Origin of the sequence: Polynucleobacter sp. AP-Nickl1-40-C4 (assembly GCF_035012665.1) — a bacterium.
Taxonomy (GTDB): domain Bacteria; phylum Pseudomonadota; class Gammaproteobacteria; order Burkholderiales; family Burkholderiaceae; genus Polynucleobacter.
Genome location: NZ_JAYGQR010000005.1, coordinates 112,969 through 169,426 on the forward strand (window position 1 = coordinate 112,969; position 56,458 = coordinate 169,426).

Consider the following 56,458-nt stretch of genomic DNA (forward strand, 5'->3'; position numbering starts at 1 on the left):
GAACCCACCGTCAGAAATTAGATCTTGTCTATGGGCCGGACGGGGGTTTTTAGAGCTTTTAAGGAATTTGCCTAAGCGCCCTATAATTTGGACATATGGCCTTACCTCCAAAAGACAAGCCGCCGCTGAATCAGCGCTCCATTCGTCCATCCGATAGACGCCCTCGGAATTCACGAGTTGAGCCTGGCTTGCCAAGAAATTCATTAGGAAGTCCTCTAATAAAGGCTTTACTCATTGTTGCCGCTGTAGGCGCGATAGCCCTATCACTGCTCCTTGGTTATGCTTTTTTAATTGCCAAGCCGAATTTGCCAAAAATTTCCGCTTTAACTGATTACAACCCAAAAACACCTCTGCGGATTTACACCGCCGACAAGGTATTGATTGGTGAGTTTGGTGAAGAGCGTCGCAAAGTCATCCCGCTAAATCAAATTCCGATGGCAATGCGAAACGCCGTTATTGCTACAGAGGACGATCGTTTCTATTCCCATGGCGGGGTTGACTACGTTGGGGTTCTTAGAGCGGGGGTTGCCAATCTCCGCGGACATTTGGCTCAGGGCGCTTCAACCATCACAATGCAGGTGGCAAGAAATTTCTTCTTAAGTAACGAGAAGACATTTAGCCGCAAGATTTACGAAATTCTTTTGGCGTGGGAGATTGAATCTCAACTGACTAAAGACAAGATTTTAGAGATTTATATGAACCAAATTTTCTTGGGTCAAAGAGCTTTTGGTTTCTCAAGCGCAGCGCAAATTTACTTTGGCATTGAATTGAAGGACATCAGCATTGCTCAAGCCGCAATGCTGGCTGGACTGCCTAAGGCGCCTTCGGCTTATAACCCAGTGACTAACTACCGCCGCGCCAAGATTCGTCAAGAGTACATTCTTCAGCGCATGCGCGATCTGGGTTACATCACGCCAGAGGAATACCAAAAAGCGATGATTGAAGAATTGCATATTCGCGGCTTGGGCAATGAGTTCGCGGTTCGCGCTGACTTCCCCGCTGAAATGGTTCGTCAATTACTTTTCACGCAGTATGGCGAGGCAATCTATTCACAAGGGATCGAAGTCTATACGACCATCTTGAAGGCCGATCAAGATGCCGCTTACAAAGCAGTGCGACGTGGAATTTTTGAATACGATTTACGGCATGCTTATCGTGGCCCAGAGGGTTTTATCGATCTTCCTGAAGACTCTGTGAAACGCCAGCGCGCGATTGACGAGGCATTACTTGCTTACCCGCAGTTAGATGATTTGCAGTCTGGTGTCGTGCTCGATGTGAAGCCAAAAGAAATGCAAGTCATGATTTCGACTGGTGACACCATCACTATTAAAGGTGAAGGCATGAAGTTGGCGGCTGCCTCTATTACTGATAGTACTCAGCCCAAAAAACGCTTACGCCCAGGTGCTATAGTTCGTTTGTTATCGGATGGGGGAGTCTGGAAGTTGGCTCAACTCCCGCAAGTTGAAGCTGCTTTTGTCTCCATGAATGCAGAGACCGGTGCAATTTTGTCCTTAGTAGGCGGCTTTGATTTCCGTCGTAATCAGTTCAATCACGTGACGCAAGCATTGCGTCAGCCCGGTTCCTCATTTAAGCCTTTTATCTATGCTGCCGCCATTGAAAAAGGCTTTACCCCAAGCACAATGGTGAACGATGCACCTTTATCCATTGGCGGTATGGAGACTGGTAGTCAGGCTTGGGAGCCAAAAAACTACGATGGTAAATACGACGGCATGATGCGCTTGCGCAATGCCTTGGCAAAATCAAAGAACTTAGTCTCGGTTCGCATTATTCGCGCCATCGGCCCTTCTTATGCGCAAGAATATATTCAGCGTTTTGGCTTTGAGCCAGAAAAGCACCCCCCTTACTTAACAATGGCTTTGGGCGCGGGTTCTGTAACGCCGTTGCAGATGGCCTCTGCTTATAGTGTGTTTGCCAATGGCGGTTATCGTGTAGATCCATTCTTGATTGACAAGATGGTGGACTCTAAAGGCACCGTCATGTTCGAAGCAAAGCCTACGCATGCGGGTGAAGATGCGCCTCGTGTATTGGATGCGCGCACTGCATTTGTGATGGATAGCATGCTGCAAGAAGTCACCAAGACGGGTACTGCAGCCTCTGCGCGTGGTAAGTTGGGGCGAAGCGACATTGCAGGTAAAACAGGCACAACGAATGATTCGCACGATGCCTGGTTTGCTGGCTATAACCCTAAGGTAGTTGCGATTGCATGGATTGGCTTTGATAAGCCTGCGAGTTTGGGGGATCGAGAGACTGGTGGCGGACTTGCTTTGCCAATGTGGATTTCTTATATGGCGACTGCGTTAAAAGATAGCCCTCAGATCTCCCGCGAAGTGCCAAGCGGCGTAACGCAAGTTGATGGTGACTGGTTTATCCCGGACTTCTCTACTAACGGCGGTGTGCGCGAACTGCAATAGTTCGTTTTCAACATGGCACGGCAAGCTCGCACAGTAATACCAGGCCAAGCAATGCATGTGATGGTCCGCGGCAATAATCGTGAAACCATTTTCTTTGCTGATGAAGATCGTCGCACTTATTTAGAGTGGCTGCGTGAAGCTGCTAGGCAGTTTGGTTGTGCTGTGCATGCATTTGCTTTAATGCCTAACCATGTGCATTTGCTCATGACTCCCCAAAGCGAAGATTCGCTTGCTAAAACAATGCAGTCTCTTGGCCGTCGTTATGCCCAGTACTTCAATCAACAGCACCGCCGCTCTGGAACTATTTGGGAGGGGCGCTATCGCTCGTCTTTGATTGACCCGGATTATTTTTTACGCTGCCAGCGTTATATAGAGCTCAATCCGGTGAGATCTGGATATGAATCCACCCCCCAAAGCTCTACATGGACGAGTTTTGCAACCCACATTGGGGGCAATGCGGAGCCTTGGTTGGTAGATCATCAGCATTTTTGGAGGTTGGGTAATACCCCCTTTGAGAGACAGATGAGCTGGTCGAACTTTGTAAAAGAGGGCGCACCTCACTGGGAAGACCGCCAAATCACAGAATCTCTATTGCGATCCAAGGCTTGGGTCAGTGATATTTATGCCAAAAAGCTCTTTAAAGACGCTCCGGAGCTTGCATTAATTCGCCACCGTGGGCGCCCTAGAAAAATTAATTCTTTAAATTCAGTTACTTAGGTAATGAATAGTTTCCCTGTACGTCAAATAGGGTATTGAGTATTCCGACTCTGTCCCCATATATAGAATTCATATTGGTGCGACATCTAAATAAATGGGACAGACTCATTTTATTTCTATTGCATCGGTGTGGGTATTCACCTATATTGGATCCTCCAAAAGTAATTAGGCCTTTGTCGCCCCTCGGAAATACTATGACTACAAAATTAAATACAGATCTTCGCCCTATCGCTCAAGGTTTATATGACCCTAGTAATGAGCATGACGCTTGCGGCGTAGGATTCGTTGCACATATCAAAGGTAAGAAATCTCATGAGATCGTTTCTCAGGGTTTACAGATTCTTGAGAATCTAGATCACCGGGGAGCGGTAGGTGCCGATCCTCTAATGGGTGATGGTGCCGGTATCTTGATTCAGATTCCAGATACTTTGTATCGCGAAGAAATGGCAAAGCAAGGCGTGACCTTGCCACCCTTAGGTGAGTATGGCGTTGGCATGATTTTCTTGCCGAAAGAGCATGCTTCACGTTTAGCTTGCGAACAAGAATTAGAGCGCACTGTTCGTCTAGAAGGTCAGGTAGTCTTAGGTTGGAGAGATGTTCCGGTAGATGTGAAATTACCGATGTCACCAACAGTGCAAATGACCGAGCCATTTATCCGTCAAATTTTTATTGGCCGTGGGCGCGACATCATGACAACCGATGCGCTCGAGCGTAAGTTGTATGTGATTCGTAAAACAGCAAGTCATGCAATTCAAGATTTGCATTTGAAGCACGGTAAAGAATATTTCGTTGCATCAATGTCCGCTAGAACCATTGTTTACAAGGGTTTGCTGTTGGCGAATCAAGTCGGTGCTTATTACCAAGACTTGCAAGACAAGCGCACTGTATCCGCGCTTGCTTTAGTGCATCAACGTTTCTCTACTAATACTTTCCCTGCATGGGAATTAGCGCATCCGTATCGCATGATTGCGCACAATGGTGAGATCAACACTGTTAAAGGTAACGTCAATTGGGTCAATGCACGTGAGGGCGCGATTAGCTCCCCAGTGCTTGGCGATGATTTGCAAAAACTCTGGCCATTGATTTACCCAGGTCAGTCAGACACTGCGTGCTTTGATAACTGCTTGGAGTTGCTGGTGATGTCTGGCTACCCATTAGCTCAAGCCATGATGATGATGATTCCTGAGGCATGGGAACAGCATGCATTGATGGATGACAATCGTCGTGCCTTCTACGAATATCACGCGGCAATGATGGAGCCATGGGATGGACCTGCGGCGATGGCATTTACTGATGGTCGTCAAATTGGCGCAACCTTGGACCGCAATGGTTTGCGTCCAGCACGTTATTACGTAACCGACGATGACTTGGTCATCATGGGCTCTGAAGCAGGTGTGTTGCCGATTCCTGAAAGCAAGATCGTTCAAAAATGGCGTTTGCAGCCAGGCAAGATGTTTATGATCGACATGGAGCAAGGTCGCATCATTGATGACGTTGAACTGAAGAATGCCGTTTCTAAAGCCAAGCCATATAAGAGCTGGATCGATGCGGTTCGTGTGAAGTTAGATGAAGTCGATGCCAGCAAGGCAGACTTAATTGACGAGAAAACGACTATTCGTCCAGCAGCTAAATTATTAGACCGTCAACAGGCATTTGGTTATACGCAAGAAGACATTAAATTCTTGATGGCTCCAATGGCCATGAATGGTGAAGAAGCTATTGGTTCAATGGGTAATGACAGCCCATTGGCTGTTCTTTCCAATAAGGACAAGCCTCTCTATAACTACTTTAAGCAATTATTTGCACAGGTGACTAATCCTCCAATCGACTCTATTCGCGAGAATATGGTGATGTCTTTAGTTTCTTTTATTGGGCCCAAGCCTAATCTATTAGATACCAATAACATTAACCCGCCAATGCGTTTAGAAGTTAGTCAGCCAATTTTGGATTTTGATGACATCACCAAGATTCGCCACATTGGTCACTACACTAACGGCAAGTTCCGCTCTTACGAATTGGATATTTGCTATCCAGCGTCATGGGGCAAAGCTGGCATTGAAGCTCGCTTAGCTTCTTTGTGTGCTGAAGCTGCAGATGCCGTACGTTCTGGCTACAACATTTTGATCGTGAGCGATCGTCAGGTTGACGAGAAGCATGTCGCCATTCCGGCTTTGTTGGCAACTTCTGCTATCCATCAGCATTTGGTGCAAAAAGGTTTGCGTACCAGCGTTGGCTTAGTAGTTGAAACTGGCAGTGCACGTGAGACTCATCACTTTGCACTCTTGGCTGGTTATGGTGCAGAAGCCATTCATCCATACCTCGCTATGGAAACGTTGGCTGAAATGGCTAAAGGATTGTCTGGAGATTTATCTGCTGAAAAAGCAGTGAAGAACTTTGTAAAAGCTGTAGGCAAGGGTCTGCAAAAGGTCATGTCCAAAATGGGCATCTCCACTTACATGTCCTACACCGGTTCACAGATTTTTGAAGCGATTGGTTTAAATCACGACATCATTGATCAGTACTTCAAAGGCACCCCATCAAATGTGGGTGGTATCGGGGTATTTGAGGTGGCTGAAGAAGCTTTACGTATGCATACAGCTGCATTTGGTAACGATCCAGTTTTAACCAATATGCTTGATGCTGGTGGCGAATATGCTTTCCGTATTCGTGGCGAGAATCATATGTGGACCCCAGACACGATTGCTAAGTTGCAACACTCCACACGCATTGGTGCTGAGAAGGGCTATCAGACTTATAAAGAGTACGCCAACATCATCAATGATCAAACCAAGCGTCAAATGACTTTGCGTGGTTTGTTTGAATTCAAGCTCGATCCAGCAAAAGCGATTCCATTGGATGAAGTGGAATCTGCAAAAGAAATCGTTAAACGTTTTGCAACTGGCGCGATGTCTTTGGGCTCGATTTCTACAGAGGCCCATGCCACTTTAGCAATCGCCATGAACCGTATTGGCGGTAAGTCTAATACTGGTGAGGGTGGCGAAGATCCAAATCGTTATGTGAACGAGCTCAAGGGCATTCCAATTAAGAAGGGCGAGACTTTAGCTAGCATCTTGGGTAGCGATGTGGTTGAAGCCAATATTCCATTGTTGGATGGCGACTCATTGCGCTCCAAAATTAAGCAGGTTGCTTCTGGTCGTTTTGGTGTGACTACTGAGTATTTACGCTCTGCAGATCAGATTCAGATAAAAATGGCCCAAGGCGCTAAGCCTGGTGAAGGTGGTCAGTTGCCTGGTGGAAAAGTATCCGATTACATCGGTAAGTTACGTTTCTCTGTGCCGGGTGTTGGTTTGATTTCTCCTCCTCCGCACCATGACATTTATTCGATTGAGGATATTGCTCAATTGATTCATGACTTGAAGAACGTTAATCCAAAGGCTGACGTTTCTGTGAAGTTGGTATCTGAAGTGGGCGTTGGAACTATTGCTGCTGGTGTGGCAAAAGCTAAGGCTGACCACGTTGTGATTGCTGGTCATGATGGCGGTACTGGCGCATCTCCACTGTCTTCAATTAAGCACGCCGGCTCCCCATGGGAACTCGGCTTGGCTGAAACACAGCAAACATTGGTTCTCAATGGCTTGCGCAGCCGTATTCGTGTTCAGGCTGACGGCCAAATGAAAACAGGTCGTGACGTAGTGATCGGCGCTTTGTTAGGCGCAGACGAGTTTGGTTTTGCAACAGCGCCATTGGTGGTTGAGGGTTGCATCATGATGCGTAAGTGTCATTTGAATACCTGCCCAGTTGGTGTTGCAACTCAAGATCCAGAACTGCGTAAGAAATTCTCAGGCAAACCTGAGCATGTGGTGAATTTCTTCTTCTTTATCGCTGAAGAAGCTCGCGAGATCATGGCGCAACTTGGCATTCGTAAGTTTGATGACTTAATTGGTCGCGTTGATTTGTTGGATACCCGTAAAGGTATTGAAAACTGGAAAGTGCATGGCTTGGATTTCAGCAAGATATTTGCTGAACCACAAGTAGCAAGCGAAGTCCCACGTTACCAAGTGTTAACTCAAGATCATGGCCTAGCTAGTGCGCTTGACAATATCTTGATCGAGAAGAGTGAGCCTGCATTAGAGCGTGGCGAGAAGGTTTCCTTCATTGTTCCGGTGAAGAACGTGAACCGTACCGTTGGCGCAATGCTTTCGGGAGAGGTTGCCCAGCGTTATGGTCATGCAGGTTTACCGGATGACACGATTCATATTCAATTGAATGGCACGGCTGGTCAAAGCTTTGCAGCCTTTTTAGCGCGTGGCATCACATTGGATTTAGTGGGTGATGGCAATGACTACGTTGGTAAAGGTTTATCAGGGGGGCGTGTGATTGTTCGTGCTCCTCATGAGTTCCGTGGAGATACCGCTAAGAACATCATCGTTGGCAATACCGTTCTTTACGGCGCAATTGCAGGTGAAGCCTTCTTTAATGGTGTAGCTGGTGAGCGTTTCGCAGTCCGTAACTCTGGTGCTACAACAGTTGTTGAAGGCACTGGTGACCACGGTTGTGAGTACATGACTGGTGGAACGGTGGTTGTATTGGGCGCGACAGGCCGTAACTTTGCTGCAGGTATGAGTGGTGGCATTGCTTACGTTTACGACGAGGATGGATTGTTCGATAAGCGTTGCAATACCAGCATGGCAACGCTAGAAAAAGTGCTGCCTTCTGCTGAGCAAATTGCCAAGATGCCGAAGTCTGAATGGCATGCCCCTATCGATGTCAAAGATGGCGGTGAGCGTTTGACGGACGAGCAAATTTTGAAGGGCTTGATTGAACTTCATTTCCGTCACACTGGCTCTGAGCGAGCTAAGGCAATCTTGGCTGATTGGGAAAATACCCGCAGTCGCTTTGTGAAGGTTCTTCCAACTGAGTACAAGCGTGCTCTAGGTGAATTGTGGGAAAAGGCTCAGAACAAAACTGTTGCGGCATAAGCCACTTAATTAATAAAGACATTAAGAAAAGATACTAAGGATTCGATATGGGTAAGGTCACTGGATTTATGGAGTTTGAGCGCGTCGGCGAGACGTACGAAGCGCCGGTTAAACGCCTCCATCATTACAAAGAGTTTGTGGCGGCATTAACTGATGAAGAGGCGAAGATTCAAGGCGCACGTTGTATGGATTGCGGTATCCCGTTTTGTAATAACGGCTGCCCAGTTAATAACATCATTCCTGACTTCAATGACTTGGTATTTCAGAATGATTGGAAGAATGCATTAGATGTTTTGCAGTCAACCAATAACTTCCCAGAATTTACTGGTCGTATTTGCCCGGCTCCTTGTGAAGCTGCTTGTACTTTAGGGATCAATAGCACTGCAGTCGGTATCAAGTCTATTGAGCACGCCATTATTGATAAAGGTTGGGAAGGTGGTTGGGTTAAGCCGCAACCTTCTAAAACGAAGACTGGTAAAAAAATCGCAGTTGTTGGTGGTGGCCCAGCGGGTATGGCGGCTGCACAGCAATTGGCGCGCGTTGGTCACGACGTAACTGTATTTGAAAAGAATGATCGTGTTGGGGGCTTACTGCGTTACGGTATTCCTGATTTCAAGATGGAAAAGTGGTTGATTGATCGTCGTGTTGAGCAGATGCAAGCTGAAGGCGTTAAATTTGAGACCGGTGTTTTCGTTGGTAAAGAGGCGATTGGTGCCGAAGTAAAAAATTACTCCAATAAGACAGTTTCTCCTGAGCAGTTGATGAAAGACTTTGATGCGGTAGTAATCACCGGTGGTGCAGAGCAGCCACGTGATTTACCGGTTCCAGGTCGTGAGTTGGCTGGCGTGCACTATGCGTTGGAATTCTTGATTCCGCAAAACAAAGAAAATGCTGGCGATTTCAAAAATGAAATTCGTGCAACTGATAAGCATGTAGTTGTTATTGGCGGTGGTGACACAGGTTCAGATTGCGTTGGAACATCGAATCGTCACGGCGCAACCAAGATTACTCAGTTTGAATTGCTCCCACAACCTCCAGAAGTTGAGAACACCCCTTTAGTTTGGCCATATTGGCCAACAAAATTACGCACATCCTCTTCGCATGAAGAGGGTTGTGATCGTGACTGGTCTGTTGGAACCAAGCGTTTTGAGGGCAAAAACGGCAAAGTTGAGAAGCTGATTGGTGTTCGTCTGGAGTGGAAAGACGGCAAGATGGCAGAAGTAGCAAACTCAGAATTCGAAATTAAGGCAGATTTAGTACTCTTGGCTATGGGTTTTGTATCTCCAGTTCAGCAGGTATTGAATGCGTTTGGCGTTGAGAAAGATGCCCGCGGCAATGCAAAAGCAACTGTAGATGGTCAAAATGCCTACCAAACGAACGTTCCTAAGGTATTTGCTGCTGGCGATATGCGTCGTGGACAGTCTTTGGTGGTTTGGGCAATTCGTGAGGGTCGTCAATGCGCCCAAGCAGTAGACCAGTATTTAATGGGGTCATCTGTTTTGCCCCGATAATATCGGGGATATGAACAGTGACCAGCCAAATTCTTTGGATGTAAGCAAGCAAGCTGCAGGTGAAGTTGTCGTCTCTATTAAAGACGTCAACTTTTCCTATGCTCCAGGTGAACGTCAGATTTTGTCTGGACTCAATATGGAGTTTAGACGCGGCCAGGTAGTCGCTGTAATGGGTGGCTCCGGCTGTGGCAAGACCACCATCCTTCGTTTGATCGGCGGGCAATTTAATGCTCAATCAGGTCAAGTTCTATTTGAAGGTCAAGACATTGGCAAGATGAATGGTGCTGAGTTGATGGCTGCCCGTCGTCGCATGGGAATGCTTTTTCAGTTCGGAGCATTGTTCACCGACCTGAGTGTTTTTGAAAACGTAGCCTTTCCTCTTCGCGAACATACGGATCTCAGTGAAGAGCTATTGCACTCCTTAGTGCTCATGAAATTGAACGCAGTTGGTTTGCGCGGCGCAAGAGACTTAATGCCTTCACAAATTTCTGGTGGTATGGCAAGGCGTGTTGCCCTCGCTAGAGCAATTGCTTTAGATCCACCCCTTATCATGTATGACGAGCCATTTGCTGGTCTGGATCCTATCTCTCTTGGCATTACAGCGCGCTTAATTCGTGATCTGAATAATGCCTTGGGAGCCACGAGTTTATTGGTGACGCACGATGTTGAAGAGACTTTTGCCATTGCTGATTACGTATATTTCATTGCGAATGGTCGCATTGGCGCAGAAGGCACCCCCGATGAGTTGAGTCGCTCAACCGATCCTTTTGTCAGACAATTTTTGGACGCAGCTCCTGATGGCCCTGTGCCTTTCCACTATCCAGGCATAAGCTTGGAAGAGGATTTTGGAGTGAGTGCCTCATGACCACTTTTCTGAACCTGTTTGGTGATCTTGGCTTCTTTGTACGTCGCAACTTAAGTAGTCTGGGTTTGGCTGCTCGTATGTTTGCGGCAGTGATCGCACGCTCTGGATTATTACTCAAAAGACCTCGTTTAGTGATTGATCAAATTTTATTTGTTGGTAATCATTCTTTTGTGATCATTGCAGTCTCAGGGTTATTTGTTGGATTCGTTTTAGGTTTGCAGGGTTACTACACCTTAAATCGTTATGGTTCGGAGCAAGCGCTTGGGCTATTGGTTGCCCTCTCTTTAACTCGTGAGTTGGGTCCTGTCATTACCGCTTTATTGTTTGCCGGTAGGGCTGGCACTTCCTTAACTGCGGAGATTGGCCTCATGAAGGCTGGTGAACAATTAACTGCCATGGAAATGATGGCAGTCGATCCCTTGGGCCGCGTGATTGCGCCACGGCTTTGGGCCGGCATTATTTCTATGCCAATCTTGGCAACGATTTTTACGACGGTCGGCGTTCTGGGGGGCTACCTAGTTGGCGTGCCTTTGATTGGGGTCGACTCAGGCGCCTTCTGGTCGCAGATGCAAGGCGGAGTTGATCTGTTTTCGGATATTGGCAATGGCTTAATTAAAAGCATGGTGTTTGGTGTAGCTGTCACCTTTATTGCCCTATATCAGGGCTATGAATCTAAGCCCACACCTGAAGGTGTTTCGCAAGCCACTACTCGTACGGTGGTTATCTCTTCTTTATCGGTTTTAGCATTAGATTTCTTGCTAACCGCGATGATGTTCTCAAATTAGAAAGAATAAACTGGGGCTCTTATGAGAAAAAGTGCAATTGATGTCTGGGTGGGAATTTTTGTTGGCATTGGTTTGCTGGCTGCTCTATTTCTTGCACTGAAGGTTGGCAATATGAATGCAGTGTCATTTGCGCCAACATACAAAATTTCTGCACGCTTTGACAATATCGGCGGCCTCAAGCCTCGTGCACCAGTGAAAAGTGCCGGTGTGGTGGTTGGCAGAATTGCCAATATTTCCTTCGATGACAAAACTTATCAAGCAACGGTGGTGATGACTATTGAAGACTCCTATAAGTTTCCGAAGGACTCTTCCGCCAAGATTTTGACATCCGGTTTATTGGGCGAGCAATACATTGGTCTTGAGGCGGGCGGGTCAGATGATATGTTGACCAATGGCGAAAAGATTGCGCAGACACAATCAGCTATTGTTTTAGAAAATTTGATTAGCCAGTTCCTTTACAACAAAGCAGCAGATAGCGGCCAAGAAAAGGGCGCAGCAAAATGATGTTGCTCTTTATGCGCAAAGCCAAGATGGCAATCTTGCTTGGTTTGATGGCCTCTTTAATTGGCTGCGCATCCATTCCTGCTGGCGTAGAGCGCTCTCCCCAGGATCCTTGGGAGCCATTCAATCGCTCAGTTTTTGAATTTAATGAAGGCTTGGATGCTTATCTACTCAAGCCGGTAGTTGCAGGCTATCGCTTTGTGCTACCCGAATTCGTGCGTGATGGAGTTTATAACTTCTTTAGTAATTACAACGACATCTACACCGCCCTATTTAACTTGTTACAGGGTAAGCCAGACTATGCCTTTAATGACTTCATGCGAGTAGTGGTAAATACAACTATGGGATTAGGCGGACTCTTGGATTTGGCTACTCCTGGAGGTCTTGAGAAGCACAAAGAAGATTGGGGTCAAACCTTAGGTGTTTGGGGCGTGCCCTCAGGCCCTTATGTAGTTCTTCCGTTCTTTGGCCCAAGTAATGTGCGCGATACTTTTGGCACGGTAGCCGACTTAGAGTCAGACTATCTATTTAAGTATGTGAAGGATGTGGGCCTGCGAAATAGCATTACTGGCTTACGTGTAGTGAACGCACGTAATACCTATTACGAGGCCGGTGATTTGTTGGATGGCGCTGCAATTGATAAGTACAGCTTCTTACGAGATGCTTATATACAAAGACGTGCCTATCAGATTAACGAGGGCAAAGACGACGAGGAGCCTAGGATGCCTCCTTACGAGAACGGATATCAGTAAGTCTGAGTAGCACAATCAAATCGCATTGATGTATAGATAACGAAATAGAACCTATGAAAATTCAAAAAATACTTACTCAATATTTAGTGACAAGCTTGCTTTTAGTTTCTGGTGCGCTTTTTGCACAAGCTCCTGATCAAACAACTCCCCCGGATGTCTTAATTAAGATGGTCGTTACTGACGTAATGACAACGGTCAAGTCTGATCCCGACATTCAAAAGGGCAATATCCCCAAGATCGTAGATTTAGTTGAGAAGAAAATTGTTCCGTATACCGACATGCGTCGCACTACAGAAATGGCGATGGGTCCTAACTGGAAAAAGGCAACGCCTGAGCAACAGGCTCAACTGACTTCCGAGTTTAAGAATCTGCTGATTCGCACTTACTCAGGCGCTTTGAGCCAGCTACGTGACCAAACTGTGCAATTCAAGGCTTTGCGTGCCGCGCCTGACGATAAAGAGGTGGTTGTTAAAACTGTAGTGCTTGGTCGTGGTGATCCAGTGCCTTTAGATTACCGCCTTGAGAAAACTGCCGGTGGTTGGAAGGTCTATGACATGAATATTATGGGCGTTTGGTTGGTTGAGGCTTACCGCAATCAGTTTTCTAACCAAATCAGTCAAAACGGCATTGAAGGCTTGGTGAAGTTTTTGCAAGATCGCAATAAGCAATTAGCCACAGCTAAACCAGCCAATTAATTGATAAGCATAGACATCATGCCCTTTCTTTTGCCAAAAAAAGTGACGCAAGAAAATGCATTGCAGTTGCAAAAAGAAGGCCTATTAAATAGTCCAAACTTACGCTCGATTGATTGCTCCGAATTGAAAGATTTTGATTCCACCGTACTCACCGTTTTATTGGCATGGCAAAAAAAGCTTATGGCTGATGGACAATCCATTTCAGTAGAGCATGCACCAGCAAAGCTCAAGGTTTTGGCAGGTGTTTATGGTGTTTCTACATTGCTGGGCTTGTAATGACGATGCATCCTGCAATTTCTATCCAAAATATATCCAAGCAATACGGAGCACTTCAGGCTTTAGATAATGTTTCATTGAGCATTGAGCCAGGGGAATTTTTCGGTTTATTGGGGCCCAATGGTGCCGGCAAAACTACCTTGATTTCTATATTGGCTGGCCTGGTGAGGCCGAGCCAAGGTCATGCAGCCATTATGGGTGCTGATGTTCAGAAGGGGTTTCGTGAGGCACGCCGGATGCTGGGTGTGGTTCCTCAAGAGCTGGTCTTTGATCCCTTCTTTACTGTGCGTGAGACCTTACGTTTTCAATCCGGGTATTTCGGGATTAAAAATAACGATGCGTGGATTGATGAGATTATGGCTAATCTTGATCTCACCTCCAAAGCGGATAGCAATATGCGCTCCTTGTCTGGCGGAATGAAGCGTCGAGTGCTTGTCGCACAGGCTTTAGTTCATAGGCCGCCTGTCATTATTTTGGATGAACCGACTGCTGGCGTGGATGTTGAGTTACGTCAATCCTTATGGCAATTTATTAGTCGGTTGAATCAAGATGGTCATACGATTGTTCTGACTACTCATTACCTGGAAGAGGCGGAAGCTTTGTGTCAGCGTATTGCCATGCTGAAACAAGGCAAGATTGTGGCTCTAGATACCACTGCCAATTTATTAAGTCGTTACGGATCTGTCAAAAAAGATGGTGAAGGTAAAACGGACTTAGAAGAAGTCTTCGTGAACATCATGTCGGGGAGTGCGCAATGAAACATGGCCTCAATCGACCTGCTCTAGAGTACGGCAGTGGTTTTCCTACCCTTTTGTTTAAAGAGGTAAAGCGCTTTTATAAAGTAGCTTTCCAGACGGTGGCAGCACCGGTACTTACAGCTGTGCTCTACCTGATGATCTTTGGCCATGTTCTTGAGGGCAGAGAGGTCTACGGACGTTTAAGTTACACAGCCTTTTTAATTCCTGGTCTTGTGATGATGAGTGTTTTGCAAAATGCTTTTGCAAATACTTCATCTTCTTTGATTCAATCTAAGGTCACTGGTAACTTAGTGTTTGTTTTGTTGGCTCCCCTAAGCCATTTTGAGTTTTACTCTGCTTATATTTTGGCTGCAGTATTTCGGGGAATTGTTGTGGGACTGGGCGTTCTATTAATTACCATCTGGTTCGCAACACCCACTTTGGAATACCCATTATGGATTTTGACGTTTGCTTTCTTGGGTGCGGCAATTTTGGGAAGTCTTGGCTTGATAGCGGGTATCTGGGCTGATAAATATGACCAGTTAGCCGCTTTTCAGAACTTCATCATCATGCCCGCAACGATGCTGTCAGGTGTCTTTTACTCCATTCATTCCTTACCGCCAGCGTGGCAAGCAGTGTCACATTTCAATCCGTTCTTTTACATGATTGATGGTTTCCGTTACGGCTTTTTTGGGGTTTCAGATAACTCCCCTTGGAGCAGCTTAGTAATTGTGTTCTGTTTTTTTGTGGTGGTGTCGGTCATTGCTTTACGCCTATTACAAAAGGGCTATAAGCTTCGTTATTAATTGTTGAAAACTCGAGTTTGATTAGGAAAAGAAATGCTACCCACCCCAGAACAGATTGAAGGCTATATCAAGCAAGGGCTAGCCTGCACCCATATTCAGGTTGAAGGTGATGGCCAGCACTTTTTTGCAACCATCGTGAGCCCTCAGTTTGAAGGTAAGCGTTTGGTGCAACGCCACCAATTGGTATACGGTGCAATGGGTGATCGCATGAAGGCGGAAGTCCATGCCTTATCAATCAAAGCATTTACACCTGAAGAATTTGCACAAAATTCAGCAGTATAAAAATTACATCATTACGCATTACAAATTAATAAATCAGTTTTTACTGGAATCGTTTCATGGATAAATTACGAATGGTTGGCGGCACTCCTCTCAATGGAGAGGTAGTCATTGCTGGCGCTAAAAATGCTGCATTGCCCATTCTGTGCGCTTGTCTATTGACTGATCAACCAGTTGTATTGCGCAATGTTCCTGATTTGCAAGATGTGCGTACTATGCTCAAGCTTTTGCAAGAGATTGGTGTAATGGTTGATTTCCCAAGTGCTGGTGATCGTAGTCACATGGTGTTGAATGCAGCGGTTATTAAAAGTTCAGAAGCGACTTATGAGATGGTGAAAACTATGCGCGCCTCCATCTTGGTACTTGGCCCACTTTTGGCCAGAATGCATAGCGCAAAGGTTTCATTGCCGGGTGGTTGCGCAATTGGCGCACGTCCAGTAGATCAGCACATCAAAGGCTTGAAGGCGATGGGCGCGAGTATCAAGATTAAGAGTGGCTACATTCAGGCTGAAACCAAGCCACAGTCAGATCGCCTAAAGGGCGCCTCCATCTTGACTGACATGATTACCGTAACCGGTACTGAGAATTTGTTAATGGCTGCCACTTTGGCATCGGGTACAACCATCTTAGAAAATGCTGCACGCGAGCCTGAGGTTGGTGACTTGGCTGAATTGTTGGTCAAGATGGGTGCGAAGATTTCAGGCATTGGTAGTGATCGGCTAGTGATTGAGGGAGCAGAAAAACTTCATGGTGCTGAGCATTCGGTTATTCCGGATCGTATTGAAGCGGGCACATTCTTATGTGCGGTTGCTGCCACTGGTGGGGAAATTACAGTCAAGCACTGCCGCCCAGACACTTTGGATGCTGTGATTGTTAAGTTAAAAGAGGTCGGCCTGGAAATGGAGATTGGCTCTGACTGGATTAAGGCTTCCATGCAGGGTCGTCCTAAAGCAGTCAACTTCCGTACTTCTGAATACCCCGCTTTCCCGACAGATATGCAAGCGCAACTGATGACGGTCAATGCAATTGCATCGGGCAACTCAACGATTACAGAAACGATTTTTGAAAATCGCTTTATGCATGTTCAAGAGCTCAATCGTTTGGGTGCGGACATTGCTATTGAAGGTAATACTGCTATTGCGCAGGGAGTAGAAAAGCTCTCCGGTGCGATTGTGATGGCTACGGATTTGCGGGCCTCAGCTAGTTTGGTGATTGCTGGATTAGCTGCCCAAGGCGAAACCCAGGTAGACCGGATTTACCACTTAGATCGTGGCTATGACCGCATGGAGCAGAAGTTAACCCTCTTAGGTGCCAATATTGAGCGCGTGAAGTAAGGCTGATGGATAATTAGTCCATGAAATTGACTTTAGCCCTCTCCAAAGGGCGCATCTTCGAAGAAACTGCAGAGATCTTGTCCAAGGTTGGCATAGTGCCGCTGGAGGATCCTGAGAAGTCACGCAAACTCATTATTGAGACATCTAATCCAGATGTTCGTCTCATTATTGTTCGTGCCTCAGATGTGCCTACTTATGTGCAATTTGGTGGTGCTGATTTTGGAGTTGCTGGTTTGGATGTATTGATGGAAAAAGGGAGTGATGGTTTGTACGTTCCTTACGACTTAGATATTGCCAAGTGCCGCATGTCTGTCGCGGTCCGCGAAGGTTTTGATTACGCTGCTGCTGTAAAGCAAGGTTCCCGCTTAAAAGTGGCCACGAAGTACGTCAATTGCGCGCGCGAACACTTTGCCAATAAAGGTGTGCACATTGATACGATTCAACTGTATGGCTCAATGGAGCTCGCACCTTTGGTGGGCTTGGCAGATGCGATTGTGGATCTAGTCTCTACTGGCAATACGCTCAAAGCGAATGGCTTAGTTGAAGTTGAGCCGATTGCCGATATTAGCGCGCGCCTAGTCGTCAATCAAGCTTCATACAAGCGCAAGCGAGCTCAGCTACAACCTATTTTTGAGCTACTGAAGTAATAGCAGCTAGAAGAGAAGTCTTCCCTCATGCCTTCAAACATTAACGTAAAACGCCTCAATAGCAAGGATGCAGGCTTCAGAGAAATTCTGTTGTCGAGCTTGTCCTTGCCGTCTGCTGATGATGAGGCGATAGATGCTGCAGTAGTGAAGATTTTGGCAACTGTTAAAGACAAGGGTGATGAAGCGGTTCTAGGCTTTACAAAACAGTTTGATCGCTTGAGTGTGGCCAGCGTTTCTGATTTAGAGATTCCTCGCAAAGATTTGGAGCTGGCTTATAACTCTTTATCGGCAGAGCAAAAAATTGCTCTCGATATTGCTGCGCAAAGAGTGCGCGCTTATCACGAGAAGCAAAAGATTGAAGCAGGTTGCCACTCTTGGGAGTACGAAGAGAAAGATGGAACACGTCTCGGTCAAAAAGTAACTCCATTAGATCGTGTTGGTATTTATGTGCCAGGCGGTAAGGCAGCTTATCCATCATCCGTGCTGATGAACGCTATTCCCGCAAAGGTGGCGGGTGTTGCCGAAGTGATTATGGTGGTGCCTACTCCTGATGGTGCGCGCAATCCTTTAGTTTTGGCGGCAGCTTATCTTGCTGGTGTAGATCGTGTCTTTACGATCGGTGGTGCTCAGGCAGTTGGCGCTTTAGCCTATGGAACTAAAACTATTCCGTCGGTTGATAAGATTGTTGGACCTGGCAATGCCTATGTGGCTGCAGCCAAGCGCAGAGTCTTTGGTACTGTTGGCATCGATATGATCGCTGGCCCATCAGAAATCTTGGTTCTTTGTGATGGATCTACTCCTCCGGATTGGGTTGCAATGGATCTGTTTTCTCAGGCTGAGCATGATGAGCAGGCTCAATCGATCCTGCTCTGTCCAGATGCTCAATATATTGAGCAAGTGCAAGCAAGCATCAACAAGCTCCTCCCAGAAATGCCAAGAGCAAAAGTGATTGAAGCTTCACTCACAAATCGCGCTTTGTTAATTCAGGTAAAAGATATGTCTGAGGCCTGTGAGATTGCTAATGCAATTGCTGCTGAGCACTTAGAGATTTGCGCTGCTGATCCACGTCAGTGGGCTGACCAAATTCGTCATGCGGGCGCCATCTTTATGGGTAACTACACCAGCGAATCCTTAGGCGATTACTGCGCCGGACCTAATCACGTTTTACCGACTGCACGCACGGCACGCTTTTCTTCACCATTGGGTGTGTATGACTTTATCAAGCGTTCGAGCATGATTGAAGTTAGTGAAGCTGGAGCTCAGACCTTAGGTGCTGTTGCTAGTACGCTAGCTCACGGTGAGGGCTTACAAGCCCATGCACGTGCAGCTGAAATGCGCCTGAATAAGTAAGCGCGCAATAAGCCTGCGCTTACTTCTTAAAAAATCTAACTCAGAATTTCTTTTAAAGCAGCGACAAGTTCATTGCTTTGTTCGTCTGTGCCAATCGTAATGCGCAAGAACTCTTCGATGCGTGGTGATTTGAAGTGACGCACGATGATGCCGCGATCCCGTAATGCTTGATATAGCTTGGCACCAGCATGTTTCGGATGGCGACTGAAAATAAAGTTTGCAGTCGAAGGCAGGGTTGCAAATCCCAATGCATCGAGTTGCTCAATTAACTTTGTACGAGTTTGAATCACTTTGGCTGAAGTTGCTTCCAGATGCGCTTGGTCCTCAATGGCTGCAACCGCACCAGCTTGAGCAAGGCGTCCCAAGGGGTAGGAGTTAAAACTATTTTTGACTCGTTCTAAGCCCTCAATTAATGCTGGATGACCAACCGCAAAGCCGACGCGCAGACCAGCTAGAGCACGTGATTTTGAAAGCGTGTGTACTACTAACAAATTTTCTGGACAGTTGGCGCCACGCAATAGCGGAATACAAGATTCAGTCCCGTAATCTACATAGGCTTCATCAATAACAACTACTGAATCTTTGTTGCGCAAGACTAGCGCTTCAATTTCTGAGCGAGGAATTGATCTACCCGTTGGGGCATTGGGGTTTGGGAAAATAATTCCGCCGTTAGGAGTTTGGTAATCAGCAGTTTTTATCTCAAAATTTTCGTTCAGGGGAACTATTTGGGCATTAATTCCAAAGAGCTTGCAGTAGACGGGATAGAAGCTATAGGTTATATCTGGAAAGTGTACTGGCTTATTTTGCTTGAGTAAACCAGCAAAGACGTGCGCCAACACTTCATCAGAGCCATTGCCTACAAAAACTTGATTTGCGTCTAAGCCATGTAATTTAGCGATAGCTTGTTTTAGGGCTGCGCCTTCCGGATCGGGATAGAGGCGTAAATCGGCAGTATTTTGATCTTCAATAGCAGCAAGCGCTTTGGGCGATGGGCCATAGGGGCTCTCATTGGTATTGAGTTTTACCAGCCGCTGCATTTGCGGTTGCTCCCCTGGAACATAAGGGGTTAGGGTTTGAACAACAGGGCTCCAAAAACGGCTCATGAGGGTTCTCAGGTCAAAAATCGGGATAAAAGTGCAGTGATATCGGTATTTAAATCTCTTCTAGGAATGATATTATGAGGCTTCAATCAACACTTCGCCTCGCGGCGCAATGAAGCATGCGGCAAGCCGACGTCACCCGAAACACTTCGGAAACCAAAATTCAGATTTCCATCAATTTAGATGGAACCGGTAAGGCTGAGCTAGCCTCCGGGGTTCCTTTTCTAGATCACATGCTCGATCAGATTGCCCGTCACGGCATGATTGACCTCAAAGTGGTTGCAAATGGCGACACCCATATTGATGACCACCACACTGTTGAGGATGTGGGAATCACGCTAGGGCAGGCCTTCGCCAAGGCAGTGGGTGATAAAGCGGGTATTACTCGTTACGGTCACTCCTATGTGCCGCTTGATGAGACCCTTTCTCGTGTAGTGATTGATTTTTCTGGCCGCCCAGGTTTGGAATTTAATGTTCCATTTACGCGTGCACGTGTAGGCGACTTTGATGTGGATCTCAGTATTGAGTTCTTCCGTGGTTTTGTGAACCACGCTGGAGTCACTTTGCACATCGATAATTTGCGCGGTATTAATGCGCATCATCAGATTGAAACTGTGTTCAAGGCTTTTGGTCGCGCTTTGCGTATGGCTTTAGAGCTTGATCCACGTGCTTCAGGCGCCATTCCTTCAACTAAAGGAAGTCTGTAATCTAGACTCCCCACGGTTGCTCAGAAGACAACAGTAGATAACAATAGACAGCAGGTAAATTTTGGCGCAAACCATTGCGATCGTCGACTATGGAATGGGTAATCTCCGTTCTGTATATCAAGCATTTCATCATGTTGCACCCGATGACAATGTATTGATTGCTCATCAGCCAGAAGAGATCCACTCTGCAGATCGCGTCGTTTTGCCCGGTCAAGGTGCTATGCCAGATTGCATGAAGCATCTAGAGGAATCCGGATTATTGGATGCCTTACTGGAGGCTTCTAAAAGTAAGCCGCTGTTAGGGGTCTGTGTCGGAGAACAAATGCTCTTTGATAGAAGTGCAGAGGTACGTGCCGCCGAGCAATGGACGCCTTGCTTGGGTTTGATTCCCGGGGAAGTGCGTCGTTTTGAGCTGGTTGGTCAAAAGCAGCCAGATGGCTCCTCATATAAAGTCCCTCATATGGGCTGGAACCAAGTGCGCCAAGACCGCAAGCACCCTCTTTGGAATGGCATACCTGATTTAACGAGCTTCTATTTTGTGCATAGCTACTATGTTGTGCCGCAGCGTAATGAAGATACAGCTGGTTCTACAGAATATGGCGATTGGTTTACTTCTGCGGTGGCGCGAGATAATATTTTTGCAACTCAATTTCATCCAGAAAAAAGTGCAGAATACGGTTTAAAGCTTTATCAAAATTTTGTTTCTTGGCAACCTTAATACTCCTAACCATTCGCTATGCTGCTGATTCCCGCAATTGATCTTAAAGACGGCCACTGTGTTCGACTCGAACAGGGTGATATGGATAAAGCTACAGTGTTTTCAGAAGACCCTGGCGCAATGGCGGCGCATTGGATTAGCAAGGGTGCTCGACGCTTACATTTAGTAGATCTCAATGGCGCATTTGCTGGCAAGCTCAAAAATGAGTCTGCGATTAAATCGATTCTCAAAGCAGTTGGCAATGAAATTCCCGTGCAGCTCGGCGGTGGTATTCGTGATCTTGAAACGATTGAACGCTTATTGGATGATGGTATTAGCACTGTCATTATTGGAACAGCAGCTGTGAAGAATCCCGGCTTTGTGCAAGATGCTTGCACAGCATTTCCTGGTCATGTGATGGTTGGTCTTGATGCGCGTGATGGCAAAGTGGCTACTGACGGCTGGAGCAAGATTACTGGCCATGAAGTGATTGACCTTGCTAAGAAATTTGAAGATTGGGGTGTAGAGGCCATTATCTATACCGACATTGGTCGGGATGGCATGCTCAAGGGCGTCAACATCGAAGCCACAATTAAGCTGGCGCAAGCTATTCGTATTCCGGTCATTGCCAGTGGTGGCCTCTCTAATAATCAAGATATTGAAGCGCTTTGTAAAGCTGAGGAAGAGGGCGTCATGGGCGTGATTGCGGGACGCTCAATCTACGCTGGCGATCTTGATCTTGCAGCCGCTCAAAAATATGCCGATGAATTAACCCTCAAGTACGCAAAGAAAATCATCTAGTGTTAACTAAGCGAATTATTCCTTGTTTGGATGTCACTGCAGGGCGCGTAGTTAAGGGTGTGAACTTTGTAGGCTTGCGTGATGCAGGCGATCCCGTGGAAATCGCTAAACGGTATGACACCCAAGGCGCCGACGAGCTGACATTCTTAGACATTACTGCAACATCTGATGGTCGCGATTTAATCTTACACATCATTGAAGATGTGGCATCACAGGTTTTTATTCCCTTGACTGTTGGTGGTGGTGTTCGTGCAGTTGCGGATGTTCGGCGCTTGCTCAATGCCGGCGCAGATAAAGTGAGCATGAATTCTTCTGCGGTAGCCAACCCTGATTTAGTTTCCGATGCTGCTGCTCATTACGGCTCCCAATGTATTGTGGTGGCGATTGATGCCAAGCAAACTGAAGCGGGCAATTGGGAAGTGTTTACCCATGGTGGTAGAACTGCGACCGGAATGGATGTAGTCACATGGGCTACTGAAGTGGCTAAACGTGGTGCAGGCGAGATTCTTTTAACTAGCATGAACCGCGATGGCAGCAAGGATGGCTTTGACTTGGCCTTAACTGCCGCAGTAAGTGATGCAGTTTCTGTTCCCGTGATTGCCTCTGGCGGCGTTGGTAATTTGCAGCATTTAGTGGATGGCATTACTAAGGGCCATGCAGATGCCGTATTGGCAGCTAGCATTTTTCACTATGGCGATTACACAGTCGGTCAGGCAAAAGAATATATGGCAGCTCAAGGAATCCCGGTTCGGATTTAGGTGGGGTTCTTAAGCGCTAATTGCCATATGCGCGATAAATGCTGAGCGGTTTTCACCAGCGGATTTGGCCTTAGCATCTAATCTTGCCAACACTCTTTTTGGTAAAGAGATATTTACTCTTTCGATATCGTCTGACAGTAATACCGGGTCAATCTCAGCAATTGCCCAGATATATCCTTTGAACTCTTTCTTCTTTTGAAGATCGGTAATAGAGCTGGGCTTTGGGATATCTTCGCCCGCGTCTAATGCAGTTTCAATCCAAAGTTCAATTGCTTCTTTGGCATTCTCAATAGCCTCATCAATTCCACTGTCAGCCGCAGAAAAGCAGCCTGGCATATCGGGAATAATCACACCCCAGGCTAAGTTATCTCCACCCGGTTTAATAGCAATTGGATATTTCATCATAGCCCTTCTGTTGACATACGAATTTTAATTTATACACACAGTACACACAAATGAGAGAAGTGTCCATGAAATAGTGGGGTCTTTTTGGCAGGCCCTAGAAACTCGTTATTTGCTTGGCGCAAAACAATTCTGTCAAAATTGGACAAATGTCAGATACGAATAAAAACTCACAAGACCAGGCCTTATTAGAGGCGGTGACTTGGAATGATCAGGGCCTAGTACCCGTTATTGCACAAGAAGTGGGTAGTGGCGATGTATTAATGATGGCCTGGATGAATCGCGATGCCCTTTTGGAAACTATTCGCTTGGGTGAGGCTGTCTACTGGACTCGTTCTAGACAAAAGCTGTGGCACAAAGGTGAAGAATCTGGCCACACTCAAAAGGTGAAAGAAATTCTCTTGGATTGTGATGGGGATACGATTTTGCTGATGGTTGAGCAAAAAGATGGGATTGCTTGCCATACGGGTGAGCATAGTTGCTTCTTTAGGCAATGGGATTCTGTAAGCTCAAGTTGGATCAAGATCAGTAAAATCTGACCCAAGACATTATTTTGGGGCTTGATTTCCAGTTTGCTCTAGTTTAGAGTGGTATATACTTTGATATATACCAAGGAGCTAGGATGATGAGCCTAACAGCAAAAATCTTTATGAATGGACGTAGCCAGGCCATACGCTTACCTGCGGCATTTCGTTTCGAGGAAAAAGAGGTTTTTATTCGGCGCGATGCTAATACTGGGGATTTAATTCTTTCCAGAAGACCTGAAAACTGGGATAGTTTTTTCTTGGCGCTTGCGAGCACGGATGTTCCTTTGGATTTCTTAAGCCCCGAAGATCGAAATCAAGGTTCGCAAGATCGAGATCCTTTTGCTGGAGTCAATGAGTGATGAGATATATGCTCGATACCAATACCATCAGCAGTCTCATTAAGAAAAACCCAGTAGTAAGCAGAAAAATCGCCAGTGTTCCTATGGAAAGACTATGCTTGTCAGTGATATCTGAAGGTGAAATTCTCTACGGGTTGGCAAAAAAGCCCCATGCTAAGAATCTTCATTTAGCGGTGCAAGAGTTTTTGAAGCGAGTCGATGTTATGGTTTGGGATACTAATGTGGCTAAGCATTATGGTGTTTTGAGGGCGGAGCTAGAGGGTGGCGGCAATGTATTGGGCTCTCTCGATATGCAAATTGCAGCACATGCTTCTCAGCTCGGGGCAATTTTAGTAACGAATGACCAAGCTTTTAAAAGGATTCAGAAGCTAAAGGTAGAGGATTGGACTGTATAGTCTGCAAAACTTATTCATGGACAAAATATTGAATTCAGACAAAAAAATCGAATCTGGTTTAACCCATTTAGCCGATGTAGTTGATCAACGTCGTGATGCGTTTAAGGCAGGCCAAGCAGATCCGAAAACCTCTTATACCGCATTGCTCTTTTCAAAGGGTGATGACGGGATCTTGAAAAAGATTGGTGAAGAGGCAACTGAGGCTGTGATGGCGGCAAAGGATGCCCGCAATGCGAATTTAGCCGCTGAGCAACAAAAGCTATTGGTGGGCGAAATGGCTGATTTGTGGTTTCACTGTTTGATTGCTTTATCTCAATTTAACCTGCGCCCAGAGGATGTCATCGCTGAGCTTGATCGCCGTTTGGGAACTTCGGGCATTGAAGAGAAGGCAGCTAGAAAAGCTGCTGGTAAAGAGTAAGTACGGATAAATACAAGAAAAAGTATGTCACACGATCCTAATTGCCTATTTTGTAAGATTTCTCAAGGTTTAATTCCCTCTCAGAAGGTCTATGAGGACGAGGAAATCTATGCTTTTAAAGATATCAACCCGGCAGCACCCATCCATTTTCTGATCATTCCTAAAAAACATATACCCATGTTGGAGTCATCTGAAAGCATAGATACCCCTTTGCTGGGTAAAATGATGGAATTAGCACCGCGTCTTGCCAAAGAGCAAGGCTGTCGTCCTGGTAAGGATGGTGGCTTTAGGTTGATGGTGAACAATGGTGCGGATGGTGGGCAGGAGGTTTATCACTTGCACTTACATGTGATGGGCGGTCCCCGCCCCTGGAAAAAATAATCCAAGGAGATTAAAAATGGGTTCATTTAGCATTTGGCATTGGTTAATTGTTTTAGTGATCGTAATGTTGGTATTCGGTACCAAAAAATTGCGCAATATCGGCCAAGATTTGGGCGGCGCTGTAAAAGGCTTTAAAGATGGTATGAAATCTGCTGAAGAGCCTAAAGAGCAAATTCAACAAAGTTCTGCAACAGCAGACACGACTGTTGATGTTCACGCTAAAGACGTAAACAAATAACTAACTAATAACTGAAGCGCAATTGAAACTCATGCTGCAATTAAATAACTGCGTTAAATGATTGATCTCGGAGTTTCAAAACTTGCGCTGATTGCTGTAGTTGCTCTGGTGGTGGTTGGACCAGAGCGTCTGCCTAAAGTGGCTCGCATGGCTGGTAACCTGTTTGGACGTGCTCAGCGGTATATGGCTGACGTCAAGTCTGAAGTGAGCCGTCAGATGGAGGTGGAAGAATTTAAAAAGTTTCGAGAAGAAACTGCTGCCACTCTCAAGGAGGTTGAAAACAGTATTGGCTCTACGGTTCAAGAGGCTAGCGCTAACTTAAGCGATCAAGCGGATATTTTTGAAACGAGCTTTGATAAGCCGCCCTTAGATGAAAAAGAAGTGCTTCGCAAAACTAAGCGCCAAGGGCGCAATAGCTGGGGTGTGCGCCGTGCTGCAAGGCCCCTTTGGTTCAAGCGTTCCGCAGGCATTCGTACTCGAGTGCAGTCTGGCGCTGCCAGGATGAAGCGCTTTCATCACAGTGCCGGCAAATAAAAATAATAGTAAAAAGCAAAAGAATAAAAATACTTACGCATGACTGAAAACAATTCAACTCAAGACTCGGGATTACAAGAAACCTTTCTTTCCCACTTATTTGAATTACGTGATCGCGTAATTAAAGCAGCACTTGCAATTATTGTTGTCTTCGTATGTCTAGTCTATTGGGCGCCTGATATTTTCCATTTGTTTGCACAGCCTTTACTAAAGGCTTTGCCTGCCGGTGGCAAGATGATTGTGACGGACGTCACAGGTTCATTCTTTGTGCCGATGAAGGTCACCATGCTAGTCGCATTTATCATCGCTTTACCAGTGGTGATGTATCAACTTTGGGCTTTCATTGCGCCTGGTTTGTATTTGCATGAAAGAAAACTCATTTTGCCTTTGGTCGTGAGTAGCTACACCTTGTTCATTGCTGGTATGGCATTTGCTTACTTTTTAGTATTTCCAACGGTATTTAAGTTCATGGCAAGTTACAACGCACCTTTGGGTGCGGAGATGTCGACCGACATTGATAACTATTTAAGTTTTGCCATGACAACCTTCTTGGCATTTGGTATTACTTTTGAAGTGCCTGTGGTGGTGGTTGTCTTGGTGCGGATGGGTATGGTGCCACTAGCTAAGCTGAAGGAAATTCGCCCTTATGTGATTGTGGGTGCTTTTGTAATTTCAGCCGTGGTTACTCCCCCTGATGTACTGTCTCAATTATTGCTAGCCGTACCCATGACCTTGCTCTATGAATTGGGTTTATTAGTTGCTCGCTTTTACGTGCCAAGACCCTCCGATGAGGATGCCGCAACTGATCAATCGACTTCTGCGTCAGCTTGATTCTTAGAAAAAGTAGTTGTAAGCCAGTTGGTAACGCGATCAAAGCGATAGCGTCTTTGGCGTAAATTGCCCTCCAGATCCATCTCCGAACCAGCAAAGGCTTTGCCAGCCGCCAAAAGAGCGCGACGCTGTTGAATCGTTTCAATCTGAATCAATCTAGGCAGGATCTTTGGCAATTCCCAGCGAATATCTACCACTACGCAATGCTCATGTTGTAGTTGGCCTACTTCACATAGCAATAGCTCTGCTTTAGTGAAGTTGAATTGGTTGGCAATGATGATGCGATGGCAAAGTAATAGCCAATCTTCATCCACCTTATGTTCAGCATGGTGATTAATCGCCACTTCAGCACATTGAGCTAATTCGAGCCATTCATTATCTTTAGGGTTGGGGCAGCTCTCCAAAATCTTACTCAGTAATTCTTTTGCTTCTGGCACGCCTTGTTGATGGGCCTGCCATACCCAATAGGATGCTTGCAGTCCACGCACCTTCTCTTCATTCTTTTCACGCTTGCGCCACAGATTTGCGCCTTTGCGAAGTTGTGCCTGTGGATGACCCAGATCAGCAGCACGATCGATGCAGCGATCGCTCTCTGTGGCGTTGTAACCAGAGAATTGTGGGCGACGATAAATTTCACCGAGTGCATACCAAGCATCTCGATCACCATCTTTGGCAGCAAGCTCTAACCAATGAGCCGCTTTCTTTAGAGAGGCATTTGATTTGTTCTGTTCTGAATGGGCGCTTCCATCTAATTGCGCAAGACGCAAACCCAGAGTGAGTTTTGCAATAGTTAATCCAAGTTCTGCGGCTTGGCTTAAGGCATCTTCATTTTGTTCATCAAGCCAAACTTGCCATAGAGAGGACAGGGCTTCATTTTTTGGCTGAAGCTTAATCAGCAATTCTTTTGCATTGTTTGCAAAAAGAGATTCGCCATCTGCAAGCTCATGCAAATATTGCTTGGCGATCTTTTGCATGCCAGCAAAATCTACAGAAGAAATTTTTTCCAGCGTCGCTGAATTCTTTTTTACCCAATCAAGCAATTGGGATTGAACTTCTTGATTTGCAGGATTAATTAATAGATTAACAAGCTGCCATTTGGCGGCAAGATTCGAATCAGAAACATCCCTGGCTTCAGCTAACTGCCAAAAAGAGTCCCAGCCAAACCGAAAGGCAGGGGAGTTAAAGGTTTCAGCAAGCGGAATATTGGCAATCTGGCTTAAAAGATCAAAAATTTCAGCGTCACTTGAGCTTTTATTCTCAAGTGATTGATTCATAATAGAAAAATACGATTTTTCTAGCCAAATCAGAGCGTTAGCAGGTTGGATTGGGGTTTTGAAGGCCCCAGTAAGGTAGGCGGAGGCCAGCTTTTGTTGCGCGGAAACATCACCCAAACGGGCTGAACTGAGGATTTTTAGGAATTCGCGACTTGCCATATGACAATTTTGGCATCTAGAGCCCATAAAAGACAGAAAACAAAGGTCTTGTTGTCGAGATACAACGAAGAAAGCCAAAAAACTACCTTTTGACAAGCAAAAAGAGCTCCTAAATACCCTGACATCCAGTCTGGTGAGGCAAAAGAAGCAAAATTCGTAGGTCCCAGTTTTATTTGGGCATTACTTTTAATTTTTGGAGATTTAAAGAATGAAAAAATCGCTATTAGCACTCGCAGCATTGTCAGCTATTGCTGGCGCTGCTCAAGCTCAGTCCAGCGTTACTGTTTACGGTATCTTGGACGTTGGTTATATCGGCTCGAACTCACGTGTTTCAGCTCAACCAGCTGTAACAAAAACAGAGACTAGCCAGTTGGGTCAATCTGCTGAACAAACTTCACGTTTAGGTTTAAAAGGTACTGAAGATTTGGGTAACGGTGCTTCAGCATTCTTTACAGCTGAGTTCTACCTCTACCCACAGGATTCATCTTTGTCTGGTAACAGCACAGGCGGCTTGCAAAACCGTCAAACTTTTGTTGGTTTGAAGAAAAATGGCATTGGTCAAGTAGCAGTAGGTTTGCAATACACACCAATCTTTAATGCAGGCGCAGCAACTAGCGCTGGTCAATACAACAACATGTTGGGCGACTTAGTTTATGCTGGTTCAACTACCGCTGCTAACAGTGGTAACGGTGCAGTATCTGCTGGCTTTACTAACCGCGTATCAAATTCATTAACATTGCAAAGTGATAACTTTGCTGGATTCACAGGTAGTGTTTTGGTTACACAAAACAATACAAACACCACAGAAACAGGTACTGCAGCTGCTCCAGTCGGCGGCAATACAAATGCTAGTGGTTGGGGTTTAGGGCTTGATTACACATACAAGAAGTTCTATATCGCTGGTGCTTACCAGGCTTTGAAGGAATTAACAACAGCAACTAACGTTGGTACTGGTGCTGCTTCAGTTCCTTGGTCTGGTGCACAACCTTCAGCTCCTACAACTGTTTCAGCTGGAGCAGCTAACGCCTTGAATATTCAAGATAATCAAGGTTTTGTAGGTGCAACTTATGACTTTGGCATCTTGAAGGCCTATGCACAGTACGTAACACGTACAGCTACTTCAACAACTAGCTCAAACTACTATGTAAAACGTTCAGCTGAGCAAATTGGTGTTCGTAGCTTCATTACTCCAACAATCGAGGCTTGGGGATCTGCTGGTTTGGGTCGCTACACTGGATATGGTTCAGGAACTCCAACTGCTAACTTCAATGGTTGGCAGTTAGGTTCTAACTACTACCTCAGCAAGCGTACAAACTTGTATGCAATCTATGGTCAACAGTTGTTTAGCAATGCAAACGTAGGTGGTACTGTTGGTACTGTAAGTGCTGGCGCCAATAACTATGCAATTGGTATGCGTCACACTTTCTAATTGCTTGCTAGCGTAAGCTAGTTAAGAATTAGTTAGGTATCAAATTAACCCACTGTGGAAACACAGTGGGTTTTTTCTTTGTTGAGTCGATTGATCGTAGAATAGTGTGACATTCTTGGTTTTATAGGACCTTTACATGAAAACTCATTTGCTACGTTTTTCCTTGTTATTTGTTGGTTTTACTGCTGCGCAGACTCTTTATGCAGCCTCCCCAACCCTAGACAAAATCAAGTCCTCTGGCGCCATCACTATGGGTGTGCGCGAGTCTTCTATTCCGATGTCTTATACAACCGGTGATAGCCGCTTTGATGGTTACCACGTCGAGATCTGCCGCATGATTTTGAGTGACATTAAAGACAAGCTAAAGCTCGGTACATTACGTATTAACTACCAACCAGTCACTTCACAGAATCGCGTTCCCCTGATGCAAAATGGCACCATCGATATCGAATGTGGAACCACCACCAACAATGTGGCGCGCGCTAAGGATGTTGGTTTTGCCAATACTCTCTACGTTGAAGAAGTGCGCATTGCAGTCAAGGCGAATTCCGGAATTAATTCCATCTCTCAGTTAGCTGGCAAAAAAGTAGCTACCACTACCGGCACAACCTCTGTCCAGCTATTGCGCAAACATGAAAAAGCCAATGGCATTAATTTCGATGAGGTATTTGGTAAGGATCATGCTGATAGCTTCTTATTGCTGGAGTCTGGCCGTGCCGATGCATTCGTGATGGATGGATCTATCTTGGCTGGCAATATTGCCAATTCCAAGAATCCAAAGGATTACAAAATTGTTGGTGAGGTATTAAGTACTGAACCGATTGCAATCATGGTTCCTAAAAATGATCCAGAATTTAAAGCCGCAGTGAATGAAGCTATTGCCAAGATTGTGAAGAATGGCAATATGCCTAAGCTCTGGAATAAGTGGTTCCTGTCTCCAATTCCGCCAAAGAATATTGTGGTGGGTCTTGAGTTATCCCCTGCAACCAAAAATGCTTGGGCTAATCCGAATGACAAGCCTGCTGAAGACTATCAGAAGAAATAATGGCATTAGATTTAGGTGTCTTTTGTAAGAACACCTTAGATGGTGAGGTGGTTGAGCACTGCTTTTCTGCTGTCTTTGGCTTGGGTCAAAATGCTGACCCTAGTTATTTAGATTGGTTATTAAAAGCTTGGGGTTGGACCTTGGCAGTTGCCGGCTTGGGCCTGACGATTGCTTTGGTTCTAGGCGCTGTCATGGGCACTCTGCGCACGCTTCCAGACAGCAGTAGATTGAGTAGATGGCTTGTTCGTCTTTCCACAGCTTGGGTTGAGCTTTTCAGAAATATTCCTATTCTGGTTCAGGTATTTCTCTGGTATCACGTCATCCCTGCGTTTGTATTGCCTTTAAAAGCTTTGCCTTCCTATTGGCTCGTCAGTATTGCCTTGGGCTTCTTTACTTCTGCTCGGATTGCGGAGCAGGTGAGGGCGGGTATTCAGGCGCTTCCTAGTGGGCAGAGAATGGCAGCCACTGCTTTAGGGCTTACCACTTCACAAAGTTATCGTTATGTGATTTTGCCGATGGCATTGCGCATTGTGATGCCGCCACTCACTTCAGAGAGCATGAATCTGATTAAGAATTCTTCAGTCGCTTTTGCGGTCTCCGTACCTGAGTTAACACTATTTGCAATGCAAGCTCAAGAAGAAACCTCACATGGGGTGGAAATTTATTTAGCAGTGACATTGTTATATGCTGCCTCAGCATTTGCAGTGAATCGTGTGATGGCATTTATTGAAAAAAGAACGCGCATTCCTGGATTTATTGCTGCCTCTCATGATGCGGTGGTGCACTAAATGCTCAGTCTCGATCTTAGCTTTTATAACTGGGAACTCTTCACTAATTACATTCTGAAGGGTTTACTGTTTAGCGTGCAATTGACCGTGATTGCGACAGTTGGGGGAATTGTTTTCGGTACATTCTTAGCCCTAATGCGCCTATCTGGTAGGTCTTCACTGGTTTACCCAGCCACCTTTTATGTCAACACTATGCGTTCCATTCCGCTGGTGATGGTGATCTTGTGGTTCTTCTTGTTAATTCCGATGTTGATAGGTCGCCCAATTGGCGCCGATCTATCAGCGACTATTACCTTTATTGCTTTTGAAGCCGCTTTCTTTTCAGAGATTGTGCGCGCAGGCATTCAGTCAGTACCAAAGGGGCAGGCCTACGCTGCAGAAGCCCTGGGAATGACTTATGGGCAAACCATGCGCTTGATTATTCTGCCGCAAGCTTTCAGAAACATGATTCCAGTCTTTATGACGCAAACTATTATTTTGTTTCAAGATACTTCATTGGTATATGCCATTGGCGCTTATGACTTGCTCAAGGGTTTTGAAATTGCTGGTAAAAATTATGGACGTCCTATTGAGACTTATATCTTGGCTGCGTTTACGTATTTCATTATTTGCTTTTCGCTTTCTAAAGTGGTGCGCAAGATTCACGCCAAAGTCGCCATCATTCGTTAACTATTAATTGTGAACAGATAAAACCCAGATGATTGAACTTCGCAATGTCTCTAAGTGGTACGACTCCTTTCAGGTGCTGACGGATTGCAGTACATCTATACGCAAAGGTGAGGTTGTCGTTATTTGCGGACCATCTGGTTCAGGTAAGTCCACCTTGATAAAAACAATTAATGCTTTAGAGCCTTTTCAGCAAGGTGAAATCAGTGTTGATGGCGTGCGATTGCATGACCCTAAAACAAATCTACCGCAATTACGCGCTAGGGTGGGAATGGTATTTCAGCACTTCGAACTTTTCCCGCATTTGAGTGTGACTGAGAATTTAACGCTAGCCCAAATGAAGGTTTTGGGACGTTCCGCTGATGAGGCCAATAAACATGGACTGAAGTATCTAGAACGAGTGGGATTGCTGGCACAAAAAGATAAATTTCCGGGCCAGTTATCAGGCGGTCAACAGCAGCGGGTTGCCATTGCTAGGGCTTTAAGTATGGATCCCATCGTGATGTTATTTGACGAGCCTACTTCTGCTTTAGATCCAGAAATGGTGGGTGAAGTGTTAGATGTGATGGTCAAACTTGCTAATGAAGGTATGACCATGTGTTGTGTCACACATGAAATGGGCTTTGCCAGAAAAGTAAGTCATCGGGTGATCTTTATGGATCAAGGGCGCATTGTTGAAGACTGTAGTAAAGCCGAATTCTTTGACCGCCCAGAAGCTCGCTCACCAAGGGCAAAAGAGTTCCTATCAAAAATATTGGCTAACTAATCAGTTAATTAGCTTGTTGCTTGGGCTTAGGCCGCGTTCCGGTTTGAGCTGTTAATTCCATCTCTTTGCCTTTGCGCAGAATAGTAAGATTGGCATCATTGCCAGGACTAATTTGAGCAATTTGATTGAGCAGGCTACGCACATCATTGATGGGCATTCCATTGACTGCAGTCAGCACATCTCCAGGCTTCACTCCTCCACGCGCCGCTGGACCACCCTCTAGAACACCAGATAGCAAGACACCCTGAGTATTGCCAGGTAATCCCAGAGACTCTGAGAGCTCTTTAGTGAGGTTTTGTGGCTCAACCCCTATCCAACCCCTGGTGACACTCCCATTAGCCAAAATGGATTCCATAATTTGCTTGGCTAGGTTAATGGGGATGGCAAATCCGATACCCATAGAGCCGCCATTATTGGAGTAGATGGCCGTGTTAATTCCGATGAGATTGCCGCGTGTATCAATTAGCGCGCCCCCTGAATTTCCGGGATTAATTGCCGCGTCTGTTTGGATAAAGTTTTCAAAAGTATTGATGCCTACATGGTCACGCCCTAAGGCAGAAACAATTCCAGAGGTCACTGTTTGGCCAACACCAAATGGATTGCCGATTGCGAGAACAACATCACCAACATGCACGGATTCAAATTTGCCCAGGGTGATTGGGGTTGGCAGTTGTTTGGCTTCAATCTTTAAAACAGCAATATCAGTTTCTGGATCGCTTCCAATGATTTGCGCTTTAAACTTGCGTCCATCAGAAAGCGCAACATCAATGTCATCTGCATCGCTAATAACGTGATGATTGGTCAAGATATAGCCTTCTGGGCTTACTAAAACACCAGATCCCAAGCTGGAGCTCGGTTCCTCTTCCGGAGGTTGATCTCCAAAAAAGAATTTAAACAAGGGATCTCCAGAGTTCGGAGCGGCACCCTTGCGAGTCTTAGGCTTAGCCGAGGTTTTGCTACTAAAGATATTTACGACCGCAGGCATTGAGCGCTTCACAGCTTCGTGATACGAGCCGGGGCTGAGTTGCCCGTCATAGCTGCTTTCTTTTAGTGAAACGGTGTCCACTAAAGATCCCACCCTCGACTCTGAAAGCCAATCTGGCTTCAAGGTGGCAACAATAAACAATGCCGCCAACATCACAGTGACGGCTTGTGCAAATAAGAGCCAATATTTTTGAAGAGAGGAATTCATAGAGGGTATTTTATTTTCGGGTCCGTTGAATCAGAAAATCTTCTAATGCTTTGATGGGCTCTGGATCATTAAATAACAGCGCTTTAGATTTCGCAATCTTATTTCTATAAGAGTTCAGTAGTTTTGGACTCTGAATTAACTCTACTACTAAATGAATATAGTCGCCTACTGATTGACAAGCTAAGTCATCAAGACCAATGCGATGGAGGATTGCACTAGCAAGTCGACCGCGCATTCTGGCGCCCTCCTTAGTGACCACCGGTAGATTACATGCAATTGCTTGCAGGGCCGTATTAAATCCTGAAAACCCGATGGTGTCTAAATACAAGTCTGCTTTCTGCATAAGCCCATGAAACTCTTCCTTCTTCAGAAAAGGAATGAAGCGCAGAAATTGATTGGCATCGAGCTGAGCATTTGCAAAAGCAAGCTGTAAACGTTCTTTCAGAATTGCAGTGAGGTTTGCTTCAAAGTTAAAGAAGATGAATTGGCATTGACCAAGACTCTTTGCAATTTCAACAAACACAAAGTCATGGCTTGGCGTGTATTTTGAAGGCGATCCAGCGCATAACAGGATTGGCAGAGACGGATCAATACCAAGATTCTCTAAATTGGGGCTAAGAGCTACTACGTCTTGATTCTCAACATACGTTCCCAGGTTTGGAAGCTGGATTAATTCTTCGCTGTAAAGATTATTGGCATCATCTGGCTCGAGCAGCTTAGCTGTTAGGTAGACATCAATCGTAGGGATACCAGTTGTCTCTGGATGCCCCCAACTGACTGCCTGCAGTGGCGCCAATCGTAAGCAGGCTAGCACCTTGCCGATGGTATCCATGCCAATCTCCGGATACAGAATGACATCTAGATTTTGATTGACAACGATCTGGGCGGCGGCAAGAACATCGGTTCCACAGTTGCTGTAGCTTACAGCCCTCGATTTAGCTAGCTGAGTTTCTTCATCTTCCACACCGTTGGTATTGAAAATATGCAGCTCAAACTGATCTGGGTCCAGGTGGTTTACCCATCCCTTGGTAATGGCATGCCAGACAGGGTGGCTGCAAATAAAGCTGCTAATAATGCCAATGCGTATCTTGGGGTTAGCTTGAATGGAAGCGCTTTGCTTTGTATCCAATCGATCCTGTAAAGAGCGAGCTAAGCTAGCGCAAATTTCCCCAAATTGTAAAAGTAGGGGTTTGTTGTCTTCATCTTGATAAGCCAGATAAAACGGGTGGCGGGTAATTAACCTCTGGAGGAGTGCAGAGTCGATTTTTTGCTGAGGCATTGTGCTTACAAATTCTAGTTGCTGAGTAAATGCACGCCTAGCATTACGCAACTCCTCTTCGCTTTTTGCGACCTTGGGTATCTGCGCGATAGTTAAAGCAATGTGAGTTTCTATGTCAGCTGGATGCAGCTCTAGTGATTTTGCGTAGTAGGTTTTTGCCAAATCACTATCGCCGGTATCGTAGTAAATCTCGCCCAGTAGGTAAAAAGTTTTAGCGTTATTAGGATTAATCTTCAGTGCGTGTTGATAGCAGTCAATAGCCGCTTCATATTGCTTACATTTTTTTAGGCCGTTACCAAAGTTCAGGTATGCGTCAAGATAGCCGGGATTAATTTGTAGTGCGCTTTCAAAGCACGCAAAGGCATCATCGTAGCGATCTATTTGAGTGAACGCATTGCCAAGATTGTTGTAGGCAATTGCAAAGTGAGGATTGGCTTGAATTGCATTCTCTAATGTAACGATTGCTTGATCAGTCTTACCCATTTCAAGTAAGAGAACGCCTTGATTACTCAAGGCTTCAGCGTAGTTTGGCCGCAAGGCTAGGGCGCTCTTATAAGCCTTATATGCCTCATCATTTTTGCCTAAACCCTTTAATGCGTTACCGCGATTATTGTGGGTTTCTGGAATATTTGAGTCACATTGAATTGCTAAATTAAAAAATTGCAGCGCTTCTGCATACTCAAGAAGTGCGTTATGTATTAAACCTAAATTACTCAGTGTTTGTGCGGAACCGGGAGCAAGTTGATTTGCTCGGTTTAAAAATTCTAGTGCGCTTGAATAATGTTGCTTTTGATATGAGCGGATGCCTAAAAGATTGAGAACATCGGCATTGTTTTTATTCAGCTGATGCGCTTGCAAAAAAAGTTTATCCGCTTCCTCTAGCTTTCCTTGTTGGAGCAATGCCAAGCCATTTTGAAAAATGAGTTGAGATTGCTCCCGTATTTCTTGTTGTGAACGATTGGACAAATTATTTCTTTAGACTGTCACGAATTTCGCGAAGCAACACTACGTCTTCTGGAGCTGGTGGTGGAGGAGGCGCATCCATGAGGCGAACCTTGTTGACTACTTTGACCATCTGAAAGATGACAAACGCTAAAAGGATGAAATTGATGGAAATAGTGATGAAATTGCCATAGGCAAAGATGGGCACCCCGGCCTTTTTAAGGGCATCAAAGGTTCTGGGTATACCCTCTGGAACATGGCCTAAGACGATAAATAGGTTGGTAAAGTCGATATGACCCCCTAAAAGGGTGGAAATAACAGGCATTACGATGTCATTTACCAGGGAATCCACGATTTTCCCAAAGGCACCGCCAATAATGACACCCACCGCCAAGTCGATCACATTGCCCTTTACGGCAAAGTCCCGAAACTCCTTTAAAACGCTCATAAATGCCCTCCTTTTAATTTAGATCCTGATTAACCCGAGATTAACCCCATAACTTTCTTGCTTACCCCACTTTTTACTTTAAAATCCTACCTTTAAGCAATTTCCACCCATAAATACCCTTTCTAGGAATTTTGTAAATGAGTGACAAGCCCTGTATGGACAAGGATCGCCGTAACTGGTTGATCGCCACATCGGCGGTTGGTGGCGTAGGTGCAGCCGCAGCCCTTTACCCTTTTGTAGACAGTTTTGAGCCTTCTGAGCGCGCAAAAGCCGCTGGAGCTGCTGTTGAAATCGATATCTCTGGCATGCAGCCAGATGAAATGAGAATGGTGGAGTGGCGCGGTAAGCCGGTTTGGGTAGTTCGACGTACCCCTGAACAAGTTGCTGAGTTATCAAAGATTGACAGTGAATTGGCTGATCCGAATTCATTGCGTGACCCATCCCAATTCACGCCTCCTTATGCTCAGAATCAGTGGCGCTCTATCAAGCCTGAGTATCTGGTAGTGGTTGGTATTTGCACCCATTTGGGATGCTCTCCTAATGCTAAGTTTGAGGCTGGTCCTCAGCCATCCCTACCAAACACTTGGCCAGGCGGCTTCCTTTGCCCATGCCATGGTTCCACATTCGATATGGCAGGCCGTGTATTTAAGAACAAACCAGCCCCAGATAACCTTGAAGTGCCGCCACACATGTATTTGAGCGACACCAAGATTTTGGTTGGTGAAGATAAGAAGGCCTAAGGAGAGATAAATGGCATTCCACGAAAAAGAAGTTCCAGCAGACGCTTCTGCAGCCCAAAAGCTAATGGCTTGGGTTGACTCACGCCTACCTGTAACAGAAGCATTTAAGCGTCATATGAGCGAGTACTACGCTCCAAAAAATCTAAATTTCTTCTATATTTTTGGTGCATTAGCAATCGTAGTGTTGGTAAATCAGATACTTACCGGTATTTTCTTGACCATGAACTACAAGCCTGATGCTGCGAAGGCTTTTGAGTCAGTTGAATACATCATGCGTGAAGTTCCATGGGGTTGGGTGATTCGCTATATGCACTCCACTGGCGCCTCTATGTTCTTTGTGGTGGTTTATATGCATATGTTCCGTGGTTTGATCTACGGTTCTTATCGCAAACCACGTGAGCTCATTTGGATCTTCGGTTGCGCAATTTTCTTGTGTTTGATGGGTGAAGCATTCTTCGGTTACTTGCTCCCATGGGGTCAAATGTCCTATTGGGGCGCTCAAGTGATTGTGAACTTGTTCTCTGCAATTCCATTCATTGGCCCAGATCTATCTTTATGGCTTCGTGGCGACTATGTTGTGGGCGATGCAACCCTCAATCGCTTCTTTGCATTCCATGTGATTGCAATTCCATTGGTATTGGTTGGCTTGGTTGCAGCCCATATTTTGGCTCTGCATGAAGTGGGTTCAAACAATCCAGATGGCGTTGAAATTAAAGAGAACTTAGATGCGAATGGCCATCCAGTTGATGGCATCCCATTCCATCCTTATTACAGCGTGCATGATGTAATGTATTTGGGTGGATTCTTGATGGTGTTTGCATGTATCGTGTTCTTTGCACCAGAGATGGGCGGTTACTTCCTCGAGGCAAATAACTTCGTTCCGGCGAACCCATTTCAAACACCTCCGCACATTGCTCCGGTTTGGTATTTCACGCCTTTCTACTCAATGTTGCGTGCAACTACAACGAACTTCTTGCTGCCTTTATGGATCTTCTTGGCAGTCATTCTCGGAATGTTTGCTCTGAAGAGTAAAAATCTCAAGGTGAAGGGCGCATGCGCTGCAATCGCTCTCGTGTTGGCAGCTGGCTTCTACTTATTTGATGCTAAGTTCTGGGGTGTTGTGATCATGGGCGGTTCTGTTGTGATCATGTTCTTCTTGCCTTGGCTTGATCACTCACCTGTGAAATCTATCCGCTATCGCCCAGATTTCCATAAGTATATTTATGGTGTATTTGTGGTGAGTTTTGTGATCTTGGGTTACTTAGGTATTCAGCCACCATCACCAGTGTTTGAAAAGATTTCTCAGGTATGCACTATTTATTATCTGGGCTTCTTCTTAGGAATGCCGTTCTGGAGCACGCTTGGTAAATTTAAGCCAGTTCCAACACGCGTTACTTTTAAGTCCCATTAATTCACGCCTGAGATACTGGCAAAGAGAACTTAGGAATTAGTATGAAACAAATTCTGCAAACTTTGATGGGCGTCTGCCAAGCAACAGTATTGGTTGCGGCCCTGAGCTTTGGCGTGAATGCCAATGCAAATGAGGGTGGCTTTCCTTTGGATCAAGCCCCCAACCGCGTTAGTAACAATGCCTCATTGCAAAACGGTGCAAAGTTATTTGTGAACTACTGCTTGAACTGCCATGCAGCCGCAAGCATGCGTTACAACCGGTTGCGCGATATTGGTTTGACCGATCAACAAATCAAAGATAACCTCATTTTGACTGATGCCAAAGTGGGTGACTTGATGACCATCTCGATGACACCAAAAGAAGCTAAAGCTTGGTTTGGTAAGACACCACCTGACTTATCAGTTGAGGCGCGTGCTCGTGGAGCGGACTGGCTTTACACCTACTTCCGCACTTTCTACAAAGACGACACGACACAAACTGGTTGGAATAATTTGGTCTATCCTAAAGTCGGTATGCCACACGTTCTCTGGCAGTTGCAAGGCGAGCGTGCTGCCAAGTTTGAAGAGCACAAAGACCCACATGACCCAAGCAGAACAGAAGAAGTCTTTGTTGGCTTTGAGCAGTTAACTCCCGGCAAAATGAGCACACAAGAGTATGACGACAATATCGCCGACTTAGTCGCTTTCATGTCATGGATGGCTGAGCCAGTTCAGTTGGAGCGTAAGCGTCTTGGTGTAGTAGTGCTCTTGTTCTTGGCAATCTTTACCCTGTTGGCTTGGCGTTTGAATAAAGCCTATTGGAAAGATATTCACTAATTGAATTTGAAGGGTCCTGAAGCTAGGGTCTATTGGTGAAAAGATTTAACGCTGTTGTGCGTTTGTTGTATTGAAGTAGAAATTTAAGGAAATAAATTTATGATGGTGTTGTACTCGGGTACTAACTGCCCATTCTCGCAACGCTGCCGTTTGGTGCTTTTTGAAAAAGGCATGGATTTTGAAATCCGCGATGTCGACTTGTTTAATAAGCCTGAAGATATTTCGGTAATGAACCCTTACGGCCAAGTACCTATCTTGGTTGAGCGTGATTTAATTTTGTACGAGTCAAACATCATCAATGAATATATTGATGAGCGTTTTCCTCACCCACAATTAATGCCGCCTGATCCAGTTGCACGCGCACGTGCACGCCTCTTCCTCTTCAATTTTGAGAAAGAATTGTTTGTGCACGTAGCTGCTCTGGAAAATGAAAAAGGTAAAGCAGCTGAAAAGACTCACGAAAAAGCGCGTTTAGCGATTCGTGATCGTTTGACTCAGCTGGCACCAATTTTTGTTAAAAACAAATACATGTTGGGCGATGAGTTCTCTATGCTGGACGTAGCTATTGCGCCATTGTTATGGCGTCTTGAGCATTACGGCATCGATCTTTCTCGCAATGCAGCGGCTTTGCTGAAATACGCTGAGCGTATTTTTAGCAGACCTGCGTACATCGAGGCTTTGACTCCTTCCGAGAAGGTAATGCGCCGCTAAGCATTTTTAGCGGTACATGACTCGTCGGCATGTCTGACATTCCAAGTAATAAACCATATCTAATCCGTGCCCTACATCAGTGGTGCACGGATTTTGGTTTTACGCCCTTCATAGCGGTTTTTGTGGACGCTAGGGTAGAGGTACCGATGGAGTTTGTGAAGAACGATGAGATCGTCCTGAATCTTTCCCTGGAGGCATGCCATCAACTGGCGATAGAAAACGATTGGATAAGCTTCCAGGCAAGATTTGGCGGTATTCCAAGAAAGATCATGGTCCCGGTCAGCCATGTTCTAGCAATCTATGCCAGGGAAAATGGGCAGGGAATGTCTTTCCCATTTGATCCAGCTCAGGCCCGTGATCTTCATATTGCGGATTTTGAAGATCAAGCCCCTGAAAAGCCTAAAACTACAAGACCATCCTTGAAGATTGTGAAATAGGATAAAATATATCCCGTTGCCCCTTTAGCTCATCTGGTAGAGCAACTGATTTGTAATCAGTAGGTGGTCTGTTCGAGTCGGACAAGGGGCACCAAATACAGTAAGGACTTGCGGGCGATGAGCTTTCAAGTCCTTTTTCTTTGCCTGTCCTATGTATAAAAAGGGAATATCACCTTTTTAGGCACTTCTTTCTTCCGGCATTCCAATATTAAAGAATTGGCAAAGAAGATTTGAGTAATTGTTCAATAAATTAGTTGATTACTTTTTTACAAATAAAGAATTTTTCACCTCTGATCAGGCCCCACTTAACCACATCATCACCATACGCAGTAACTTCTTGGATATGATGAAAGCCTGCTTCTTTCAGTCTATCCCTAAAGTCTCGCCCATAGTAACGAACATGATCGCGCTGGTCGAAGTGAAGCTCTCTTTCCGGCTCAGATGTAATTGATTTATTTTCGTAAGTGGTCTCCCATCCCTCAATAATAGGGACAGAGCAAATTAAACATCCATTGTCTGATAGCACCCTAAACATCTCTCTCATTGCCTTAAAGTCATCCACATGCTCTAAAACATGATTGCAAATAATGGTGTTGTAACTGCCAGATTGAAGGCTAAGATTTTCTAAGTCCAGCTTGAGATCTGCATTTGCGTATAAATCTGCAGTTTTATATTCTGGGTATATTTTTTTAAATTGCTCGCTTAAAGACTTCTCGGGGGCGAAATGCAATATCGGTTCCTGAAGCTTTATTTTGTCGCCTTGAAACCAAAGCCAAAAAAGTCTTTGTCTTGGATGCGAGTCGCATGAGGGGCAGGTGTTATCCCTGACTAGCGTCATACCAAACCAAACTTCAAAAATACCTTTATACCCACAAATTGGGCATATTCGAGAGGTTGAGTGATAGCTAAGATCCCTCCCAACCCTTTTTAATTTTTTATTTTTTCGAAAAGATGCAGGGAGCATTTTTTTCAATACTTGTTTAATGTGCATACGAATTCTGTTTAGTTAATATTTTCTTCAGGCTTAAGGCTGCAGTATCTAGTAACCCAATTCTAGCGGATCAGTATAGGTGGTGGAGGTGATAGTCTGGCGTTAATCTTACCGCTGTTACCCCCTAATCATACTTTGCATCGGTTTTTCAAAAAACCGATAGGCAATATAAGACAGTAAAAGAATCGTAATCATAAAAATCTCAAAGAAGAGGTGGTTATAAAGCGGGATGGATATGTTGAGGAATTCATAAATGAGTGCTAATAGGAGCTGCAAAGGAAAGTGCAGTAAGTAGCTTGAATAAGTCATATTGCCGAACGATGCAATTACCTCGTTATATTTTTCAGAGGAAGAGATGTTGATTGTCCCTGCATAGATCAAAAAAGGAACATAGCAAAACAATAGAATTTTTGAAAAGTTGTTATCGCTGAAATTAAAAAGGACAGGAATGCCTATAGTGACTGCAAGTGAAATGAGTAAAGATATATTTCGATAAGCCGACCTCTCTAAGCGGTTATAAAGAGCGGCAGTTAGGCCGCCCGCGTAGAAATAAAGAAGGCAATTAACAATAAAGGATTCAGTCAGGTTGTAATACTTAATGAGAAGGCATATTGATAGAACGGCAATGCTTATGAAGAGGCTTGCTCCTAAATAGCGCGTAACCAAGAAGAAAAATAAGTAAATTAACACCTCAACAGATATAGACCATATGGGCCCATTAAAGCTGAAGCCTTGCCCGCCCCAATTGCTTGCTAAGAAAAGTTGCGGAATAAAATGCCGCCAATCGGTATTGCCATAGACAAAACTAGATTCGTGGGATTGTAGATAGAGGATTTGTAATCCCGCAACCAGCAAAAGAGTTAGTAGATGTAGGGGGTAAAGCCGTGAAAATCGAAGAACAAAAAACTTCCAGGCAATAAGCCTTTTTTCTTCAATGACTTTGGCATATTTCCAAAAAAATATAAATCCACTGATACCCCAAAAAATTTGTACCCCAAGCCCACCATTTTGATAAAAGGGTTTAAGCCAGCTATAAAAAGGAAGCTGTATTAAAGATAAATTATTGGGCGATTGACCAATAAAGGAGAAGTGTTGGTAGTGAAAAAGTAAAATAGCCAAAGCCGAGAAAAATCTGATTATTTCAAGGCCATATAGTTTGTTTTTGGGCAAAATTTATCCTTAATTATTTGCGTAGATCTATTTTTCTTGTCTCTGGTAAATATATAAGAGCCACAATAGCAGCGCTTGCTAAAAATACAGCGGGATACCACAGTCCGGCGCTATCACTTTGCCAGCGCTGATTTAACCAAGTCACGATTAAAGGAAGCAAGCCACCAATCCATCCGGCAGCTAAATTGTGGGGCAGGGTTGCTGCGCTGTTTCTGGTTTTGGCTGGAAAGAGTTCGGCTAGCATGGCAGTCTGAGGGCCAACTACTAAAGCAAGCGCTAGAGATAAGCCGATAAGTAGTGCGCCTATCAAAATAAGATTAAGAGTGTCGGCTGGGTTGTTCAGATATTCCATACCAATGTTCTTGAGCAGATGAAATGCCGGCAGAATAAATACAGCACCTAAAAATAATCCGCAAACTACTACTGGTTTACGACCAATCTTGTCCGATAACCATCCAGCAAAAATAGTGAGGGGGAATAAGGCTAGGGTCCCATAAATGGTGAGTTGGTCAACTAACTCGGGCGCTAGCTTCACAGAAGTTTTGAGAAAAATCGCTGTATAGACTTGCACACAAAAGAAAAGTACTGCCCCGCCCGCCGAGATGCAGAAGAAGAGCAAAAACATGCGTTTGCGAGTTTGTGGGTCGCGGAAGTTATTAAGTAGTGGACTTGCAGATTGTTGATGGGATTTACTCAGCTCTAAAAATACAGGCGTTTCCTCTAGGGCCATGCGCGCTTTGAACGCTATGAGTAGTAGTGCAATCGAAATCCAGAATGGTACGCGCCAACCCCAAGATTGAAATGCTTCTGGTGATAGCTGACTTCTGAGTAATGCAATTTGCATGGTGGAAAACAGAATGCCAAGAGGGCCCATGAGTTGGAGGAAGCTAGTCTTAAGTCCCCTGCGCTCATCACCGGCATGTTCGGTGAGGTAGACGGCACTTCCACCGATTTCGCCGCCAGCAGAGAGTCCTTGAAGCAGGCGAAGGGCAACCAGCAGAATGGGCGCCCAGATTCCAATCTGAGCGTAAGTGGGTAAAAAGCCCACGCTTACGGTTGCAAGTCCCATTAAGGCAATGGTGATCATGAACACGGGTTTGCGGCCGATCCGATCGCCCATAGAGCCAAAAAGTGCGGCTCCAATAGGCCTAACTACCATCCCAACTCCAAACGTCGCTAGGCTGGCTAATAGAGCTGTATTGGGGTCTGCTGAGGGGAAGAAGAGCGGTGCAAAAACGACTGCTAGCGTTGCAAATGTCAGAAAGTCATACCACTCTAGAAAGGTTCCAAAACAGGCTGCAATAGCTATTTTTTGATAGGAGTGGGAATTCTGTTTTGACATTAAGTTATTGATTATATTAAGTTTATTGTTGTCTTGGAATATATTTGTTGCATAGCAGCAAAAACTTCTTGATTTGCCCTATCCCTTCAGTTACAGTTTGATGGTGCAGTGCAATATTTAAGGTATCTACAGTTTTCCATCTCTTAAATCGTGTGCTTAATTGACAAGTTGTACCACTTAATTTCTGGAGAAATACATGAACCAAGATCAAATCACCGCTAAATTGTCCCAAATTAACAGCAAAGGCCTCGAGGCTTCATTTTCTTTGAGCGAAGCTGCTTTGGAAAATGCTCAAAAATTGGCTGAGTTGAATTACGCAGCTTCTAAAGATGCATTGGTAAACGCTCAAGATGGTATTCAGCAAGTTTTGACAGCTAAAGATCCAAAGCAAGTTACTGAAATCTTTACTGCTGATTCTTTGCAAGCCGCTGGTAACCAAGCTGTTGCTTATCAAAAGAAAGTAAGCAAAGTATTGCGTGATGGCAATAAAGAGTTTTCAAACGTAGTTGATGCAAGCATCGACCAGTTGCAAGATGGCTTCCAGGATTGGCTCAATACCGTTACTGCTAATGCGCCTGCAGGTTCTGATGCTTTCTTGTCATCATTCAAAACTGTATACGGTAGCGCATTGCAAGGTTTTGAACAGTTCCGCGCTGCTAGCAAAGAAGCTTTTGCTACTGCAGAAAAAACTGCTGATCAAGCAATGGAAACTGTACAAGGTCAAATCGCTCAAGTTAAGAAAGTTGCTACACCTGCATCACGTAGCCGTAAATCTGCTTAAGCTAGAAGACTTAGATTCAGTAGTTAGAATAAAAAACCCCGCTTAGTGCAAACTAGGCGGGGTTTTTGTTTGTCTAAATTTTTTCAATATTTATTTAGGCTACTGGCTGCAATTATTCGAAGTCAGAAGACGATTCAATCAAGGGTGTAGCCAGATTTTTACTGGGTTTAACGCCTAACTCGCGCACTTTTTCAGCGGAACGAATGAGATTACCCTTGCCAGTTTTTAGCTTGTTGAATGCATCGTGATAGCTCGTTTGCGCTTGATCGAGACGTTGTCCAAGTTTCTCAAGATCATCTACAAAGCCAACAAACTTATCGTAAAGGTTGCCACATTGTTTTGCGATCTCTAGAGCATTTCTATTTTGATGATCTTGTCTCCACAGATGCGCTACTGTTCGCAGCGTCGCCATGAGAGTGCTTGGACATACCAACACAATATTTTTTGCCAGAGCTTCTTGATATAGATTGGGCGCAGTCTTTAATGCAAGCAAGAACGCTGGCTCAATGGGTACAAACATCAAAACAAAGTCAACTGAACCCACTCCATAAAGCGAGCTATAGTTCTTTCCAGATAGGCCTTGGATGTGTTGACGTAAAGACTGAATATGGGCAGCCAACTCTTGCTCAGCAACTACAGGATCCGTAGTTTCAGCATGTCGGGCATAGGCCGTTATGGAGACTTTGCTGTCAACAACTAAGCTTCTGCCTTCTGGCAGCTTAATTACAACGTCAGGCTGTAGGCGTGAGCCATCAACTTGCGTGTGGGTGTCTTGCACAAGGTATTCCTCTCCCTTGCGCAGGCCTGAGGATTCTAAAATGGATTCCAACACTAGCTCGCCCCAATTACCTTGAACCTTGGAGTCCCCCTTTAATGCTTGGGTTAAGGAGCGCGTTTCATCTGACATGCGCAGATTGAGATTAGCCAAGCGCTCGATTTCACTTTTGAGAGCATGACGCTCACGAGCTTCATTGCCATAAGAGGTGCTAACTTGCTCTTTAAATTCCGTAAGCTTAGTTTGCAGAGGTTTTAATAGAGCATCTAGACTAGCAGCATTTTGTTCGGTAAAACGCTTTGACTTGTCTTCTAGAATTTCGTTGGCTAAATTTTTGAACTGATTTGTCAAAGCCTCTTTAGCTTCATTAAGTGATTCAATTTTGCCTAGACCTTGTTTGCGTTCAGAATCCAACTCTGCCTCTAGGCGAATCGCGTTTTGTAATGCTTGGTCACGTTCGGTACGCAAGCTGAGCGCTAGAGCAAGATCTGTTTGGGCTTGTAGCTCAACACGAGCAAGGGTGGAGCGTAGGTTTAAGGCATAAACTAAAAGGCCTGCACAAACTCCAAATGGCAGGCCAAATAGTAGAAGAGAGCTTAAATCAAAGGTCACAGCTTCAAAGTCTCAGCGAAAAACTTGATTAAGCTTTGACGAGTTTTTGAAGTTCACCAGACTGGAACATTTCAGTCATGATGTCAGAGCCACCAATAAATTCACCATTGATATAGAGCTGGGGAATCGTTGGCCAATTTGCGAACTCTTTAATGCCTTGACGAATACCAGCATCTTCCAACACGTTCACGGTATGGAGATTTTCAACACCGCTAGCGCGCAAGATATTGATGGCGTTTCCAGAAAAGCCACATTGTGGAAACTGCGCAGTTCCCTTCATAAATAGTACAACTGGGTGGCTAGTGACGATTTCTTTAATTTGAGCTTGTGAGTCCATATATTCTTTCTACTAAGTTTTTACTGAGACAGTCTTATTGCAAGGACAGTTTGAAAATAAGGTTTTATTGATTTTAAGACTTAATGTGAAAAAAGGTTATTTCAACCTATTTTCTGCCTGAGGCGACACGATAATGGCCGCCTAAATCCAAATGTGTTTGGACATCCTGAAAACCTGCTTGCTGCATGAGGGCTACAACCGCTTCTGATTGGTCAAATCCATGCTCAACGGCAAGCAGGCCATTGGGACTGAGGTGTTGTTGGGCGCCTGAAATAATGTTTTCTAAGCAGGTCAGTCCGTTGCCATGATCTGTTAGTGCGGAAATTGGCTCAAAGCGTAGGTCACCTTGACTTAGATGTGAGTCTTGGGATGTGATGTATGGCGGATTACTGAGAATAATGTCAAAAGAAGCACTAGCTTCTATAGCCTCATACCAGCTCCCCTGAAAAAACTGTACTCGAGTCTCAATATTCAATAGCTTGGCATTTATTTTGGCAATTTCTAGTGCTTCTGTAGATTGATCGGTTGCGGTAAGTTGCGCATTTGGGGCATCATGCGCAATCGCCAAAGCAATGGCACCCGAGCCTGTTCCTAAATCCAGAATTTTGGTCAGAGCATTTAAACGTTTGATTTCACGCAAACCAATTTCTACTAAGAGCTCAGTCTCGGGGCGCGGTATCAGTACTCCAGGAGCAACATAAAGCTCAATATTGTGAAAGCCTCTTTTTCCGATCAGGTATGCAATTGGCTCACCTTGAATTCTCTTGGATTCAAGCGATTTCCACTCATCAAACGCTTTGGCATTGAGCTCTAGATCATCACGCGACAGCAAGGCAGAGCGTGGAAGTTGGTAATGCTTTTCAAGGATGTAGGCCATCAGAATTTTTGCCTCAGCAGGGGCTAGTGCTGAATCGCTCAATAGAGAGCGCAGGCTCAAATCCTTGTTCACAGGTTTCGTTATCGCTTAACTATCACCAAGGGCAGCAAGTAACTCTGCTTGATGTTCAGATGCAAGAGCATTACAAAGATCATCTATATCGCCATCCATCATGGCGTCAATTTTATAAAGCGTGAGATTGATGCGGTGGTCGGTGATGCGGCCTTGTGGGAAGTTGTAGGTGCGAATGCGATCGCTGCGATCGCCCGATCCAACCAGCGATTTCCTAGTCTGCGCCTCAAGTTGATGTTTCTCGCGCTCTCTAGCATCCATGATGCGAGAAACCAATACCTTCATGGCCTGTTCACGATTGCGGTGTTGGCTGCGATCGTCTTGGCACTCAACAACGGTGCCTGTTGGCAGGTGAGTGATGCGGACTGCAGAATCCGTTTTATTAATATGCTGACCACCAGCACCTGAAGCGCGGAAGGTATCAATTCGCAACTCTGCGGGATTAATTTTGACCGCCTCCAGTTCATCTGCTTCTGGCATGACTGCCACAGTACAGGCTGATGTATGAATGCGACCCTGTGTTTCGGTTTGTGGAACACGTTGCACACGATGACCACCAGATTCAAACTTGAGTCGTGAGTAAACAGACTGTCCAACAAGACGAAGGACCACTTCTTTATATCCACCCAAGTCAGATTCAGCAGCACTGACCATCTCTACTTTCCAGCCTTGGCGTTCAGCAAAGCGGCTATACATGCGTAGCAGATCACCAGCAAAGAGTGCGCTCTCGTCACCACCAGTGCCCGCACGAATCTCTAAGAAAACGTTGCGATCATCATTTTCATCTTTAGGAAGCAAGAGCTTTTGTAATGCGCCCTCAAGCGCTTCCATCGTAGCCAAAGCCTGTTTCTGCTCATCATCGGCAAAGTCCTTCATCTCGGGATCTTTACGCATTTCCTCTGCCGCTTGGGCATCCGCCTCTGCTTGCTTGTAGAGCCCAAACTGCTCTACTACGGTAGCAATATCGGAATGTTCACGCGTGAGCTTCCGATAAGCATCCATGTCTTTGGTTGCTTCTTCGGAGGTCAATAAGGAATTAAGTTCGGCTAAGCGCGTATCTAGGTGGTCTAGCTTAGCCCGCATGCTGGGCTTCATCTAATGGTCTTCTGGCTTGGAATGCGAGGCGAATAGTTTGGGTAACAACTTAATCAAGGCGTCACGCTCAGCGCCATTAGAGTGTTGCAGTGCATGGAGTGAGCCATGCAGAAATTTATTGGTTAGGCCTTGTGCCATGGCATTGAGAACTTCTTGTGGATCATCGCCACGCATCAAGCGTTTCATTGCACGCTCAAGTTCAAGTTGACGTAAACGTTCACCTTGCTGCTGAATATCCTGAATTAGCGGAACCGCATTACGACCTTGCATCCAATGCATAAAGTTACCAACACGATCTTCGATGATCGCTTCAGCCTGGCTTACAGCCGCTTGACGTAAGTTGGCACCAGTCTGAATCATCGTTCCTAAATCATCAACGGTGTAAAGATAGATATCATCCAATCTGGAGATTTCAGGTTCAAAATCCCGCGGCACTGCTAAATCAATCATCACCATCGGCTTATGGCGACGTTGCTTCAAGGCACTCTCCACCATGCCCAGACCAATGATGGGTAAGGATGAGGCAGTACTAGAAACGATAATGTCGAACTCATGTAGGCGCCCTGGGAGCTCGGAGAGCTTGAAGGATTCAGCTTCAACGCCTTGCGAGGAAATGGAATCTGCAAGCTCTTGACCGCGCTCTATCGTGCGGTTAGCAATCGCCACATTCTTCGGTTTGCGCGCAACAAAATGCGTTGCGCATAAAGTAATCATCTCACCGGCACCAATGAACAAAATCTTTTGATCTGCAATTTTTTCAAAGATACGTTCTGAGAGGCGAACAGAGGCTGCAGCCATTGAAATAGAGTGCGCACCGATTTCAGTAGAGCCACGTACTTCTTTAGCGACTGCAAACGTTTTCTGGAAAAGTTGATTGAGATAGGTTCCCAATACACCAGCATCATTTGCAGTGCGAACCGCATCTTTCATTTGGCCTAAGATTTGTGTCTCACCAATTACCATGGAATCTAAGCCACACGCAACTCTGAAGGCATGTCGCACTGCATCTGATTGCGGTAATGAGTAAATGTGAGGCTCAAGACTGCTTGGTGCAAGCTGTTGAGTTTTGGCTAACCAATCGAAAGTAGCTTCATGCAAAAGACCTGCGGCGCTGGCATCATTTGCGGCGCAGTAGACCTCAGTGCGGTTGCAGGTTGACAAAATCGTAGCTTCGGGAAGCCCGGCCTGATTCGCGCCAACTAAATGTTGGCGAAGATCGTGCAACGCTTCTTGAAGAAATTCAGGGTCAAAGGCGACCTTTTCCCGAATGGCGACCGGCGCTGTGTGATGATTGATGCCGAGTGTCAACAACTTCATAATGGCAATTATAGATTTGATGGCAGCATTAATGGGGGTATCAATGGGGTTTTTGGCTTTTCTGGTGATTGGGGGTGTTTCTGGGGTGTCAGCCTGGATTTTTTACCCCGGAGCTTCTGATGGGGTTAAGCCCGGCAGGATTCTGATGGCCTTCTTACTGGGATCTATTGCAGCGGCTGCTAGCTCGTATGCAGGGCAATACTGGGATCTTTTTCAATCCGGGCAAATCTTAGAGTGGGCCAGCGCTATTTTTGCTGCCTGTGCGGTGGGGTGTGTTTTTACTGCTTTAGCTAAATAAGTCGGCGCAATTGTTCGCCACCCACTGAATAGGCGCACTCTTTTGTTCAATCAGCCATTGATTGGCTTTAATAAAGTGATTGCAACTGGCCTTACCTCCAGGCTCCAAAAAAGGCTTATTCGTCTTGTATACGCCAAGTCCAGATGGGTGGGAGGATTGCAAGATCAAAGGATTCTGACCTCCTTCAATGAGTGACAGCTTAGATTGGGCATGACCACCCCATAGCATCCAAACTAAATGCGGCCTAGCTTTTGATAAACCGCCGATCAAATGATCAATGAAGCTTTTCCATCCCAGCCCCGTATGACTGCCGGCCTCGCCCAATTTGACACTCAAAGCAGTATTGAGAAGTAGCACTCCTTGCTCGGCCCAATTGTGAAGATCACCATTCGGTAAAGACCCAAAACCTTCTAATGCCAATGCTTTACTGATGTTGCGTAGTGAGCTGGGAAATTCTCGTGAATTGACTGCAATCTCAGCAGGTATCGAAAAGGCTAGCCCTTGCGCTAGCCCTGGTGAGTGATAAGGATCTTGGCCCAAGATCACTACCTTTACTGAATCAACGGGGCAAAGTTTGAGGGCTTTAAAAAAGTTCTGAGGCTCGGGTCGAACAACTTCAGTATCAAGAGCAGTCTGCAAATTTTTTTCTAGTGAGCGCCAATCTACTGACTCGAAATAATTCCCCAGTAATTTTTGCCAATCCTTTGGGATATCGTCTTTTGAAAATAGTGCTTTCAATTTCGATCAGACATCTTTTTTAGGTGTCAGTTCATATTGCATAGGTATCTGGGTAGATTGCATTGAAACCATGCGCTCATGCTCTAGATCATCGCGATAGAAAGTAATGCGGGCATGGGAGTTTTCAGAAAGGCTGCCTAAGACTCTGTCCCAGCGGGCGCCGGTAACCCGCTGCCCATCAATACTGGCTAGTAAATCACCGGCTGATAGGCCTGCTGCTTGAGCAATCCCGCCATCAAGCACATGGGTAACCTTAAGCCAGCCATTGGCATCTGAATGGCGCATCCCAAACTGTAGCTTGAGTTTTTCCAGTGTAGATTGAGGTTTTGTTTTTACAGAAATGAGATTTGAGCCAATCCATTTTTGCAGAGGAATATCTTCTATACCAAAAATATAACGGGCCTTAATCTCATTCCAGATTTTGCTAAAGCCATTACCCAGTAATTCAAAAATCAAATCATCTAGTCCGTCTTCTGTAATGCCGTCCAAGGTGACGCCATGCTTATTCCAAAGTAGGCGCATGAGGTCATCTAGAGACTGTTTATTTTTAGTGAATGCCCGAATCTGTAAATCAAGACCAAGCGCAACTAAGGCGCCTTTACCGTAGTAGCTGACGACCGTGTTTGGGGTGTTCTCATCTGCTTGGTAATACTTGGTCCAGGCATCAAAAGAGCTGTCAGCTAGGCTTTGCTTATGGCGCCCAGGGCCACGCAAGATCCCATTCCAGTTATCTGCAACGAGTTTTAGGTAAGTCTTGAGATCAATTCGTTTACTACGCAGTAGTTGGAGATCATCGTAGTAACTGGTGAAGCCCTCAAACACCCACAGTAAGCGAGTGTGATTACGCTTGGCCAGATCATACGGTTGAAAGGCTTTTGGCTGAATACGCTTAACCAGCCATGCGTGAAAATACTCGTGACTACACAAGCCTAAGAATTCTCTATACGCAGATTCTTCAAAGAGAATATTTTCTTGGGGGATTTGATCGCGCCTGCAGAGTAGCGCAGTGCTATTACGATGCTCAAGGCCACCATAGCCATTTAATACCGCATTGACTAAGAAAAGATATTCATCAAAAGGAGCACGCTTAGATTTTGGCTCAAAGAGATCAATAGTGCTGGTGCAGATTGCTTGTAAATCTTGTGCAAGGCGTTTGGCGTCAATAATGTGATTGCAGCCTTGTATTGCCATGCGATGAGCTACACCATTTGATTTCCAGTGCACGAGCTGGAACTCGCCCAAGGCTACAGGATGATCCAATAAATCATCATAATTTTGTGCCAAATAGAAGCCAAATCCACGCTCATCCGTCTTGGCAGCCCTCAAGGAAGTTTGAACTGTCCAGTGATCCGCAAAGGCAAGTTCCGGCGGGGTGATAGCGAGTGAGCAAGGTAAATGCTCCTGCCCTTTGACGGCTAGACATAAGCTAGTGGCGTTAAAGAATGCGCGTTCAGTATCCAGATAGGCTGCACGCACTGAAGAATCAAACGCATAAACAGTGCTGAGTACCTCTATTGGACCATTGCATGGCGGTAAGCGCCAATGGTCGTTATCAATCCGTTCGAGGATTATTTGTCTCTTGACACCCTCTACTGAAAACGCTTCAAGTGATTCGACATGTTTACTGAAATCACGAATTAAATAGCTACCTGGAATCCAGGCCGGCATTTGAAGTACCTGACCATCAGAATCAGGGTTGGCAATATGCAGCTTGATACGATAGCGATGGCCATGCAGGTCTGCCGGCCAGACCGTATATTGAATTGCGGGTAAGTCGGCATGGTTCATGATATTTATTTCAGGGAGCTAAATTTCTTTTCGATATCGGTAATTTGTACCGCGCCAGGGAAACGGCTGCCATCAGTAAAGAATAAAGTCGGCGTGCCCGTGATTCCATAGGTCTTTGCGAAAGCCACATTTTTATCCAGTGGCGTACTGCACTCTCCCTTACCGCTAGGGGCGATGCCATTCACCATCCAGTCAATATACGTCTTATAGGGATCAGAAGAGCACCAAATTTGCTTTGCTTTTTGGGTGGAGTCTGCCGACAGAATGGGTATTAAGTAGGTATAGATCGTTACGTTATCAAGCTGCTGTAGAGATTTCTCTAGGCGCTTGCAATAGCCACAGTTTGGATCGGAGAAGACTGCCAGCTGGCGACTACCATTGCCACGAACATTTTTAATTGCGTTGGCAGGCGTCAATTCACTCCATTTAATGCGGTTTAAGTCTGCCTGTCTTTGCTCGGTAATATTTTTACCGGATGCGAGCTCAATGATTTCCCCTTGAATCAGATACTTCCCAGAGGTATCAGTATAAAAAATATCATTGCCAACTAGTACTTCATAAAGGCCGGAAACTGGGGCCGGTGAAACACTTTTCACTTTCGCATTAGCGCCTAACTTCTTTTGGATCTCAGTCTTTAATTGCTGCTCTTGTTGTGCGTGAAGTGGGGTAGTGCAGAGCAGGGCGGCGCCAATGAATGCAATCGCAGATAACAATTTATTCAAAATCAATTTCTCCTAAAGCGCGTTCAATTAAGCGCTGTTTTATAAAGTGGCTTTTGTTTACAAGACCTAAGCCCCAGTTACGGAGCTGGCGTTCAGTGCTGCTGCTTGCAGAAAATAATTTCTTGAGTTTATCGGTCACCCATAAGAGTGCGCTGGTGTCGCCTTGACGTTGTCGTTCGTAGCGCCTTAGTAATACCAGGTCACTAAGTGTGCGGAAGGGTTCACGCTTGCCCAAAATATTCAGCAATACCGCTACATCTCGTAGCCCTAGATTCAGGCCTTGCCCAGCTAGTGGATGCATGACATGGGCGGCATCACCAATGAGCACAACCTTCGGAGAGAAGTCTGGTCCGATAAATCGTTTGGCTCGAATCTTTCTTAATGGGAAGGCTGCAGGTACTGAGTTCAGAGTCAATTCACCTAATTGTTTGGCAATTGCGCCATTAGCAATAGAAGAGAATTGATCTAGCCATTGCGCTTGATCTAGTTTTAATAAATCAGCTGCGTGTTCTGGGGAGGTAGACCAAACCATCGACACTTGTTTTCCTGGCAAGGGCAGCATGGCCACAATATCGCCGCCTGGTAAAAACCACTGAAAGGCAGTTTCTAAATGGGGATAGTTGCAAAGCCAATTGGCAACTACTGCACTTTGTGAATAACTTTCTTCGCTTGCGCTGATGCCTAATTCATTGCGAATTGGTGAGTTGGCACCATCAGCCGCTATTACGAGTTGTGCACGAATGCCCCCACCATTTTTTAAATGCAGGGTAGTGCCATCGGCGTCAACCTGAATTCTTTCCACAACATCATTGATGCGCTCTAACTTATTCTGAAAACGCGAAGCTTGATCGATGGTGTGCTCAATTAAATTAGCTTCTCCAATCCACGCAAGTTGTGGAGTGCCCGCTTCAAATGCAGAAAGGTGGAGATGGTCATTCTTTTCGCCTCGATCACCGTAGATGCGCATATCTCGGACTGCTTGTAGGCGGCTGTGATCAATTGCATCCCATATGTGCAAATGAGCCAGTAATTTTTGGGTGCTAGGCGAAAAAGCGTAGATTCTTTGGCCCCATTGAGCGCCTTGCGGGCTTGGGACGTTTTGCGCTAAATCGGGGGCAATTTCAATGGTTTGTAGGCCTAGCTGGGCTAGACCAAGGGCGCAAGCCTTACCAGTAATGCCTCCGCCAACCACAACAACATCTACTGTGCGGATTTGGGCGTGGGCTTTAGATGTGTTATTTGGATGAACTTCTGACATAACTCGATGATATCGAAACCAGCCCCTTTACAATAACGCTATGTCTTTGAAATGTGGCATCGTCGGCCTGCCTAATGTCGGCAAATCTACCCTCTTTAATGCGCTTACCAAGGCTGGAATCGCAGCGGAAAACTATCCTTTCTGCACGATTGAGCCTAATGTGGGCGTTGTTGAGGTTCCTGACCCCCGTCTAGCTGCCTTGGCTGAGATCGTGAAGCCTGAGCGCATCCTGCCTGCAGCAGTCGAATTTGTCGATATTGCTGGTTTGGTAGCTGGTGCCTCAAAAGGCGAAGGTCTTGGCAACCAGTTTTTAGCGAATATTCGTGAAACTGATGCTATTACCCATGTCGTCCGGTGTTTCGAGGATCCCAACGTCATTCACGTTGCTGGGAAAATCGATCCCATTGCTGACATTGGAGTGATTGACACTGAATTGGCCTTATCGGACCTGGCAACGGTTGAGAAAACCCTGAATCGCTCAAGCAAGGCTGCAAAGTCTGGCAATGATAAAGAGGCTGCTGCGTTGGTTGCTGTTCTGACCAAAGTTCAGACTCATCTAGATTCTGCTCTGCCAGTGCGCAGTTTGAATCTCAATGACGATGAAAAATTATTGATTAAACCGTTGTGTTTGATCACTGCTAAGCCTGCGATGTATGTTGCAAACGTCAAAGAAGATGGTTTCTCAAATAATCCACACCTCGAGGCTGTGAAGCAGCATGCGGCAAAAGAAAACGCTCCAGTTGTTGCTGTATGCGCCGCTATTGAAGCGGAAATCGCTGACTTAGAAGAGGCCGACAAGATTGAATTTTTGGCCGACTTAGGAATGCAAGAGCCAGGCCTAGATCGCGTGATTCGTGCGGGTTATTCATTGCTTGGTTTACAAACCTATTTCACCGCTGGAGTTAAAGAGGTTCGCGCTTGGACCATCCATGTTGGTGATACAGCACCTCAAGCGGCTGGCGTGATTCATACAGACTTTGAGCGTGGCTTTATTCGTGCTCAGACAATCTCCTACGAAGATTTTGTGCAGTTCAAAGGAGAGTCTGGTGCCAAGGAAGCCGGTAAGATGCGCGCGGAAGGTAAAGAGTATGTTGTTAAAGATGGAGATGTATTGAATTTCTTGTTTAACGTCTAAAGCATTCTTATTTGCCCACGTAGATTCAAACACGAAGTGCAACACGGTTTAAGGACTGCATAAATACTTCATTGGGGGTTTTAAATCCTAATCGTTTTCTAGGTCGGTTGTTTAAACGGTCTTGGATCATTCTAAGCTCCTTATCCGTCACAGTAGATAGCGGTCTCTTTTTGGGGATGTATTGCCGCAATAGACCATTGAAGTTTTCATTTGATCCACGTTGCCAACTAGCAAACGGATCCGCAAAGTACGTCGTTGATTGAAGAGCTGTAT

59 protein-coding genes, 1 tRNA gene and 1 pseudogene are annotated in these 56,458 nt (G+C 45.4%); 42 read left to right on the top strand and 19 right to left on the bottom strand.

Annotated features, from left to right (window positions below):
• Positions 1-95 precede the first annotated feature (95 nt).
• The 16 genes and pseudogenes from VC182_RS07285 (at position 96) to hisD (ending at position 18,627) form a co-directional block, all read left to right on the top strand.
• Positions 96-2,432 carry a penicillin-binding protein 1A gene (locus VC182_RS07285; RefSeq protein WP_323484942.1) on the top strand — a complete coding sequence of 779 codons (2,337 nt, stop codon included), beginning with the start codon at positions 96-98 and terminating at the stop codon, positions 2,430-2,432.
• Positions 2,433-2,444: 12 nt separating this feature from the next.
• Positions 2,445-3,149 carry a transposase gene (locus VC182_RS07290; protein ID WP_323484943.1) on the top strand — a complete coding sequence of 235 codons (705 nt, stop codon included), beginning with the start codon at positions 2,445-2,447 and terminating at the stop codon, positions 3,147-3,149.
• A gap of 194 nt (positions 3,150-3,343) precedes the next feature.
• Positions 3,344-8,089 (top strand): glutamate synthase-related protein, encoded by a 4,746-nt coding sequence (locus VC182_RS07295; RefSeq protein ID WP_216120685.1) that lies wholly within the window; start codon positions 3,344-3,346, stop codon positions 8,087-8,089.
• 47 nt (positions 8,090-8,136) lie between these two features.
• Entirely contained in the window at positions 8,137-9,600 is a 1,464-nt protein-coding gene (locus tag VC182_RS07300; RefSeq protein WP_323484944.1) for a glutamate synthase subunit beta, read from the top strand.
• 10 nt (positions 9,601-9,610) lie between these two features.
• Entirely contained in the window at positions 9,611-10,465 is an 855-nt protein-coding gene (locus VC182_RS07305) for an ABC transporter ATP-binding protein (protein ID WP_323484945.1), read from the top strand.
• Complete coding sequence (mlaE, locus tag VC182_RS07310; protein ID WP_072582088.1) at positions 10,462-11,250, top strand: lipid asymmetry maintenance ABC transporter permease subunit MlaE; 789 nt, start codon at positions 10,462-10,464, stop codon at positions 11,248-11,250. The genes VC182_RS07305 and mlaE overlap by 4 nt, the downstream gene beginning before the upstream one ends.
• Positions 11,251-11,271: 21 nt before the next feature.
• Positions 11,272-11,754, top strand: a complete 483-nt coding sequence (gene mlaD / locus VC182_RS07315) for an outer membrane lipid asymmetry maintenance protein MlaD (protein WP_072582089.1) — start codon at positions 11,272-11,274, stop codon at positions 11,752-11,754.
• Entirely contained in the window at positions 11,751-12,503 is a 753-nt protein-coding gene (locus VC182_RS07320; protein WP_072582090.1) for a VacJ family lipoprotein, read from the top strand. Before mlaD ends, VC182_RS07320 begins: the two co-directional genes overlap by 4 nt.
• Before the next feature lie 53 nt (positions 12,504-12,556).
• On the top strand, positions 12,557-13,198 hold the full coding sequence (locus VC182_RS07325) for an MlaC/ttg2D family ABC transporter substrate-binding protein (RefSeq protein WP_072582091.1): 642 nt from the start codon (positions 12,557-12,559) through the stop codon (positions 13,196-13,198).
• A gap of 18 nt (positions 13,199-13,216) precedes the next feature.
• Positions 13,217-13,474, top strand: a complete 258-nt coding sequence (locus VC182_RS07330) for an STAS domain-containing protein (RefSeq protein ID WP_072582092.1) — start codon at positions 13,217-13,219, stop codon at positions 13,472-13,474.
• A 5-nt stretch (positions 13,475-13,479) separates the two neighbouring features.
• Positions 13,480-14,163: pseudogene (locus tag VC182_RS07335) on the top strand (ABC transporter ATP-binding protein); the annotation flags it as partial.
• Positions 14,164-14,228: 65 nt separating this feature from the next.
• Positions 14,229-15,017 (top strand): ABC transporter permease, encoded by a 789-nt coding sequence (locus tag VC182_RS07340; RefSeq protein WP_072582093.1) that lies wholly within the window; start codon positions 14,229-14,231, stop codon positions 15,015-15,017.
• Between the two features lie 33 nt (positions 15,018-15,050).
• On the top strand, positions 15,051-15,299 hold the full coding sequence (locus tag VC182_RS07345) for a BolA family protein (protein WP_072582094.1): 249 nt from the start codon (positions 15,051-15,053) through the stop codon (positions 15,297-15,299).
• A 56-nt stretch (positions 15,300-15,355) separates the two neighbouring features.
• Positions 15,356-16,630 (top strand): UDP-N-acetylglucosamine 1-carboxyvinyltransferase, encoded by a 1,275-nt coding sequence (gene murA, locus VC182_RS07350; RefSeq protein ID WP_072582095.1) that lies wholly within the window; start codon positions 15,356-15,358, stop codon positions 16,628-16,630.
• Positions 16,631-16,650: 20 nt separating this feature from the next.
• Entirely contained in the window at positions 16,651-17,277 is a 627-nt protein-coding gene (gene hisG / locus VC182_RS07355) for an ATP phosphoribosyltransferase (RefSeq protein WP_072582096.1), read from the top strand.
• A gap of 27 nt (positions 17,278-17,304) precedes the next feature.
• Positions 17,305-18,627, top strand: a complete 1,323-nt coding sequence (gene hisD / locus VC182_RS07360) for a histidinol dehydrogenase (RefSeq protein ID WP_323484946.1) — start codon at positions 17,305-17,307, stop codon at positions 18,625-18,627.
• A 35-nt stretch (positions 18,628-18,662) separates the two neighbouring features.
• Here hisD and hisC read toward each other — a convergent pair whose 3' ends face one another.
• On the bottom strand, positions 18,663-19,730 hold the full coding sequence (gene hisC, locus VC182_RS07365; RefSeq protein WP_323484947.1) for a histidinol-phosphate transaminase: 1,068 nt from the start codon (positions 19,728-19,730) through the stop codon (positions 18,663-18,665).
• 116 nt (positions 19,731-19,846) lie between these two features.
• On the opposite strand from hisC, the gene hisB reads away from it, so the two are divergent.
• The 4 genes from hisB to hisF all read left to right on the top strand — a co-directional run bounded on the left by hisB (position 19,847) and on the right by hisF (position 22,690).
• Complete coding sequence (hisB, locus tag VC182_RS07370) at positions 19,847-20,434, top strand: imidazoleglycerol-phosphate dehydratase HisB (protein WP_072582099.1); 588 nt, start codon at positions 19,847-19,849, stop codon at positions 20,432-20,434.
• Between the two features lie 61 nt (positions 20,435-20,495).
• Positions 20,496-21,152: an imidazole glycerol phosphate synthase subunit HisH gene (gene hisH / locus VC182_RS07375; RefSeq protein WP_323484948.1), complete on the top strand. Its 657-nt coding sequence runs from the start codon at positions 20,496-20,498 to the stop codon at positions 21,150-21,152.
• Between the two features lie 18 nt (positions 21,153-21,170).
• The gene (hisA, locus tag VC182_RS07380) at positions 21,171-21,932 is read left to right on the top strand and encodes a 1-(5-phosphoribosyl)-5-[(5-phosphoribosylamino)methylideneamino]imidazole-4-carboxamide isomerase (protein WP_215358861.1); all 762 of its coding nucleotides are present in this window, start codon (positions 21,171-21,173) and stop codon (positions 21,930-21,932) included.
• Positions 21,932-22,690, top strand: a complete 759-nt coding sequence (gene hisF / locus VC182_RS07385) for an imidazole glycerol phosphate synthase subunit HisF (protein WP_323484949.1) — start codon at positions 21,932-21,934, stop codon at positions 22,688-22,690. Before hisA ends, hisF begins: the two co-directional genes overlap by 1 nt.
• Before the next feature lie 9 nt (positions 22,691-22,699).
• Here hisF and VC182_RS07390 read toward each other — a convergent pair whose 3' ends face one another.
• Positions 22,700-23,092: a type II toxin-antitoxin system HicB family antitoxin gene (locus VC182_RS07390; RefSeq protein ID WP_323484967.1), complete on the bottom strand. Its 393-nt coding sequence runs from the start codon at positions 23,090-23,092 to the stop codon at positions 22,700-22,702.
• Between the two features lie 149 nt (positions 23,093-23,241).
• On the opposite strand from VC182_RS07390, the gene hisI reads away from it, so the two are divergent.
• The 8 genes from hisI (at position 23,242) to tatC (ending at position 26,775) form a co-directional block, all read left to right on the top strand.
• A complete protein-coding gene (gene hisI, locus VC182_RS07395; RefSeq protein ID WP_323484950.1) occupies positions 23,242-23,631 on the top strand; it encodes a phosphoribosyl-AMP cyclohydrolase in 390 nt (129 codons plus the stop codon).
• A gap of 86 nt (positions 23,632-23,717) precedes the next feature.
• The gene (locus VC182_RS07400) at positions 23,718-23,978 is read left to right on the top strand and encodes a type II toxin-antitoxin system VapB family antitoxin (protein WP_323484968.1); all 261 of its coding nucleotides are present in this window, start codon (positions 23,718-23,720) and stop codon (positions 23,976-23,978) included.
• Entirely contained in the window at positions 23,978-24,373 is a 396-nt protein-coding gene (locus VC182_RS07405) for a type II toxin-antitoxin system VapC family toxin (RefSeq protein WP_323484969.1), read from the top strand. The genes VC182_RS07400 and VC182_RS07405 overlap by 1 nt, the downstream gene beginning before the upstream one ends.
• A gap of 16 nt (positions 24,374-24,389) precedes the next feature.
• A complete protein-coding gene (locus VC182_RS07410) occupies positions 24,390-24,791 on the top strand; it encodes a phosphoribosyl-ATP diphosphatase (protein ID WP_323484951.1) in 402 nt (133 codons plus the stop codon).
• A 24-nt stretch (positions 24,792-24,815) separates the two neighbouring features.
• On the top strand, positions 24,816-25,172 hold the full coding sequence (locus VC182_RS07415) for a histidine triad nucleotide-binding protein (RefSeq protein ID WP_323484952.1): 357 nt from the start codon (positions 24,816-24,818) through the stop codon (positions 25,170-25,172).
• 16 nt (positions 25,173-25,188) lie between these two features.
• A complete protein-coding gene (gene tatA, locus VC182_RS07420) occupies positions 25,189-25,410 on the top strand; it encodes a Sec-independent protein translocase subunit TatA (protein WP_072582108.1) in 222 nt (73 codons plus the stop codon).
• 57 nt (positions 25,411-25,467) lie between these two features.
• The gene (tatB, locus tag VC182_RS07425; protein WP_072582109.1) at positions 25,468-25,944 is read left to right on the top strand and encodes a Sec-independent protein translocase protein TatB; all 477 of its coding nucleotides are present in this window, start codon (positions 25,468-25,470) and stop codon (positions 25,942-25,944) included.
• A gap of 39 nt (positions 25,945-25,983) precedes the next feature.
• The gene (gene tatC, locus VC182_RS07430; protein ID WP_072582110.1) at positions 25,984-26,775 is read left to right on the top strand and encodes a twin-arginine translocase subunit TatC; all 792 of its coding nucleotides are present in this window, start codon (positions 25,984-25,986) and stop codon (positions 26,773-26,775) included.
• On the opposite strand, the gene VC182_RS07435 is transcribed toward tatC, so the two are convergent.
• Positions 26,751-28,208, bottom strand: a complete 1,458-nt coding sequence (locus VC182_RS07435; RefSeq protein WP_323484953.1) for a sel1 repeat family protein — start codon at positions 28,206-28,208, stop codon at positions 26,751-26,753. The two genes, tatC and VC182_RS07435, sit on opposite strands and share 25 nt — an antisense overlap.
• 208 nt (positions 28,209-28,416) lie before the next feature.
• Here VC182_RS07435 and VC182_RS07440 point away from each other — a divergent pair, with 208 nt between their 5' ends.
• The 5 genes from VC182_RS07440 to VC182_RS07460 all read left to right on the top strand — a co-directional run bounded on the left by VC182_RS07440 (position 28,417) and on the right by VC182_RS07460 (position 32,902).
• A complete protein-coding gene (locus VC182_RS07440) occupies positions 28,417-29,637 on the top strand; it encodes a porin (protein ID WP_323484954.1) in 1,221 nt (406 codons plus the stop codon).
• Positions 29,638-29,773: 136 nt separating this feature from the next.
• Positions 29,774-30,682, top strand: a complete 909-nt coding sequence (locus tag VC182_RS07445; RefSeq protein ID WP_216120662.1) for an amino acid ABC transporter substrate-binding protein — start codon at positions 29,774-29,776, stop codon at positions 30,680-30,682.
• Positions 30,682-31,470 (top strand): amino acid ABC transporter permease, encoded by a 789-nt coding sequence (locus VC182_RS07450; RefSeq protein WP_072584006.1) that lies wholly within the window; start codon positions 30,682-30,684, stop codon positions 31,468-31,470. The genes VC182_RS07445 and VC182_RS07450 overlap by 1 nt, the downstream gene beginning before the upstream one ends.
• A complete protein-coding gene (locus VC182_RS07455) occupies positions 31,471-32,139 on the top strand; it encodes an amino acid ABC transporter permease (protein ID WP_323484955.1) in 669 nt (222 codons plus the stop codon).
• 28 nt (positions 32,140-32,167) lie between these two features.
• Positions 32,168-32,902 carry an amino acid ABC transporter ATP-binding protein gene (locus VC182_RS07460; protein ID WP_072584008.1) on the top strand — a complete coding sequence of 245 codons (735 nt, stop codon included), beginning with the start codon at positions 32,168-32,170 and terminating at the stop codon, positions 32,900-32,902.
• Positions 32,903-32,906: 4 nt separating this feature from the next.
• Here the strand turns inward: VC182_RS07460 and VC182_RS07465 are convergent, their stop codons facing one another.
• The 3 genes from VC182_RS07465 to mscL are packed head-to-tail and all read right to left on the bottom strand — an operon-like array spanning position 32,907 to position 36,763.
• Positions 32,907-34,094: a Do family serine endopeptidase gene (locus tag VC182_RS07465; RefSeq protein WP_323484956.1), complete on the bottom strand. Its 1,188-nt coding sequence runs from the start codon at positions 34,092-34,094 to the stop codon at positions 32,907-32,909.
• A gap of 10 nt (positions 34,095-34,104) precedes the next feature.
• Positions 34,105-36,339 (bottom strand): tetratricopeptide repeat protein, encoded by a 2,235-nt coding sequence (locus VC182_RS07470; RefSeq protein WP_323484957.1) that lies wholly within the window; start codon positions 36,337-36,339, stop codon positions 34,105-34,107.
• A gap of 1 nt (position 36,340) precedes the next feature.
• Complete coding sequence (gene mscL, locus VC182_RS07475) at positions 36,341-36,763, bottom strand: large conductance mechanosensitive channel protein MscL (RefSeq protein WP_072584011.1); 423 nt, start codon at positions 36,761-36,763, stop codon at positions 36,341-36,343.
• 137 nt (positions 36,764-36,900) lie between these two features.
• Here mscL and petA point away from each other — a divergent pair, with 137 nt between their 5' ends.
• The 6 genes from petA (at position 36,901) to VC182_RS07505 (ending at position 40,971) form a co-directional block, all read left to right on the top strand.
• Positions 36,901-37,503, top strand: coding sequence for a ubiquinol-cytochrome c reductase iron-sulfur subunit (gene petA / locus VC182_RS07480; protein ID WP_072584012.1), 603 nt, complete (start codon positions 36,901-36,903; stop codon positions 37,501-37,503).
• A gap of 10 nt (positions 37,504-37,513) precedes the next feature.
• Positions 37,514-38,914 carry a cytochrome b gene (locus VC182_RS07485; RefSeq protein ID WP_072584013.1) on the top strand — a complete coding sequence of 467 codons (1,401 nt, stop codon included), beginning with the start codon at positions 37,514-37,516 and terminating at the stop codon, positions 38,912-38,914.
• 41 nt (positions 38,915-38,955) lie between these two features.
• Entirely contained in the window at positions 38,956-39,729 is a 774-nt protein-coding gene (locus VC182_RS07490) for a cytochrome c1 (protein ID WP_072584014.1), read from the top strand.
• A gap of 99 nt (positions 39,730-39,828) precedes the next feature.
• The gene (locus VC182_RS07495; protein WP_028819209.1) at positions 39,829-40,440 is read left to right on the top strand and encodes a glutathione S-transferase N-terminal domain-containing protein; all 612 of its coding nucleotides are present in this window, start codon (positions 39,829-39,831) and stop codon (positions 40,438-40,440) included.
• A gap of 29 nt (positions 40,441-40,469) precedes the next feature.
• Positions 40,470-40,877 (top strand): ClpXP protease specificity-enhancing factor, encoded by a 408-nt coding sequence (locus tag VC182_RS07500; protein WP_083564305.1) that lies wholly within the window; start codon positions 40,470-40,472, stop codon positions 40,875-40,877.
• A gap of 18 nt (positions 40,878-40,895) precedes the next feature.
• Positions 40,896-40,971: transfer RNA gene (locus tag VC182_RS07505), tRNA-Thr, on the top strand.
• Between the two features lie 156 nt (positions 40,972-41,127).
• Here the strand turns inward: VC182_RS07505 and VC182_RS07510 are convergent.
• From VC182_RS07510 to VC182_RS07520, 3 genes are all read right to left on the bottom strand, one after another.
• On the bottom strand, positions 41,128-41,868 hold the full coding sequence (locus tag VC182_RS07510; RefSeq protein WP_323484958.1) for a methyltransferase domain-containing protein: 741 nt from the start codon (positions 41,866-41,868) through the stop codon (positions 41,128-41,130).
• A gap of 117 nt (positions 41,869-41,985) precedes the next feature.
• Positions 41,986-43,038 (bottom strand): acyltransferase, encoded by a 1,053-nt coding sequence (locus tag VC182_RS07515; RefSeq protein WP_323484959.1) that lies wholly within the window; start codon positions 43,036-43,038, stop codon positions 41,986-41,988.
• 13 nt (positions 43,039-43,051) lie between these two features.
• A complete protein-coding gene (locus VC182_RS07520; protein ID WP_323484960.1) occupies positions 43,052-44,380 on the bottom strand; it encodes an MFS transporter in 1,329 nt (442 codons plus the stop codon).
• Positions 44,381-44,576: 196 nt separating this feature from the next.
• On the opposite strand from VC182_RS07520, the gene VC182_RS07525 reads away from it, so the two are divergent.
• Positions 44,577-45,161, top strand: coding sequence for a phasin family protein (locus tag VC182_RS07525; protein ID WP_323484961.1), 585 nt, complete (start codon positions 44,577-44,579; stop codon positions 45,159-45,161).
• A 112-nt stretch (positions 45,162-45,273) separates the two neighbouring features.
• Here the strand turns inward: VC182_RS07525 and rmuC are convergent, their stop codons facing one another.
• From rmuC to hemA, 5 genes are all read right to left on the bottom strand, one after another.
• Positions 45,274-46,548 (bottom strand): DNA recombination protein RmuC, encoded by a 1,275-nt coding sequence (rmuC, locus tag VC182_RS07530; protein ID WP_323484962.1) that lies wholly within the window; start codon positions 46,546-46,548, stop codon positions 45,274-45,276.
• Positions 46,549-46,576: 28 nt separating this feature from the next.
• Positions 46,577-46,885 (bottom strand): Grx4 family monothiol glutaredoxin, encoded by a 309-nt coding sequence (gene grxD / locus VC182_RS07535; RefSeq protein ID WP_072583421.1) that lies wholly within the window; start codon positions 46,883-46,885, stop codon positions 46,577-46,579.
• 106 nt (positions 46,886-46,991) lie between these two features.
• Complete coding sequence (prmC, locus tag VC182_RS07540) at positions 46,992-47,834, bottom strand: peptide chain release factor N(5)-glutamine methyltransferase (protein ID WP_072583420.1); 843 nt, start codon at positions 47,832-47,834, stop codon at positions 46,992-46,994.
• Positions 47,835-47,849: 15 nt separating this feature from the next.
• Positions 47,850-48,929, bottom strand: coding sequence for a peptide chain release factor 1 (gene prfA, locus VC182_RS07545; protein ID WP_072583419.1), 1,080 nt, complete (start codon positions 48,927-48,929; stop codon positions 47,850-47,852).
• Positions 48,930-50,246 carry a glutamyl-tRNA reductase gene (gene hemA / locus VC182_RS07550; RefSeq protein WP_072583418.1) on the bottom strand — a complete coding sequence of 439 codons (1,317 nt, stop codon included), beginning with the start codon at positions 50,244-50,246 and terminating at the stop codon, positions 48,930-48,932.
• 1 nt (position 50,247) lies between these two features.
• Between hemA and VC182_RS07555 the strand changes: the two genes are divergently transcribed.
• Entirely contained in the window at positions 50,248-50,544 is a 297-nt protein-coding gene (locus tag VC182_RS07555; protein WP_237767769.1) for a hypothetical protein, read from the top strand.
• On the opposite strand, the gene VC182_RS07560 is transcribed toward VC182_RS07555, so the two are convergent.
• From VC182_RS07560 to VC182_RS07575, 4 genes are read right to left on the bottom strand one after another with little or no spacing between them, the layout of a single operon-like run.
• Complete coding sequence (locus tag VC182_RS07560) at positions 50,533-51,282, bottom strand: uracil-DNA glycosylase (RefSeq protein ID WP_083564269.1); 750 nt, start codon at positions 51,280-51,282, stop codon at positions 50,533-50,535. The two genes, VC182_RS07555 and VC182_RS07560, sit on opposite strands and share 12 nt — an antisense overlap.
• A 6-nt stretch (positions 51,283-51,288) precedes the next feature.
• Positions 51,289-53,070 (bottom strand): M61 family metallopeptidase, encoded by a 1,782-nt coding sequence (locus tag VC182_RS07565; RefSeq protein ID WP_323484963.1) that lies wholly within the window; start codon positions 53,068-53,070, stop codon positions 51,289-51,291.
• A gap of 5 nt (positions 53,071-53,075) precedes the next feature.
• Entirely contained in the window at positions 53,076-53,792 is a 717-nt protein-coding gene (locus VC182_RS07570) for a DsbC family protein (RefSeq protein ID WP_216121509.1), read from the bottom strand.
• Positions 53,785-55,050 (bottom strand): FAD-dependent monooxygenase, encoded by a 1,266-nt coding sequence (locus VC182_RS07575; protein ID WP_323484964.1) that lies wholly within the window; start codon positions 55,048-55,050, stop codon positions 53,785-53,787. The genes VC182_RS07570 and VC182_RS07575 overlap by 8 nt, the downstream gene beginning before the upstream one ends.
• 40 nt (positions 55,051-55,090) lie before the next feature.
• Here VC182_RS07575 and ychF point away from each other — a divergent pair, with 40 nt between their 5' ends.
• Entirely contained in the window at positions 55,091-56,185 is a 1,095-nt protein-coding gene (ychF, locus tag VC182_RS07580; RefSeq protein WP_216242855.1) for a redox-regulated ATPase YchF, read from the top strand.
• A 25-nt stretch (positions 56,186-56,210) separates the two neighbouring features.
• Here the strand turns inward: ychF and VC182_RS07585 are convergent.
• On the bottom strand, positions 56,211-56,458 hold a 248-nt coding region (locus VC182_RS07585; protein ID WP_323484365.1), incomplete at its 5' end, for an IS30 family transposase.

What these genes read in the sequence shown, in the direction of transcription:
- VC182_RS07445 (WP_216120662.1), top strand. Translation starts at nt 29,774, where the DNA reads ATGAAAACTCATTTGCTACGTTTTTCCTTGTTATTTGTTGGTTTTACT.
- hisI (WP_323484950.1), top strand. Translation starts at nt 23,242, where the DNA reads ATGTCAGATACGAATAAAAACTCACAAGACCAGGCCTTATTAGAGGCG.
- tatB (WP_072582109.1), top strand. Translation starts at nt 25,468, where the DNA reads ATGATTGATCTCGGAGTTTCAAAACTTGCGCTGATTGCTGTAGTTGCT.
- mlaE (WP_072582088.1), top strand. Translation starts at nt 10,462, where the DNA reads ATGACCACTTTTCTGAACCTGTTTGGTGATCTTGGCTTCTTTGTACGT.
- hisB (WP_072582099.1), top strand. Translation starts at nt 19,847, where the DNA reads ATGCGGCAAGCCGACGTCACCCGAAACACTTCGGAAACCAAAATTCAG.
- VC182_RS07400 (WP_323484968.1), top strand. Translation starts at nt 23,718, where the DNA reads ATGAGCCTAACAGCAAAAATCTTTATGAATGGACGTAGCCAGGCCATA.
- VC182_RS07465 (WP_323484956.1), bottom strand. Translation starts at nt 34,094, where the DNA reads ATGAATTCCTCTCTTCAAAAATATTGGCTCTTATTTGCACAAGCCGTC.
- VC182_RS07330 (WP_072582092.1), top strand. Translation starts at nt 13,217, where the DNA reads ATGCCCTTTCTTTTGCCAAAAAAAGTGACGCAAGAAAATGCATTGCAG.
- VC182_RS07575 (WP_323484964.1), bottom strand. Translation starts at nt 55,050, where the DNA reads ATGTCAGAAGTTCATCCAAATAACACATCTAAAGCCCACGCCCAAATC.
- tatA (WP_072582108.1), top strand. Translation starts at nt 25,189, where the DNA reads ATGGGTTCATTTAGCATTTGGCATTGGTTAATTGTTTTAGTGATCGTA.
- mscL (WP_072584011.1), bottom strand. Translation starts at nt 36,763, where the DNA reads ATGAGCGTTTTAAAGGAGTTTCGGGACTTTGCCGTAAAGGGCAATGTG.
- VC182_RS07435 (WP_323484953.1), bottom strand. Translation starts at nt 28,208, where the DNA reads ATGGCAAGTCGCGAATTCCTAAAAATCCTCAGTTCAGCCCGTTTGGGT.
- prfA (WP_072583419.1), bottom strand. Translation starts at nt 48,929, where the DNA reads ATGAAGCCCAGCATGCGGGCTAAGCTAGACCACCTAGATACGCGCTTA.
- VC182_RS07390 (WP_323484967.1), bottom strand. Translation starts at nt 23,092, where the DNA reads ATGAAATATCCAATTGCTATTAAACCGGGTGGAGATAACTTAGCCTGG.
- VC182_RS07565 (WP_323484963.1), bottom strand. Translation starts at nt 53,070, where the DNA reads ATGAACCATGCCGACTTACCCGCAATTCAATATACGGTCTGGCCGGCA.
- petA (WP_072584012.1), top strand. Translation starts at nt 36,901, where the DNA reads ATGAGTGACAAGCCCTGTATGGACAAGGATCGCCGTAACTGGTTGATC.
- tatC (WP_072582110.1), top strand. Translation starts at nt 25,984, where the DNA reads ATGACTGAAAACAATTCAACTCAAGACTCGGGATTACAAGAAACCTTT.
- VC182_RS07555 (WP_237767769.1), top strand. Translation starts at nt 50,248, where the DNA reads ATGGCAATTATAGATTTGATGGCAGCATTAATGGGGGTATCAATGGGG.
- VC182_RS07325 (WP_072582091.1), top strand. Translation starts at nt 12,557, where the DNA reads ATGAAAATTCAAAAAATACTTACTCAATATTTAGTGACAAGCTTGCTT.
- murA (WP_072582095.1), top strand. Translation starts at nt 15,356, where the DNA reads ATGGATAAATTACGAATGGTTGGCGGCACTCCTCTCAATGGAGAGGTA.
- VC182_RS07285 (WP_323484942.1), top strand. Translation starts at nt 96, where the DNA reads ATGGCCTTACCTCCAAAAGACAAGCCGCCGCTGAATCAGCGCTCCATT.
- VC182_RS07295 (WP_216120685.1), top strand. Translation starts at nt 3,344, where the DNA reads ATGACTACAAAATTAAATACAGATCTTCGCCCTATCGCTCAAGGTTTA.
- VC182_RS07495 (WP_028819209.1), top strand. Translation starts at nt 39,829, where the DNA reads ATGATGGTGTTGTACTCGGGTACTAACTGCCCATTCTCGCAACGCTGC.
- VC182_RS07415 (WP_323484952.1), top strand. Translation starts at nt 24,816, where the DNA reads ATGTCACACGATCCTAATTGCCTATTTTGTAAGATTTCTCAAGGTTTA.
- hemA (WP_072583418.1), bottom strand. Translation starts at nt 50,246, where the DNA reads ATGAAGTTGTTGACACTCGGCATCAATCATCACACAGCGCCGGTCGCC.
- VC182_RS07520 (WP_323484960.1), bottom strand. Translation starts at nt 44,380, where the DNA reads ATGTCAAAACAGAATTCCCACTCCTATCAAAAAATAGCTATTGCAGCC.
- VC182_RS07460 (WP_072584008.1), top strand. Translation starts at nt 32,168, where the DNA reads ATGATTGAACTTCGCAATGTCTCTAAGTGGTACGACTCCTTTCAGGTG.
- hisD (WP_323484946.1), top strand. Translation starts at nt 17,305, where the DNA reads ATGCCTTCAAACATTAACGTAAAACGCCTCAATAGCAAGGATGCAGGC.
- VC182_RS07405 (WP_323484969.1), top strand. Translation starts at nt 23,978, where the DNA reads ATGAGATATATGCTCGATACCAATACCATCAGCAGTCTCATTAAGAAA.
- VC182_RS07490 (WP_072584014.1), top strand. Translation starts at nt 38,956, where the DNA reads ATGAAACAAATTCTGCAAACTTTGATGGGCGTCTGCCAAGCAACAGTA.
- VC182_RS07345 (WP_072582094.1), top strand. Translation starts at nt 15,051, where the DNA reads ATGCTACCCACCCCAGAACAGATTGAAGGCTATATCAAGCAAGGGCTA.
- mlaD (WP_072582089.1), top strand. Translation starts at nt 11,272, where the DNA reads ATGAGAAAAAGTGCAATTGATGTCTGGGTGGGAATTTTTGTTGGCATT.
- VC182_RS07485 (WP_072584013.1), top strand. Translation starts at nt 37,514, where the DNA reads ATGGCATTCCACGAAAAAGAAGTTCCAGCAGACGCTTCTGCAGCCCAA.
- VC182_RS07320 (WP_072582090.1), top strand. Translation starts at nt 11,751, where the DNA reads ATGATGTTGCTCTTTATGCGCAAAGCCAAGATGGCAATCTTGCTTGGT.
- hisC (WP_323484947.1), bottom strand. Translation starts at nt 19,730, where the DNA reads ATGAGCCGTTTTTGGAGCCCTGTTGTTCAAACCCTAACCCCTTATGTT.
- hisG (WP_072582096.1), top strand. Translation starts at nt 16,651, where the DNA reads ATGAAATTGACTTTAGCCCTCTCCAAAGGGCGCATCTTCGAAGAAACT.
- VC182_RS07450 (WP_072584006.1), top strand. Translation starts at nt 30,682, where the DNA reads ATGGCATTAGATTTAGGTGTCTTTTGTAAGAACACCTTAGATGGTGAG.
- VC182_RS07300 (WP_323484944.1), top strand. Translation starts at nt 8,137, where the DNA reads ATGGGTAAGGTCACTGGATTTATGGAGTTTGAGCGCGTCGGCGAGACG.
- VC182_RS07440 (WP_323484954.1), top strand. Translation starts at nt 28,417, where the DNA reads ATGAAAAAATCGCTATTAGCACTCGCAGCATTGTCAGCTATTGCTGGC.
- VC182_RS07340 (WP_072582093.1), top strand. Translation starts at nt 14,229, where the DNA reads ATGAAACATGGCCTCAATCGACCTGCTCTAGAGTACGGCAGTGGTTTT.
- VC182_RS07455 (WP_323484955.1), top strand. Translation starts at nt 31,471, where the DNA reads ATGCTCAGTCTCGATCTTAGCTTTTATAACTGGGAACTCTTCACTAAT.
- grxD (WP_072583421.1), bottom strand. Translation starts at nt 46,885, where the DNA reads ATGGACTCACAAGCTCAAATTAAAGAAATCGTCACTAGCCACCCAGTT.
- VC182_RS07525 (WP_323484961.1), top strand. Translation starts at nt 44,577, where the DNA reads ATGAACCAAGATCAAATCACCGCTAAATTGTCCCAAATTAACAGCAAA.
- VC182_RS07510 (WP_323484958.1), bottom strand. Translation starts at nt 41,868, where the DNA reads ATGCACATTAAACAAGTATTGAAAAAAATGCTCCCTGCATCTTTTCGA.
- hisA (WP_215358861.1), top strand. Translation starts at nt 21,171, where the DNA reads ATGCTGCTGATTCCCGCAATTGATCTTAAAGACGGCCACTGTGTTCGA.
- VC182_RS07500 (WP_083564305.1), top strand. Translation starts at nt 40,470, where the DNA reads ATGTCTGACATTCCAAGTAATAAACCATATCTAATCCGTGCCCTACAT.
- VC182_RS07410 (WP_323484951.1), top strand. Translation starts at nt 24,390, where the DNA reads ATGGACAAAATATTGAATTCAGACAAAAAAATCGAATCTGGTTTAACC.
- ychF (WP_216242855.1), top strand. Translation starts at nt 55,091, where the DNA reads ATGTCTTTGAAATGTGGCATCGTCGGCCTGCCTAATGTCGGCAAATCT.
- VC182_RS07290 (WP_323484943.1), top strand. Translation starts at nt 2,445, where the DNA reads ATGGCACGGCAAGCTCGCACAGTAATACCAGGCCAAGCAATGCATGTG.
- VC182_RS07305 (WP_323484945.1), top strand. Translation starts at nt 9,611, where the DNA reads ATGAACAGTGACCAGCCAAATTCTTTGGATGTAAGCAAGCAAGCTGCA.